55 protein-coding genes (2 of these 55 only partly in view) are annotated in these 55400 nt (G+C 72.0%); 17 read left to right on the top strand and 38 right to left on the bottom strand.

All coding sequences use genetic code 11. The features are described 5' to 3' along the window. The 13 genes from AMYTH_RS0140450 to AMYTH_RS46535 all read right to left on the bottom strand — a co-directional run. Positions 1 to 785, bottom strand: partial view of an LLM class F420-dependent oxidoreductase gene (locus AMYTH_RS0140450; protein WP_027935014.1) — the 5' portion only. The gene continues 25 nt to the left of window position 1, outside the view; only the first 785 of its 810 coding nucleotides appear in the window; the start codon lies at positions 783 to 785; its stop codon lies beyond the left edge, outside the window. After that, on the bottom strand, positions 782 to 1612 hold the full coding sequence (locus tag AMYTH_RS0140445; protein WP_027935013.1) for an LLM class F420-dependent oxidoreductase: 831 nt from the start codon (positions 1610 to 1612) through the stop codon (positions 782 to 784). Before AMYTH_RS0140445 ends, AMYTH_RS0140450 begins: the two co-directional genes overlap by 4 nt. Positions 1613 to 1674: 62 nt before the next feature. Further along, a complete protein-coding gene (gene ptsP / locus AMYTH_RS0140435; RefSeq protein WP_027935012.1) occupies positions 1675 to 3360 on the bottom strand; it encodes a phosphoenolpyruvate--protein phosphotransferase in 1686 nt (561 codons plus the stop codon). Beyond that, positions 3353 to 3619 carry an HPr family phosphocarrier protein gene (locus AMYTH_RS0140430; protein ID WP_017983790.1) on the bottom strand — a complete coding sequence of 89 codons (267 nt, stop codon included), beginning with the start codon at positions 3617 to 3619 and terminating at the stop codon, positions 3353 to 3355. The genes ptsP and AMYTH_RS0140430 overlap by 8 nt, the downstream gene beginning before the upstream one ends. Positions 3620 to 3637: 18 nt before the next feature. Next, a complete protein-coding gene (locus tag AMYTH_RS0140425) occupies positions 3638 to 5122 on the bottom strand; it encodes a PTS fructose transporter subunit IIC (protein ID WP_027935011.1) in 1485 nt (494 codons plus the stop codon). Further along, positions 5119 to 5571: a PTS sugar transporter subunit IIA gene (locus AMYTH_RS0140420; RefSeq protein ID WP_027935010.1), complete on the bottom strand. Its 453-nt coding sequence runs from the start codon at positions 5569 to 5571 to the stop codon at positions 5119 to 5121. Before AMYTH_RS0140420 ends, AMYTH_RS0140425 begins: the two co-directional genes overlap by 4 nt. Before the next feature lie 5 nt (positions 5572 to 5576). Beyond that, the gene (pfkB, locus tag AMYTH_RS0140415) at positions 5577 to 6518 is read right to left on the bottom strand and encodes a 1-phosphofructokinase (protein WP_027935009.1); all 942 of its coding nucleotides are present in this window, start codon (positions 6516 to 6518) and stop codon (positions 5577 to 5579) included. 127 nt (positions 6519 to 6645) lie between these two features. Beyond that, entirely contained in the window at positions 6646 to 7407 is a 762-nt protein-coding gene (locus tag AMYTH_RS0140410; RefSeq protein ID WP_027935008.1) for a DeoR/GlpR family DNA-binding transcription regulator, read from the bottom strand. Between the two features lie 122 nt (positions 7408 to 7529). Next, positions 7530 to 10766, bottom strand: a complete 3237-nt coding sequence (icmF, locus tag AMYTH_RS0140405) for a fused isobutyryl-CoA mutase/GTPase IcmF (RefSeq protein WP_027935007.1) — start codon at positions 10764 to 10766, stop codon at positions 7530 to 7532. 165 nt (positions 10767 to 10931) lie between these two features. Then, on the bottom strand, positions 10932 to 11543 hold the full coding sequence (locus AMYTH_RS0140400) for a GTP-binding protein (protein WP_017983797.1): 612 nt from the start codon (positions 11541 to 11543) through the stop codon (positions 10932 to 10934). Then, positions 11524 to 12255, bottom strand: a complete 732-nt coding sequence (locus AMYTH_RS50035) for a DUF742 domain-containing protein (protein ID WP_027935006.1) — start codon at positions 12253 to 12255, stop codon at positions 11524 to 11526. The genes AMYTH_RS0140400 and AMYTH_RS50035 overlap by 20 nt, the downstream gene beginning before the upstream one ends. A gap of 7 nt (positions 12256 to 12262) precedes the next feature. Further along, positions 12263 to 12703: a roadblock/LC7 domain-containing protein gene (locus AMYTH_RS0140390; RefSeq protein ID WP_017983799.1), complete on the bottom strand. Its 441-nt coding sequence runs from the start codon at positions 12701 to 12703 to the stop codon at positions 12263 to 12265. Continuing rightward, on the bottom strand, positions 12700 to 17166 hold the full coding sequence (locus tag AMYTH_RS46535; RefSeq protein WP_051362951.1) for a sensor histidine kinase: 4467 nt from the start codon (positions 17164 to 17166) through the stop codon (positions 12700 to 12702). Before AMYTH_RS46535 ends, AMYTH_RS0140390 begins: the two co-directional genes overlap by 4 nt. 877 nt (positions 17167 to 18043) lie before the next feature. Between AMYTH_RS46535 and AMYTH_RS0140380 the strand changes: the two genes are divergently transcribed. Genes AMYTH_RS0140380 through AMYTH_RS0140360 form a run of 5 tightly spaced genes read left to right on the top strand, consistent with a single transcriptional unit; the run spans position 18044 to position 22442 of the window. Then, positions 18044 to 18463, top strand: a complete 420-nt coding sequence (locus AMYTH_RS0140380; protein ID WP_027935005.1) for a DUF485 domain-containing protein — start codon at positions 18044 to 18046, stop codon at positions 18461 to 18463. A 5-nt stretch (positions 18464 to 18468) separates the two neighbouring features. Beyond that, positions 18469 to 20067, top strand: a complete 1599-nt coding sequence (locus tag AMYTH_RS0140375; RefSeq protein WP_027935004.1) for a solute symporter family protein — start codon at positions 18469 to 18471, stop codon at positions 20065 to 20067. Positions 20068 to 20079: 12 nt separating this feature from the next. Then, entirely contained in the window at positions 20080 to 21228 is a 1149-nt protein-coding gene (locus AMYTH_RS0140370) for a type III PLP-dependent enzyme (RefSeq protein WP_027935003.1), read from the top strand. Beyond that, the gene (gene speD / locus AMYTH_RS0140365; protein ID WP_027935002.1) at positions 21218 to 21598 is read left to right on the top strand and encodes an adenosylmethionine decarboxylase; all 381 of its coding nucleotides are present in this window, start codon (positions 21218 to 21220) and stop codon (positions 21596 to 21598) included. Before AMYTH_RS0140370 ends, speD begins: the two co-directional genes overlap by 11 nt. Beyond that, positions 21579 to 22442 (top strand): spermidine synthase, encoded by an 864-nt coding sequence (locus AMYTH_RS0140360; protein ID WP_027935001.1) that lies wholly within the window; start codon positions 21579 to 21581, stop codon positions 22440 to 22442. Before speD ends, AMYTH_RS0140360 begins: the two co-directional genes overlap by 20 nt. On the opposite strand, the gene AMYTH_RS0140355 is transcribed toward AMYTH_RS0140360, so the two are convergent. From AMYTH_RS0140355 to AMYTH_RS0140325, 7 genes are all read right to left on the bottom strand, one after another. Beyond that, on the bottom strand, positions 22408 to 22764 hold the full coding sequence (locus tag AMYTH_RS0140355; RefSeq protein ID WP_027935000.1) for a DUF3817 domain-containing protein: 357 nt from the start codon (positions 22762 to 22764) through the stop codon (positions 22408 to 22410). The genes AMYTH_RS0140360 and AMYTH_RS0140355 overlap by 35 nt on opposite strands. 14 nt (positions 22765 to 22778) lie before the next feature. Further along, complete coding sequence (locus AMYTH_RS0140350) at positions 22779 to 23171, bottom strand: hypothetical protein (RefSeq protein ID WP_017983807.1); 393 nt, start codon at positions 23169 to 23171, stop codon at positions 22779 to 22781. A 23-nt stretch (positions 23172 to 23194) separates the two neighbouring features. Next, the gene (locus AMYTH_RS0140345; protein ID WP_027934999.1) at positions 23195 to 24091 is read right to left on the bottom strand and encodes a lysozyme family protein; all 897 of its coding nucleotides are present in this window, start codon (positions 24089 to 24091) and stop codon (positions 23195 to 23197) included. A 127-nt stretch (positions 24092 to 24218) separates the two neighbouring features. Beyond that, on the bottom strand, positions 24219 to 24701 hold the full coding sequence (locus AMYTH_RS0140340; RefSeq protein ID WP_017983809.1) for a hypothetical protein: 483 nt from the start codon (positions 24699 to 24701) through the stop codon (positions 24219 to 24221). Positions 24702 to 25004: 303 nt separating this feature from the next. Next, on the bottom strand, positions 25005 to 25172 hold the full coding sequence (locus AMYTH_RS49755) for a hypothetical protein (RefSeq protein WP_020418820.1): 168 nt from the start codon (positions 25170 to 25172) through the stop codon (positions 25005 to 25007). A 181-nt stretch (positions 25173 to 25353) separates the two neighbouring features. Next, on the bottom strand, positions 25354 to 26496 hold the full coding sequence (locus AMYTH_RS0140330; protein ID WP_084022776.1) for a CaiB/BaiF CoA transferase family protein: 1143 nt from the start codon (positions 26494 to 26496) through the stop codon (positions 25354 to 25356). Beyond that, positions 26496 to 27641, bottom strand: a complete 1146-nt coding sequence (locus AMYTH_RS0140325; protein WP_027934998.1) for an acyl-CoA dehydrogenase family protein — start codon at positions 27639 to 27641, stop codon at positions 26496 to 26498. Before AMYTH_RS0140325 ends, AMYTH_RS0140330 begins: the two co-directional genes overlap by 1 nt. Positions 27642 to 27732: 91 nt before the next feature. On the opposite strand from AMYTH_RS0140325, the gene AMYTH_RS0140320 reads away from it, so the two are divergent. Both AMYTH_RS0140320 and AMYTH_RS0140315 read left to right on the top strand, forming a co-directional pair. Continuing rightward, the gene (locus AMYTH_RS0140320) at positions 27733 to 28335 is read left to right on the top strand and encodes a TetR/AcrR family transcriptional regulator (RefSeq protein WP_027934997.1); all 603 of its coding nucleotides are present in this window, start codon (positions 27733 to 27735) and stop codon (positions 28333 to 28335) included. A gap of 206 nt (positions 28336 to 28541) precedes the next feature. Then, positions 28542 to 30152, top strand: a complete 1611-nt coding sequence (locus AMYTH_RS0140315; protein WP_027934996.1) for a succinic semialdehyde dehydrogenase — start codon at positions 28542 to 28544, stop codon at positions 30150 to 30152. A gap of 644 nt (positions 30153 to 30796) precedes the next feature. Here the strand turns inward: AMYTH_RS0140315 and AMYTH_RS0140310 are convergent. From AMYTH_RS0140310 to AMYTH_RS0140295, 4 genes are all read right to left on the bottom strand, one after another. After that, positions 30797 to 33814 carry a helix-turn-helix transcriptional regulator gene (locus tag AMYTH_RS0140310; protein ID WP_027934995.1) on the bottom strand — a complete coding sequence of 1006 codons (3018 nt, stop codon included), beginning with the start codon at positions 33812 to 33814 and terminating at the stop codon, positions 30797 to 30799. Between the two features lie 64 nt (positions 33815 to 33878). Then, a complete protein-coding gene (locus AMYTH_RS49750; RefSeq protein WP_167344628.1) occupies positions 33879 to 34049 on the bottom strand; it encodes a hypothetical protein in 171 nt (56 codons plus the stop codon). Between the two features lie 167 nt (positions 34050 to 34216). Beyond that, positions 34217 to 34417, bottom strand: a complete 201-nt coding sequence (locus AMYTH_RS0140300; protein ID WP_027934994.1) for a DUF397 domain-containing protein — start codon at positions 34415 to 34417, stop codon at positions 34217 to 34219. A gap of 55 nt (positions 34418 to 34472) precedes the next feature. After that, entirely contained in the window at positions 34473 to 35324 is an 852-nt protein-coding gene (locus tag AMYTH_RS0140295; protein ID WP_020418829.1) for a helix-turn-helix domain-containing protein, read from the bottom strand. Positions 35325 to 35518: 194 nt separating this feature from the next. Here AMYTH_RS0140295 and AMYTH_RS0140290 point away from each other — a divergent pair, with 194 nt between their 5' ends. Continuing rightward, on the top strand, positions 35519 to 35884 hold the full coding sequence (locus AMYTH_RS0140290) for a hypothetical protein (protein WP_027934993.1): 366 nt from the start codon (positions 35519 to 35521) through the stop codon (positions 35882 to 35884). Positions 35885 to 35918: 34 nt separating this feature from the next. On the opposite strand, the gene tesB is transcribed toward AMYTH_RS0140290, so the two are convergent. The 4 genes from tesB to AMYTH_RS0140270 form a co-directional block, all read right to left on the bottom strand. Beyond that, complete coding sequence (tesB, locus tag AMYTH_RS0140285; protein ID WP_027934992.1) at positions 35919 to 36857, bottom strand: acyl-CoA thioesterase II; 939 nt, start codon at positions 36855 to 36857, stop codon at positions 35919 to 35921. Between the two features lie 24 nt (positions 36858 to 36881). Next, positions 36882 to 38306 (bottom strand): pyruvate kinase, encoded by a 1425-nt coding sequence (gene pyk, locus AMYTH_RS0140280; protein ID WP_027934991.1) that lies wholly within the window; start codon positions 38304 to 38306, stop codon positions 36882 to 36884. Between the two features lie 56 nt (positions 38307 to 38362). Next, positions 38363 to 39154: a class I SAM-dependent methyltransferase gene (locus tag AMYTH_RS0140275; protein WP_027934990.1), complete on the bottom strand. Its 792-nt coding sequence runs from the start codon at positions 39152 to 39154 to the stop codon at positions 38363 to 38365. Positions 39155 to 39360: 206 nt separating this feature from the next. Further along, on the bottom strand, positions 39361 to 40029 hold the full coding sequence (locus AMYTH_RS0140270) for a DUF2461 domain-containing protein (RefSeq protein ID WP_027934989.1): 669 nt from the start codon (positions 40027 to 40029) through the stop codon (positions 39361 to 39363). Positions 40030 to 40049: 20 nt separating this feature from the next. Between AMYTH_RS0140270 and AMYTH_RS0140265 the strand changes: the two genes are divergently transcribed. Further along, a complete protein-coding gene (locus tag AMYTH_RS0140265; protein ID WP_027934988.1) occupies positions 40050 to 40466 on the top strand; it encodes a DUF1801 domain-containing protein in 417 nt (138 codons plus the stop codon). On the opposite strand, the gene AMYTH_RS0140260 is transcribed toward AMYTH_RS0140265, so the two are convergent. Both AMYTH_RS0140260 and AMYTH_RS0140255 read right to left on the bottom strand, forming a co-directional pair. Beyond that, positions 40463 to 41656, bottom strand: coding sequence for a glycoside hydrolase family 18 protein (locus AMYTH_RS0140260; protein ID WP_027934987.1), 1194 nt, complete (start codon positions 41654 to 41656; stop codon positions 40463 to 40465). The two genes, AMYTH_RS0140265 and AMYTH_RS0140260, sit on opposite strands and share 4 nt — an antisense overlap. A 130-nt stretch (positions 41657 to 41786) precedes the next feature. Continuing rightward, complete coding sequence (locus AMYTH_RS0140255; protein WP_027934986.1) at positions 41787 to 42812, bottom strand: 6-phosphofructokinase; 1026 nt, start codon at positions 42810 to 42812, stop codon at positions 41787 to 41789. A 255-nt stretch (positions 42813 to 43067) separates the two neighbouring features. Here AMYTH_RS0140255 and AMYTH_RS0140250 point away from each other — a divergent pair, with 255 nt between their 5' ends. Then, positions 43068 to 44168, top strand: a complete 1101-nt coding sequence (locus AMYTH_RS0140250; RefSeq protein WP_027934985.1) for a 3-deoxy-7-phosphoheptulonate synthase — start codon at positions 43068 to 43070, stop codon at positions 44166 to 44168. Positions 44169 to 44500: 332 nt separating this feature from the next. Here AMYTH_RS0140250 and AMYTH_RS0140245 read toward each other — a convergent pair whose 3' ends face one another. Together AMYTH_RS0140245 and AMYTH_RS0140240 are read right to left on the bottom strand one after the other, a co-directional pair. Further along, positions 44501 to 45001 carry a polyadenylate-specific 3'-exoribonuclease AS gene (locus AMYTH_RS0140245; RefSeq protein ID WP_020421002.1) on the bottom strand — a complete coding sequence of 167 codons (501 nt, stop codon included), beginning with the start codon at positions 44999 to 45001 and terminating at the stop codon, positions 44501 to 44503. A 67-nt stretch (positions 45002 to 45068) separates the two neighbouring features. After that, positions 45069 to 45830, bottom strand: a complete 762-nt coding sequence (locus AMYTH_RS0140240) for a lysophospholipid acyltransferase family protein (RefSeq protein ID WP_017983828.1) — start codon at positions 45828 to 45830, stop codon at positions 45069 to 45071. A 186-nt stretch (positions 45831 to 46016) separates the two neighbouring features. On the opposite strand from AMYTH_RS0140240, the gene AMYTH_RS0140235 reads away from it, so the two are divergent. From AMYTH_RS0140235 to AMYTH_RS0140225, 3 genes are read left to right on the top strand one after another with little or no spacing between them, the layout of a single operon-like run. Further along, positions 46017 to 46787 (top strand): alpha/beta hydrolase, encoded by a 771-nt coding sequence (locus AMYTH_RS0140235; protein WP_027934984.1) that lies wholly within the window; start codon positions 46017 to 46019, stop codon positions 46785 to 46787. Beyond that, a complete protein-coding gene (locus AMYTH_RS0140230) occupies positions 46784 to 47269 on the top strand; it encodes a hypothetical protein (protein WP_027934983.1) in 486 nt (161 codons plus the stop codon). The genes AMYTH_RS0140235 and AMYTH_RS0140230 overlap by 4 nt, the downstream gene beginning before the upstream one ends. Then, positions 47266 to 48372 carry a glycerate kinase gene (locus tag AMYTH_RS0140225; RefSeq protein WP_027934982.1) on the top strand — a complete coding sequence of 369 codons (1107 nt, stop codon included), beginning with the start codon at positions 47266 to 47268 and terminating at the stop codon, positions 48370 to 48372. The genes AMYTH_RS0140230 and AMYTH_RS0140225 overlap by 4 nt, the downstream gene beginning before the upstream one ends. A 340-nt stretch (positions 48373 to 48712) precedes the next feature. Here the strand turns inward: AMYTH_RS0140225 and AMYTH_RS0140220 are convergent, their stop codons facing one another. From AMYTH_RS0140220 to AMYTH_RS0140210, 3 genes are read right to left on the bottom strand one after another with little or no spacing between them, the layout of a single operon-like run. Beyond that, positions 48713 to 49423 carry an MBL fold metallo-hydrolase gene (locus tag AMYTH_RS0140220; protein ID WP_017983832.1) on the bottom strand — a complete coding sequence of 237 codons (711 nt, stop codon included), beginning with the start codon at positions 49421 to 49423 and terminating at the stop codon, positions 48713 to 48715. A 10-nt stretch (positions 49424 to 49433) separates the two neighbouring features. Continuing rightward, a complete protein-coding gene (locus AMYTH_RS0140215; protein WP_027934981.1) occupies positions 49434 to 50186 on the bottom strand; it encodes a DUF427 domain-containing protein in 753 nt (250 codons plus the stop codon). A 28-nt stretch (positions 50187 to 50214) separates the two neighbouring features. After that, positions 50215 to 50790, bottom strand: coding sequence for a TetR/AcrR family transcriptional regulator (locus AMYTH_RS0140210; RefSeq protein ID WP_027934980.1), 576 nt, complete (start codon positions 50788 to 50790; stop codon positions 50215 to 50217). A gap of 100 nt (positions 50791 to 50890) precedes the next feature. Here AMYTH_RS0140210 and AMYTH_RS0140205 point away from each other — a divergent pair, with 100 nt between their 5' ends. The 4 genes from AMYTH_RS0140205 to AMYTH_RS0140190 are packed head-to-tail and all read left to right on the top strand — an operon-like array spanning position 50891 to position 52961. Further along, positions 50891 to 51085 carry a DUF2795 domain-containing protein gene (locus tag AMYTH_RS0140205; RefSeq protein ID WP_027934979.1) on the top strand — a complete coding sequence of 65 codons (195 nt, stop codon included), beginning with the start codon at positions 50891 to 50893 and terminating at the stop codon, positions 51083 to 51085. 5 nt (positions 51086 to 51090) lie between these two features. Beyond that, positions 51091 to 52095, top strand: coding sequence for a DNA topoisomerase IB (locus tag AMYTH_RS0140200; RefSeq protein WP_027934978.1), 1005 nt, complete (start codon positions 51091 to 51093; stop codon positions 52093 to 52095). 28 nt (positions 52096 to 52123) lie between these two features. Continuing rightward, positions 52124 to 52780: a HemK2/MTQ2 family protein methyltransferase gene (locus AMYTH_RS0140195; RefSeq protein WP_027934977.1), complete on the top strand. Its 657-nt coding sequence runs from the start codon at positions 52124 to 52126 to the stop codon at positions 52778 to 52780. Continuing rightward, positions 52758 to 52961: a CDGSH iron-sulfur domain-containing protein gene (locus AMYTH_RS0140190; RefSeq protein ID WP_027934976.1), complete on the top strand. Its 204-nt coding sequence runs from the start codon at positions 52758 to 52760 to the stop codon at positions 52959 to 52961. The genes AMYTH_RS0140195 and AMYTH_RS0140190 overlap by 23 nt, the downstream gene beginning before the upstream one ends. 38 nt (positions 52962 to 52999) lie before the next feature. Here AMYTH_RS0140190 and AMYTH_RS0140185 read toward each other — a convergent pair whose 3' ends face one another. The 3 genes in view from AMYTH_RS0140185 to AMYTH_RS0140175 are tightly spaced (at most 41 nt apart) and all read right to left on the bottom strand, a layout consistent with a single transcriptional unit that may run on beyond the window. After that, positions 53000 to 53986, bottom strand: a complete 987-nt coding sequence (locus AMYTH_RS0140185) for an iron-containing redox enzyme family protein (RefSeq protein WP_051362950.1) — start codon at positions 53984 to 53986, stop codon at positions 53000 to 53002. Positions 53987 to 54027: 41 nt separating this feature from the next. Next, positions 54028 to 55164, bottom strand: coding sequence for a carboxylate-amine ligase (locus AMYTH_RS0140180; protein WP_084022775.1), 1137 nt, complete (start codon positions 55162 to 55164; stop codon positions 54028 to 54030). After that, positions 55089 to 55400 carry the 3' portion of an FAD-dependent oxidoreductase gene (locus AMYTH_RS0140175; RefSeq protein ID WP_027934973.1) on the bottom strand. Its footprint extends 1179 nt past the window's final position, so only the last 312 of its 1491 coding nucleotides appear in the window; its start codon lies beyond the right edge, outside the window; its stop codon occupies positions 55089 to 55091. The genes AMYTH_RS0140180 and AMYTH_RS0140175 overlap by 76 nt, the downstream gene beginning before the upstream one ends.

Genomic DNA, 55400 nt, shown 5'->3' with positions numbered 1-55400 from the left:
GCCAGCGCGTCGAGACGGCGCAGCGTGTCGCCCTCCGACGCGGCCGGCAGGCCCAGCGTGACGCGCTCGGCCCCGGCCTCGGCGTAGGCGTCGAGCAGCGCCGGGTCCGGTGGCGCGGACGTCGCGGTCACCGGAACCGATCCGGCCTGCGCCACCTGTGCCGCGGCCGCTTCCGGATCGCGCAGGGCGTTGGGGAGCCAGCCCGCGTCCAGCCGCTTCGCGCGGTCCAGCGCGGCGGTGCTGTTGCCGCCGATGTAGACCGGCACCTCCCGCGCCGGCTTGGGCCACTGGAACACCGGGTCGAAATCCACGTGCACGCCGTGGAACTCGGCCTCGTCGTTCGTCCACAATGTCCGGAGTGCCTGGATCTGTTCGTCCAGCAGCGCGCCACGGGTGCGCGGGTCGGTGCCGTGGTTGCGCATCTCCTCGCGGTTCCAGCCGACGCCCACGCCGAACAGGAAACGCCCGCCGGACAACAGGTCGAGGCTCGCGACGGACTTCGCGGTGTGCAGGACGTCCCGCTGGATCAGCAGGGCGATGCCGGTGCCCAGCTTGAGCGTCGTGGTCGCGGCGGCCGCCGCGGTCAGCGCGACGAACGGGTCGAGCGCCCGGTAGTAGGCCCGCGCCATCTCGCCGCCGGCCGGGTACCGGGTTTCGCGGCTGACCGGGATGTGCGAGTGCTCGGCCACGAACAGGGTGTCGAACCCGCGCTCCTCGACCGCCTTCGCCAGGACGTCCGCCCGCGCGCTCTCGTCGGTGACGAACGTCGAAATGCCCAGCTTCACCGGTAGCCCTCCGCGAGGGCGGCGAGCTCGTCGAGCTTGGTGAGCGTCTCCGATTCGGGGCGGGTGCCGAGCATGAACGTCACGCGCTCCACCCCGGCCTCGGCGTACCCGGCCAGCGCCTCCTCGCTGCGGCCCGCGCCGAAGACGGTGAACGGGACGTCGGGGCGGCCCTGCTCGGCCAGCCAGGCGCGGACGCGCTTGATCTCCGCAGGCGGGGTGTGCGACCGCGGCATCCAGCCGTCGGCGTGGTCGAGGAGCCGGGTGAGTGCGGCCTCGCTCTCGCCGCCCACGTAGATCGGCGGGTGCGGGCGCTGCACCGGCTTGGGCCACTGCCAGATCGGGTCGAAGTCGACGTGCTTGCCGTGGAACTCGGCCTCGTCCTGCGTCCAGATCGCCTTGAGCGCCTGGATCTGCTCGTCGATCAGGGCGCCGCGGGTGCGCGGCTCGGTGCCGTGGTTGCGCATCTCCTCGCGGTTCCAGCCCACGCCGACCCCGAAGGCGACGCGGCCGCCGGAAAGCAGGTCGAGGCTCGCGACCTCCTTGGCGGTGTGGATGACATCGCGCTGCACCAGCAGGGCGACACCGGTGAAGAGCAGCAGGTCGCGGGTCTCCGCCGCGGCCGCGGTCAGCGCGATGAACGGGTCCAGCGTGCGGTAGTAGACGCGGGGCAGCTCACCGCCGCCGGGGTAGGGGCTCTCCCGGCTGACCGGGATGTGCGAATGCTCGGCGAGCAGCAGCGAGTCGAACCCGCGCTCCTCCAGCGCGCGGCCGAGCGCGCCCGGCCGGATGCCTTCGTCGGTGATGAACGTCGAGATCCCGAACTTCATGCTCCGACGTAACTCCCGGACCAGGGCGCGCTATTCCCGCTCGCGCCGGGTGCCGCCGGGCCTCACCCGGCCCCGACCGCGGCCCCGACCGCGGCGGCGACCCGCTCGCGGGCGCTCGCCGCGTCCGGGGCGGACAGGGCGAGCTGCGCGAGCTCCGCGCATTCGGCGGCCGTGTGGGCCGCGAGCGCGACGCGGACGGCGGGCAGCGCGGACGGCGCCATCGACAGGCTCGTCACCCCGAGGCCCACCAGCACCAGCGCCAGCAGCGGATCGCTCGCCGCCTCGCCGCAGACCCCGACGGGCTTGCCCGCCGCCGTGCCTGCCGCGCCGGTGGCGCGGACCAGCTCGAGGAGCGCGGGCTGCCACGGGTCGAGCAGGTCGGCCAGCTCACCGGCCATCCGGTCGGCCGCGAACGTGTACTGGCCGAGGTCGTTGGTGCCGATGCTGACGAAATCGCAGGCGGCGAGGATCGCGCCTGCCCGCAGCGCGGCCGCGGGCACCTCGACCATCGTCCCGGCGACCGGAAGCCCGTGCGCGCGGGCGGCGCCGGCGAACTCCGCGGCCTCCGCCGGCGTGGACACCATCGGCGCCATAACCCACACCTCGGCCGTGCTGCCGTCGCGGGCGGCGGCGATCGCGGTCAGCTGGTCCGCCAGCATCCGCGGGTGCCGCCGGGCCAGGCGCAAACCGCGCACACCGAGCGCCGGATTGGGCTCGTCACCGTGGTCGACGAACGCGAGCGGCTTGTCCGCGCCCGCGTCGAGCGTGCGCACCACGACCTTGCGACCGCCGAACGCCTGGAACACCTCGGCGTAGCTTCGGCGCTGCTCCTCGACCGACGGCTCGTCGGCCCGGTCCAGGTACAGGAACTCGGTGCGCAGCAGGCCCACGCCCTCCGAGTCGGCCGCTGCCGCGGCCGCGAGGTCACGGGCCGCCCCGACGTTCACCAGCAACGCCACCGGAACGCCGTCCGCGGTCCGGCCAGGGCCGCTGGAGGCCGCCAGCGCGGCAGCCTGTTCGGCCGCCTCGGCCTCCGCCGCCTCGACGAGCGAGGCCGCCGGGTCGACGACCACCTCCCCCGTCGCGCCGCGGACGAGCACCGGCGTCCCGTCGGTCAGCGACGCCGCGCCGGCGCACGCGACCACCGCCGGGATGCCCAGCGACTTCGCCAAAATCGCGGTGTGGCTGGTGGGGCCGCCCAGCTCGGTCACGATCGCCCGCACCCGCCCGGCGTCGAGGACGGCCGTGTCGGCGGGCGCGAGGTCCCGTGCGACCAGGACGAACGGGTGTCCCGGGTCGGGCACGCCGGGCATCGGGACGCCGAGGATCCGCGCCACGGTGCGGTCCCGCAGGTCGTCGACGTCGGCGGCCCGCTCGGCGAGGTAACCGCCTGCCGCGGTGAGCGCGTCACGGAACCCGGCGAACGCGTCGGCGACCGCGTGTGCCAAGCCCCGTCCGTCCTCCAGGCGCGCCCGGATCCGGTCCACCAGCGCGGGATCGGCGACCATCATCGACTGCGCCAGCAGGACGTCCGCGGCCGCACCACCGGCCTGGGCGGAGCGTTCGTCGAGAAACGCGGCCACCTCGGCCAGCGCCACGCGCGCCCGCTCCACGGCGGCAGGCACGTCGGCTTCCGGCGCGTCCGCCTCCGGCAGCCGCGGCGGTTCGGCCAGCCGGGCGACCGGGCCGTGCGCGACACCCGGGCTGACGCCGATCCCGGTCACCGGGCGGAGGACGACCTCACCCATCGTGGTTCGCCGCCACGATCGCGGCAAGCTCGTCGAGCGCCTGCTCGGCCTGCGGACCGTCGGCGCTGAGCACGACCTCGTCCCCGCCCCGGGCGCCGAGGCCGAGCACGGACAGGATGCTGCGGGCGTCGACGGGGTCGGCGCCGTCCTTGCCGATGCTCACCGGCACCGGCTGCGCGGCGGCGGCCTTGACGAACAGGGCGGCGGGACGGGCGTGCAGGCCCACGGTGGACCCGACGACGACACGGCGTTCCGGCATGGCAGTTCTCCTCGGGCGTCAGGCCGCGACGGCCTGGGTGGACGTTTCGGGGGTGGCCGCGGCGGGCGCGCGGTCGCGGCCGATGCTCTTGGCGAGCAGCACGCACCCGCAGGTGACGAGCGTGCCGATGGCGACGGCGAGCAGGAACAGCAGCGGGTTGCCGATGAGCCCGACCACCCAGATGCCGCCGTGCGGGGCCGGCGAGGTGGCGCCGAAGGCCGCGACCAGCGCACCGGTGGTGGCGCTGCCGACCATCAGCGACGGGATGATCCGGAACGGGTCGCCCGCGGCGAACGGGATCGCGCCCTCGGTGATGAACGACAACCCGAGCAGCCAGCCGGCCTGGCCCGCCTGCCGCTCCGCCGGGGTGAACCGGTTGCGGCGCACCAGGGTGGCCAGCGCCAGCCCGAGCGGCGGCGTCATGCCGGCCGCCATCACCGCGGCCATGATCACGTAGTTGCCGCTGGCGAGCGCGGCCAGGCCGAAGGTGTAGGCCACCTTGTTCACCGGGCCGCCCATGTCGAAGGCCATCATCAGCCCGAGGAGGGCGCCGAGCACCCACGCGCTGCCGCCGGACAGGCCGGACAGCCAGTCGCTCAGGCCGGTCTGCGCGGCCGCGATCGGCTCGCCCACCACGACGACCATGAGGAACCCGACGACCAGTGTGGACACCAGCGGGATCACCACGACGGGCATCACCCCGGCCACCCCGCGCGGCACCTTCAGCTTCTTCAGGCCCAGCGTGACCGCACCGGCCAGCAGACCGGACACGAGACCGCCGAGGAACCCGGCGCCGGTCGCGGTGGCGAGCAGGCCGCCCACGATGCCGGGCGCGATCCCCGGCCGGTCGGCCATGCCGAACGCGATGAACCCGGACAGGATCGGCACGAGCATCTCGAACGCCAGCGACCCGATCTTGAACAGCACCCCGGCGATCCCGGCCTGGCTCATCAGGTCGGACACGTTCTCGATGCCCGGGTAGGTGACGCCCTGGAAGTCGCCGCCGCCGACCTTGGCCGCGACCTCCGGGCCGCCGATCAGGAACGACAGGGCGATGAGGATCCCGCCCGCCGCGACGAAGGGGATCATGTAGGACACGCCGGTCATCAGCCACTGGCGCAACCGGGTGCCAAACCCCGCGGAACCGTCCACCTTGGACGCCAGCTCGGGCGCGGACGGCGCGACTGGGGCCGCGCCCTCCTCGGCGGCCTTCACGGCCTGCGCGATCAGGCCGGCGCCGTCGTTGATGGCGGCCTTGACCCCGGCCGTGACCGTCGGCTTGCCCGCGAACCGCTCCCGGTCCCGGACGTCCACGTCCGCGGCGAAGACCACCGCGTCGGCCTCGGCGATCCGGGCTGCGTCGAGCGGCGCGGACCCGGCCGCGCCCTGCGTTTCCACGGTCATCTCGTGCCCGGCGGCCTTCGCGGCCTGCTCCAGGGCCTCGGCGGCCATGTAGGTGTGCGCGATCCCGGTCGGGCACGACGTGACTGCCACGAACTTCATCGTCCGAGCACCTCCTCGCGGACGAGCTGGACGACCGCGTCCGCGTCGGGCGCGTCGAGCAGCGACTGGCGGAACGACTGGTGGACGAGGCGCCGGGCGAGCTGGGCGAGGATGGTCATGTGCTCCTCGCCGCCGCCCTCCGGCGCGGCGATGAGGAAGATCAGGCGGGCCGGGCCGTCGGATGCGCCGAAGTCGACCCCGGCGGCGGACCGGCCGAACGCCAGCGTCGGTTCGGTGACGAACGCCGAGCGGGCGTGCGGGATGCCGATGCCGCCCTCGATGCCGGTCGGCATCTGCTCCTCGCGCTTGCGGATGTCGGCGAGGAAGCCGTCCAGGTCGGTGACCCGGCCTGCGGCGACGAGCCGTCGCGCGAGCCCGGCGGTGACCTCGGCGCGGTCGGTGCCGGGGACGTCGAGGTCGACCAGATCGGCGGTGATGAGTTCGGCCATCGGTATCACTCCTTGAGTTCTCGGTCGGCGTCGACCGAAGGGTGGATCGTGACGCCGATGCGGGCGACATCGGCGGGTGCGGGCATCCGGCTGCCGGGCAGCGCCGCGGCTGCGGCGCCCCAGGCCAGCGCCCTGGCGAGGGCGTCCCGGCCGGCGCCGCCCGCGGCGAGGAAACCCGCGAGCAGCGCGTCACCGGCGCCGACGGTGCTGCGCGCGACCGGGACGGGCGCCTCCCCGTGAAGGGCGGCACCGTCGGCGACGAGCACCGCGCCGTCTGGCCCGAGACTGGCCAGGACGGTCCGGGCGCCGCGCGACCGCAGGACTCCGGCCGCCACGACGGCGTCGCCGAGCGTGCGCACCGGCATCCCGGCGCAGGCGGCCAGCTCCTCCCGGTTGGGTTTGACCAGGTCCGGCCCCTCGGCGAGGGACCGGTCGAGCGCCGAGCCGGACGAGTCGACCGCGACGCGCAACCCGGCCTCGTGACCGCGCCGGACCAACCGGGCGTAGGTGTCCCGCGGCGCGCCCGGCGGCAGGCTGCCACAACCGGCGAGCCAGACCGTGCCGTCCTCGCACGCGGCGAGGGCCGCCTGCAGCAACGCTTCCGCGTCACCGTCGGAGCACAGCGGGCCGGGCAGGTTGAGCTTGGTGACCACGCCGTCCGGCTCGGCGAGGGTGATGTTGGTGCGGGTGTCGCCGTCGATGGGCACCTGCCGGACCGCGACCCCCTGCTCGTCGAGCAGTTCGGTGAGCCGCCGCCCGTCGGCGCCGCCGGCGAACAGGACGGCCGCGGTCTTGCGGCCGTGCGCGGCCAGCGCCCGCGCGACGTTGACGCCCTTCCCGCCGGGGTCCAACCGGGACGGTCCGGCGCGCAGAACGTCACCGCGCCGCAGGGCATCCACCTCGACGGTGTGGTCGAGGCTGGGGTTGGGGGTGACGGTGACGATCATGCCGTTACCACCCTCGGGCCGGCCGGGCGCCGCTCCTCCGCTGCCCCGGCGCGCAGGACATCACCCCGCCGCGGGGAACTCACCTCGAGCATGTGGCCGAGGCTGGGGTTGGGGATAGCGGTGACGATCACGCCAGCACCACCTCGGGACCCGCCGCGCGCAGCTCGCCGGCGAGACCGTCGTCCAGCCCCGTGTCGGTCACGAACTTGTCCACTTCGGACAGTTCGCCGAAGCGGGCGAGGCAGTCGTTGCCGACCTTGGTGTGGTCGGCGAGCACAACCGTGCGGCGGGCGGCGCGGATCATCGCGCGCTTGACCGCCGCCTCCCCGATGTCGGGCGTGGTGAGCCCGCGCTCGGCGGAGATGCCGTTGGTGCCGACGAAGGCGACGTCGACGAAGGTGTCGGCGAGCGCGCGCAGCGTCCAGTCCTCCACCGCGGCAAGCGTGCGGCCGCGGACCCGGCCGCCGAGCAGCAGCACGGTGAGCTGCGGGCGGAGCGCCAGCTGCGGGACGACCGACACGGCGTTGGTCACCACCGTCAGCTCCCGGTCGGACGGCAGGATCTCAGCGAGGCGGGCCGTGGTGGTGCCCGCGTCGAGGAGGATCGCGCCCTCGTCGGGCACCTCGGCGAGGGCGGCCTTGGCGATGCGCTCCTTCTCGGCCGTCATCACGGCGTCCCGGTCGGCCAGGCCGGGCTCGAACCCGAGCCGCTCGACCGGGATGGCACCGCCGTGCACCCGGCGCAGCACCCCCTGGCGCTCCAGCACCGTCAGATCACGCCGCACGGTCTCCGTGGTGACCGCGAAGTTCGCGGCGAGCCAGGACACGTCGACGCGGCCCAGACTGCGGGCCCGCTCGACGATCTGCTGCTGACGCTCCTCTGCGTACATGTGGCTTCCTTGCCGTCGCCGTGTTGCTTTGTTTGGTTATATGTGGTTTCGAGTGGGGTTGTCAAGGCATGAAAAAACTCCCCGCCGCGGGGACACCGCGGCGGGGAGCTCGGCCCCGCTGACTAGATGTTGCGCCGGTACTGGCCGCCGACCTCGAAGAAGGCCTCCGTGATCTGGCCGAGCGAGCACACCCGCGCGGCGTCCATCAGCACCCCGAACAGGTTCTCGCCGCGGGTGGCGGCTTCGCGGAGCGCCTTGAGGGCCTGCTCGGCGTCGTGGCTGTGCCGCTGCTGGAAGTCGGCCAGCCGCGTCAGCTGCGACTGCTTCTCGTCCTCCGTCGCGCGCGCCAGCTCGACCTCGACCTCGTCCTCCTCCGGGTGCGGGTTGCGGAACGTGTTCACCCCGACGATCGGCAGCGTGCCCTCGTGCTTGAGCCGCTCGTACAGCATCGACTCGTCCTGGATGCGGCCGCGCTGGTAGCCGGTCTCCATCGCGCCCAGCACGCCGCCGCGCTCGGCGATCCGGTCGAACTCGGTGAGCACGGCCTCCTCGACCAGGTCGGTCAGCTCGTCGATGATGAACGAGCCCTGCAACGGGTTCTCGTTCTTCGACAGGCCCCACTCCTTGTTGATGATCATCTGGATGGCCATCGCGCGGCGCACCGAGTTCTCCGTCGGCGTGGTGATCGCCTCGTCGTAGGCGTTGGTGTGCAACGAGTTCGCGTTGTCGTACAGCGCGCACAGCGCCTGCAGCGTGGTGCGGATGTCGTTGAAGCTCATCTCCTGCGCGTGCAGCGACCGGCCGGAGGTCTGCACGTGGTACTTGAGCTTCTGCGAGCGCTCGTTGGCGCCGTAGCGCTCCTTCATCGCGACCGCCCAGATGCGGCGCGCGACCCGGCCGAGCACCGAGTACTCGGCGTCCATGCCGTTGGAGAAGAAGAACGACAGGTTCGGCGCGAAGTCGTCGATGTGCATGCCGCGAGCGAGGTAGGACTCGACGTAGGTGAACCCGTTGGCCAGCGTGAACGCCAGCTGCGAGATCGGGTTCGCCCCGGCCTCGGCGATGTGGTAGCCGGAGATCGACACCGAGTAGAAGTTGCGCACCCCGTGCTCGATGAACCACTCCTGGATGTCGGCCATCATGCGCAGGCTGAACTCGGTGGAGAAGATGCAGGTGTTCTGGCCCTGGTCCTCCTTGAGGATGTCGGCCTGCACGGTGCCGCGCACCTGGCGCAGCGTCCACTCGCGCAGATCCTCGGCCTCCGAGGGCGTCGGCTCGCGCCCGTGCTCGGCGCGGAAGGCGTCCATCCGCTGGTCGATCGCGGTGTTCAGGAAGAACGCCAGGATCGTCGGCGCGGGGCCGTTGATGGTCATCGACACCGACGTGTTCGGCGCGGTCAGGTCGAAGCCGTCGTAGAGCGCCTTCATGTCGTCCAGCGTCGCGATGGACACGCCGGAGGTGCCGATCTTGCCGTAGATGTCCGGTCGCGTGTCCGGGTCGTGCCCGTACAGCGTCACCGAGTCGAACGCCGTGGACAGGCGCTTGGCCTCGGAGTCGGCCGAGAGGTACTTGAAGCGGCGGTTGGTGCGGAACGCGTCGCCCTCGCCGGCGAACATGCGCGCCGGGTCCTCGCCCTCCCGCTTGAACGGGAAGACACCCGCGGTGTACGGGAAGTACCCGGGCAGGTGCTCGCGGCGCAGGAACGACAGCAGCTCGCCGCGGTCGGTGTAGCGCGGCAGCGCCACGCGCGGGATCCGGTTGCCGGACAGGGTTTCCCGCCACAGCTGGGTGCGCAGCTCCTTGTCCCGGATGCGGACGACCAGCTCCTCCTGCCGGTAGGACTCGGACAGCTCGTCCCAGCGCTCCAGCAGCCCGGCCACCGACGGGTCCACTTCGGACTCCGCCTTGGCCAGCAACGCCTCGATCGGGCCGGTGTCCGCGCCGTCCGCGGCCAGCGCCTCCTTCGCGGCCCGCAGCTGGTCGACCTTGCGCACGGCGGCGACCTGGTCCCGGGTCTTCTCGTGGTAGCCGCGCACCGTGGCGGCGATGTCGGCGAGGTAGCGCTCCTTCGACGCCGGGATGATCACCGTCGCCCCGGTGGACACCTTGGTGTCCACCTTCGGCAGCTGACCGGCCGACACCGACAGGCCGCGCTCGGCCAGCGCGTCCCGCAGGTACTGGTACAGCGCGGTCACGCCGTCGTCGTTGAAGCGCGCGGCGCTGGTGCCGAACACCGGCATGTCCTCGGGAGCGACGCCGAACGCCTCGCGGTTGCGCACCATCTGGCGCGCCACGTCGCGGCGCGCGTCCTCGGCGCCCCGGCGCTCGAACTTGTTGATCGCCACCACGTCGGCGAAGTCCAGCATGTCGATCTTCTCCAGCTGCGACGCGGCACCGAACTCCGGCGTCATCACGTACAGCGAGTAGTCGACGTGGTCCACGATGCCGGCGTCGCCCTGCCCGATGCCGGGCGTCTCGACGATCACCAGGTCGTAGCCGGCGGCCTTGCACGCCAGCACGGCCTCGTCCAGGCCCTCCGGCACCTCCCCGCCCGCCTGACGGGTCGCCAGCGAGCGGAAGTACACCTGCGAGCCGTCCAGGCCGTTCATCCGGATCCGGTCGCCCAGCAGCGCGCCGCCGCCGCGGCGCCGGGTCGGGTCAACCGCCAGCACCGCGATGCGCAGCTTGTCCTCCTGGTCCAGCCGGAAGCGCCGGAGCAGCTCGTCGGTCAGCGACGACTTGCCCGAGCCGCCGGTGCCGGTGATGCCCAGCACCGGGACCGTCCGGGCGCGCGCCGCCTCCGTGATGCGGGCCAGCCGGTCGCCGGCGACGCTGCCGGCCTGCAGCTGCGTGATGAACCGCGCCAGGGACGGCACGTCACCGGCGAGGAGGTCGTCGTCCGACCCGGCGGGCACCTCCGCCAGGTCGTAGTCGCACTCCTTGATCATCAGGTTGACCATGCCCGGCAGGCCAAGCTGGAGGCCGTCGTCCGGGGAGAAGATGCGCGCGACGCCGCGGGAGTGCAGCAGCTCGATCTCCTCGCGCACGATGACGCCGCCACCGCCGCCGTACACCTTGATGTGCCCGGCGCCGCGTTCGTTCAGCAACTCGACGAGGTAGCTGAAGTACTCCACGTGGCCGCCCTGATAGGCGCTGATCGCGATGCCGTGGGCGTCCTCGCTGATCGCGGCCGTGACGACCTCGTCCACCGACCGGTTGTGGCCGAGGTGGATGACCTCCGCACCCTGCGACTGCAGGATGCGCCGCATGATGTTGATCGAAGCGTCGTGCCCGTCGAACAGACTCGAGGCGGTGACGAACCGCACCGGGTGCACGGGACGGTGAAGGGAGGCGTTCATGCCTCAAAAATACTTGGACTTCCTACTATCGCAAACCCAAGCGTGACCGCGGCGACATCCACCGCGGGACCGTAACGATTCAGTGAGCGGGCAGCACGAAGGCAGCGTCGACCGGACGGGTGCCGGGCCCCCGACCCGGCACTTCCCCTGGCTACCGCGCCGGCGTCAGCGCGTGCCGGCGGCGCGCATCGCGATCCACTGCCGCATCGCGTACTCGACCAGCGTGATCAGCGTCTGCTTGGTCGACTCGCGGTCGCGGGCGTCGCAGCGCACGATCGGGATGCTCTCGTCGATCGCCAGCGCCTCGCGCACGTCGCTCAGCTCGTGGTGGAGCTGACCGTCGAAGGTGTTGACGCCGATGATGTAGGGCAGCCTGCGGTCCTCGAAGAAGTCGACGGGCGCGAACGAGTCCGCGAGCCGCCGCGTGTCCGCGAGCACCACGGCGCCGATCGCGCCCTTCACCAGGTCGTCCCACATGAACCAGAACCGCTGCTGACCCGGCGTACCGAACAGGTACAGGATCAGGTCGCTGTCCAGGGACACGCGGCCGAAGTCCATGGCCACGGTGGTGGTGGCCTTGTTGGGTGTCTGGTCGAGGTTGTCGATGCCGCGGCTCGCGTCGGTCATCATCGCCTCGGTGGTGAGCGGCACGATCTCCGAGACCGAGCCGACGAAGGTGGTCTTGCCGGCACCGAAGCCACCGGCCACCACGATCTTGGCCGAGGTCATGGTCTGCGGCGCGGTCTGCCGCGGTGCCTTAAAGCCGACGGAGTCCACTCAACACCCTTTCCATCAACATGAGATGCGCCTCGGCGTCGTCGTTGGTCGACATAGTGCGGTGCACCGTGACCAGCCCGGCATCGGCGGCATCGCTGATGAGGACTCTGGCCACGCCGATCGGGACCCGCAGCAGCGCTGCGATCTCCGCAACCGACCGCGGTGTCCGACATTCTTCCATGATCGAGCGGTGCTCGAACTGCACCGTCAACGCTCCGGCGTCGAGCCGGGCGAGGACGGCGTCCTGGACGGAGATCAGCGTCTCCAGTTCCAGGGCGACCCGGGCCTTGGTGCGGCCGCCGGTGAGCGCGTACGGGCGCACCACGGCGGTCTCCTCGGCAGGGTGGATCTCGGGCTCCTCGCGCCGGAACGGCACGGGCCGCGACGGCTGGGCGGGCTGGACGGGTTCGAAGAACCCGCTGCCCGGCGAGGAGTCGAACAGGCTCGCCGGCCGGGCCGGGTACTCCGGCTGGGGCGGCGGAGCGGGTGCCGGCTGCGGCGACGGCGTCGGCTGCGGCGCGGGCGGCGCCTGCTCGGCCTGTGGTGCTTCGGGGGCTTCCGCCGTGTCGTTCCCGGGCTGCTGGTCGCGCTGCTTCTTGCGCTTCCGGCGGCCGCGCCCGGAGTCGAGGCTGAAGCTGTTCATCACGTCGGCGAACGTCGGCTCCGGTTCACCGCCGGACGTCGGGGAGCCACTCTCGGATCCCGTGGTCATGTCGGCATCATCCCACCGGTTCACCGATCAGGGGCCCCGCGGCCCCCTGCAGCTGAGCCCGCAGTTCGGGGGTGAGGATCTGGCCCACCCGGTCGACCAGCATGGTCATCTCGTAGGCGACCTGGCCGATGTCGCAGTTCGGGGCGGCCAGGACCGCCAGGCAGGAGCCGTCGCTGATGGACATCAGGATCATGATCCCGAGCTCCATCTCCACGACGGTCTCGTTGACCGCGCCGGCCTCGAAACACCGCGCCGCGCCCTGGGTCAGGCTGACGAGCCCGGAGGCCACCGCGGCGAGCTGGTCGGCGCGGTCGAGCGGCAACCGGTTCGAAGCGGTCAGCAGCAGGCCGTCGGCCGAAACGACCACGGCGTGCGCCACGCCAGGCACACGCTCGGCGAAATCATTGACCAGCCATCCGAACTGGTTCTGTGGCTGCGGCGTGGTCATTCACCCTCCATGGTTCCTTGATCGGGGTCGGCGGACTGAGCGGTCCGGTGCCTTCCACGCTGAACACCTTGCTGGAAACTGCTCAGCCTGCCACGCACATCCTGCGGGTCACGACGTGTCCGCGGCGCCGGGGCGGGGGCCCCCGGGGCCAGTGCGCTGCCGGGCAGCAACTGCTCACCGCGGCGCCGCTTGGGCAGCCCGGCCGCGGTGAAGTTCGAGGGCGGCGACGAGGAGACGGTCTGCACCGCGGCCCAGCTCTCGTCCGAGGCGAACGACCAGGCGCCGTCGCCGCCTGCCACGGCGTCGCCCTGCCGCTGCTCGCTCTGCGGCTGCTGGCTGTGCGGCTGCGGCTCGGCCGGGGTGTCCGGCGCGGGTCCCGGCCGCTGGAAGAGGCCGGTGCCGTCGCTGGTGCCGCCGGGCCGCTGGAAGAGGCCCGTGCCCTCGCTCTGGAAGAGCCCGGTGCCGCTGTCCGCGCGGGGCTGCCGCTGGGGCAGGCCGCTGTCGGCGGGCTTGGGCTGCCGCTGAGGCAAGCCACCGGCCGACTGCGCCTCGCTGCGCGAGGCCGCCTCGTCCTTGGACTGCCGCTGGGGCAGACCGCTCTCGGCCTGAGCCGAAGCCGACTGCCGCTGGGGCAGGCCGCTGTCAGCGGACTTGGGCTGCCGCTGAGGCAAGCCACTTGCCGGCTGCGCCTCGTCCTTGGACTGCCGCTGAGGCAGACCGCTCTCGGCCTGAGCCGAAGCCGACTGCCGCTGAGGCAGCCCGCTGTCAGCGGGCTTGGGCTGCCGCTGCGGCAAGCCGCCCGCCGGCTTCGTCTCGCTGCGCGAGGCGGCGTCCTTGGACTGCCGCTGGGGCAGGCCTGACTCGGTCCCTTCCGCAGTCTTCGGCTGCGGCAGGCCCGGCTCGGCCTGGGCTGCGGGCTCCTTCGACTGGGTGCGCTCGGTCTCCGAGGCCTGCGCGGCGGCCTTCGGCTGGCGCCGCGGCAAGCCGCTGTCGGTCGCTCCCGCCGCCTTGGGCTCGCGCTGGGGCAAGCCCGCGTCCGGCGAACCCGCCGCCTTCGGCTCCCGCCGAGGCAGGCCGGCGTCCGGCGAACCCGCCGCCTTGGGCTCGCGCTGCGGCAAGCCCGCGTCCGACGAACCCGCCGCCTTTGGCTCGCGTTGCGGCAGCGTGTCGTCCGTGGACTTCGCCGCGCGGGGCTCGGCCGTTTTCGGCTGGCGCCGGGGCAGGCCGTTGTCCGCTGTTTCGGGCTGGCTGGGCTTCGCGCCTTCCGTGCCCGAGCCGCCGACGGCCTTCGGCTCCCGCTGGGGCAGGCCGGCGTCCGTCGACCCGGCCGCCTTCGGCTCGCGGCGCGGCAAGCCGGCATCCGTCGAACCCGCCGCCTTCGGCTCCCGCCGCGGCTGGCCGGTCTCCGGCGCGGCCGCGGGCTGGGCGCTTTCCGAGGCGCCGGGCTTCGGGCGGCGCTGGGGCAGGCCGCTGTCCAGCTGGGGAGCCTCCGCCGACGGGCGCGGCTTCCGCTCCTCCGCCGAATCCGGGGCAGCAGCGCCGGGGCGCGGGTCCTTCGCCGAGTCCGCGGCAGCAGCTCCCGGGCGCGGCTGACGGCGCGGCAGCCCACCCTGCTCAGCCCCCGACGAGGCCTCGCTCGCCGTAGTCGCCGCAGTGCCCTCCGCGCTGGCAGCGCTTTCCGGCACCGCAGCGCCTTCGGGCTGGTCGCGCTTCGCGTGGCGGGCCCTGTTCACGCCGCGCTGGAAGCTGCTCAGCCGGCCCCGCACGTCCGCCGGGTCGCGGACCGGGATCTCGCGCTGCGGGTTCGGCGCCGGGGTCTCCGCCGCGGCACTGCCGGGCAGCAACTGCTCGCCACGGCGGCGCTTCGGCAGGCCCGCATCCGTGAACGTCTTCGGCTCCACCTGGGACGCCGCCTGGACCGCGCGCCAGTTCTCGTCGACCGCGAAGTCCCAGCCGCTGGCCGCCTTGTCGCCCGGCGCGCTCTCCGCCTTGTCCGAAGTGGACTCGGCAGTCTTCGAAGCGGCGGCCGGCGGGTCGTCGCTGCGGAACCAGGCCGACAGGGTCTCGTCGAAGATCGGCGTCGTCTCGCGGCGCGACGGCGGCGGCGTCGCGGGCTTCGGCTCGTTCGCCGCCGAGCTCCACCACTCCGACAGCGGGCTGCTGTTCGCCGTGAACAACGCCTTGCCGCTCGGCAGCTCGCCCGGCGCGGGCTCCGGCTCCGGCTCCGGCTCGGCGGGCACCTCGGCAACAGGAGCGGGCGCGGGCGCCGCGGGCTCCTCCCCCTCCGCCGGGATCGGCGTGAACAACGCGGTACCGGAGATCTCCAGGTCCGACGGCGGCCGCGGCGGCAAGACACCCGAGTGCCCGTTCTGCGTCCAGGACGGGCTGCTCGCCCCGTCGCCCGGCGTCGGCGCCTGGCCGAAGTTCGCCAGCGCCTCCGGCCGCCCGGCGCCGTTGACCGTGCGCCGCCGCGGCAGCGCGGTCGACGGGTCCGGCCGGGCCGGGGCGGGCGCGGGCAGGTCCATCACGAGGTCTGCGGGCACGGTGACGGTCGCCCGCACACCCACGATGTCCTTGCCGCCGTGCAGGACCACGCCGATGTCGTGGCGCCCGGCAAGGCGGCCGACCACGAACAGGCCCATGCGCCGCGAGGTCGCGAGGTCGACCGTGCCCGCCTCGGTCAGCCGGGCGTTGGCCTCGGCGACCTCGGCCTCGTTCATGCCGATGCCCTGGTCGATGATGTCGATGACCAGACCGCCGTGGTCGGCGGCGCGGGTCGTCACCGTCACCTGGGTCTCCGGCGCGGAGAACGCGGTCGCGTTGTCCAGCAGCTCGGCGACCAGGCGCATCAGGTCGCTCGCCGCGAAGCCGACGATGCGGGCCTCCGGCGGCGTCTGCACGACGACGCGCTGGTACTGCTCGATCTCCGACACCGCCGCGCGCAGCACGTCGGAGGTGGTGACCGGCTGGCCGGAGCGGCGGCCCGGCTCGGCGCCGGAGAGCACCATCAGGTTCTCGTTGTTGCGCCGCATGCGGGTCGCGAGGTGGTCGAGCTGGAACAGCGTCGCGAGCTGGTCGGCGTCCTCCTCGTCCCGCTCCAGCCGCTCGATCAGCTGCAGCTGCCGCTGCACGAGGCTCTGGCTGCGGCGCGAGAGGTTGACGAACACGCTGCTGTAGCCGGTGCGCATGTTGGCCTGCTCGACCGCGAGCCGCAGCGCCTGGCTGTGCACCGCGTCGAAGGCCTTGGCCACCTCGCCGATCTCGTCGGTGGTGCCGACCGACAGCGGCTGCACATCGGTGCTCTGCTCGCGGCCCTCCTGGATGTTCTGCACGGCGGCCGGTAGCTGCCGGTCCGCGACGTCCAGTGCGCCGGCGCGCAGCATCCGCAGCGACTGCAGCAGCTGGCGGGTGATGAGGATGACGACCGCGGCGGTGACGACGAGCGCGAGGAACAGCAGCACCGCGAGCAGGCCCGCGTCGGTGCCCGCGCTGTCCGCCAGGTCCGCGGAGGTGGTCGTGAGCTCGTCGCCCAGGCTGTCGCTCACGGTGTTCAACGCGGCGATCACCGACGCCGACACCGCGGTCCACTGCTGGGCCGAGATGCCGCGCAGCGCGCTGGGCACCGAGGCGCCCTCCGCCGCGAGCACGCCGTTCACCAGGCGGCTGCGGGTGTTGAAGTCCTGCCCCATGACGGAGCGGTCGAACTGGGCCTCCTGCGCGGAGCTGGCCGCGGCACGGAAGTCGGCGAGCCGGTCGGTCAGCCGCAGCTCGGCCGTGCGCAGGTCGTTGAGCTGGCTCGGGGTGAGGTTGCCGCGCGCGATGCCGTAGCCGAGCAGCGACTGCGCGGTGGACGCCTCCTCCTTCACCACCAGCACGTCGTGCAGCGCGCTCGGCGTGCCGCCGATGGCGTCGTCGCCGATGCCTGCGACCAGCGCGGTGTCCAGCCCGATCAGCGATTCGGTCATCTCGCTGTAGGCCGCCAGCGCCTGCACCGCGTCGAGGCGGCCCTCGGCGACCTGGCGGCGGACCTCCGGGAGCCGTCCGACCGCGGCCTGCGCGGCTTCGCCGGGCGCGCGGACACCGTCGTCGGCGTCCGCGGCGTGCCCGGTGGCGCTGCTGACCGGCCCGGTCGCCTCGTCCACCAGCCTGCGGGCGGCGTCCAGCTGCGGCGAGCTGCCGACCGTGCCCTGCGTGAGCAGCGCCGCGGTCTCGGTGCGCTCCTGCTGCAGCGCGTCGACGAGCGTGCGGACCGCGCCGTTCAGCTCGACCAGCCGGTTCATCCGCTCGTAGTTGCCGGAGCGTTCGACCTGGTTGCCGATCGTGATCCCGCCCAGCACCAGGGCGACCACGATGGGCACCAGCGACACGGCGGCGAGCTTGGCGGAGAGCCGCCAGTCCCGCCAGCGCGTGAGCGTGGCCCACTTCGACGGCTCCTTCGGTTGCTGGCCGAGGAGCTGTCCCACAGGCACTTGGCCCTGTCCTGCAACGGTCACGAAGGTGACTCCCTGTCCGGCGTCTGCTGTGCGTGGTGGGCCGGACCCGTGCCGGAGCGCACGGCGACGGCACCGCGTGGCCTCAACCGCATGGCTCTCCTCATCACGGGTGGAACTTCGTCGCTTCTCCTGCAGCCCCAGCCGACGGCGCTGTCCCGGCCGCCCGCCGTCCCGCCGGACCGGCCCGGCGCCGTTGCCGGTGCATCATGCGGTGTGCACGATGTCGCGCACAACACCGGTTTACGCTCGGTCACAGCGAGTCAGCGTGGCCCCGGAAGCGTACACCAAACGGGCTCAGCCGAAGCCCGCCGAATCCGGCGGTGCTGACCTGCGGAAATACCGCTGGTGACAAGGGGTTTACGCGAAATGCCTTGTCAGGGCGACACAAGCGGGGTGCGTGGTTACGGGAGGGCACGCCCACACCGTGGACCTGTCACCCACTTAGCCCAGAGTTTACTGGGATGAACCGGAAAATCCGCACCGACCGTGCAGACGCGCCGTGGTGGCGCGGCCTAATACCGCCCGATCTTGTGGCTTTCGCTGTGATGTGGATTTCTGCCCGGTCACCGCCATTGGCCAGCGTTTTCCCACCACCGCCGCGGTGTTGCGCGCCCTGACGCCCCTTACCCCTTCCGGGGACGGCACCCCGCGCCAGTTCACAGCCGGTTACGTGCTTCGGCCGAATCCCGCCCGCCTTTCGCCCGATCAGCGGATTAACCCGTCCGGGTGTCGCAGACCCGCTTCACTCTGAAGAGGTCCTCCGATGTCGGAGGCGCAGGTCGGCGTAGTTAGCATGTGCGCTCCCGAAGGATTTTCGCCGACTTCGCTCGCTCGCCGGGAGGCAGAGATGCAGAACGTCGCCCGCACCGCTGCGCGCAACCCCGTGGAGGACACGGGACAGATGCGGCCGCTGTTCGGCAGCAGCCCGACCACCCCCGAGCCGCCCGGCCCGCGCCGCCGGACGGGCCCCGACTTCGTCGCGATCCAGCGCAGCGAAGAGTTCAGCGCGCTGCGCAGCCGGTTCCGCCGCTTCGTGTTCCCGATGAGCCTGGCGTTCGTGCTCTGGTACCTGGTCTACGTGCTGCTCGCCGCGTACGCGCACGGCTTCATGAGCATCAAGGTGTTCGGCGAGGTCAACGTCGGGATCGTCCTCGGGATCCTCCAGTTCGTCTCGACCGCCGCGATCACGGCCGCCTACCTGCGGTTCGCGCGGCGCCGGATCGACCCCGAGGTGGACGAGGTCCGCCGCCAGGCAGGAGTGCAGTGACCCCGATGAACCACGTTCTCGCCGCAGGCGGTGCGACCGCGGCCAGCAACCCGGTCGTGAACATCGCCGTCTTCGCGCTCTTCGTCGCCATCACGCTGTTCGTCGTGTACCGCGTGAGCAGCCGGAACTCCTCGCGCTCCGACTACTACGCCGCGGGCAGCGCGTTCACCGGGCGGCAGAACGGCATCGCGCTGTCCGGTGACTTCCTGTCGGCCGCGTCGTTCCTCGGCATCGCGGGTGCGATCGCCGTGCACGGCTACGACGGGTTCCTCTACTCGATCGGCTTCCTGGTCGCCTGGCTGGTCGACCTGCTGCTCATCGCCGAGCTGCTGCGCAACACCGGCCGCTTCACCATGGGCGACGTGCTGAGCTTCCGGATGAAGCAGCGCCCGGTGCGCGCCGCCGCCGCGACGTCGACACTGGTCATCTCGCTGTTCTACATGCTGGCCCAGATGGCGGGCGCCGGCGGTCTGATCGCGCTGCTGCTGAACATCCACGGCGGGCTCGGCCAGGCGCTGATCATCGCCGTGGTCGGCATCGTCATGGTGCTGTACGTGCTGGTCGGCGGCATGAAGGGCACCACGTACGTCCAGATCATCAAGGCCAGCATCCTGATCCTGTCCGCGGTGCTGATGACCGTGTTCCTGTTCGGCAAGTTCGGCTTCAGCCTGTCGAACCTGCTCTCGCAGGCGGCCTACCACAGCCCGATGGGCGGGAAGCTGCTCGAGCCGGGCGGTCAGTACGGCGCGAACGGCACCACCAAGCTGGACTTCGTGTCGCTGGCCGTCGCGCTGATCCTGGGCGCCGCCGCGCTGCCGCACGTGCTGATGCGCTTCTACACGGTGCCGAACTCGCACGAGGCGCGCCGCTCGGTCGTGTGGGCCACCGCCTGCATGTTCGTGTTCTACCTGTGCACCCTGGTCATCGGCTTCGGCGCGGCCGCGCTGGTCGGCACCGACCAGATCAAGGCCGCGCCCGGTGGCGAGAACTCCGCGGCGCCGCTGCTGGCGCTGCACATCGGCGGCACCCTGCTGCTGGGCATCATCGCGGCGGTCGCGTTCGCCACGATCCTGGCGGTGGTGGCCGGCCTGACGCTGACCGCCTCGGCGTCCTTCGCCCACGACGTGTACGCCAACATCTTCAAGCGCGGCCACGCCGACCCGGTCGACGAGGTGCGGGTGGCGCGTTTCACCGCGATCGGGATCGGCGTGCTGGCGATCATCGGCGGCATCCTGGCCAACGGCCAGAACATCGCGTTCCTGGTCGCGCTGGCGTTCGCGGTCGCGGCCTCGGCGAACCTGTCGACGCTGCTGTACTCCCTGTTCTGGAAGCGGTTCAACACCACCGGCACACTGTGGGCCATCTACGGCGGCCTCGGCGCGTGCCTGGTGCTGGTGATCTTCTCGCCGGTGGTGTCGGGTTCGCCGGACTCGATCATCAAGGGCGTGGACTTCCACTGGTTCCCGCTGAAGAACCCGGGCCTGGTGTCGATCCCGTTCTCGTTCCTGTGCGGCTTCCTCGGCACGATCCTGTCCAAGGACAAGGCCGACCCGCGCAAGCACGCCGAGATGGAGGTCCGTTCGCTGACCGGGATCGGCTCCTGAGACGCTGCACGGGTGAGTGTTGAGCGGATCAGGCGGTTCCTGAGCGAAGCCGGCCCCGGCACGCCGTGCCTGGTCGTGGACACCGACACGGTCGCCGAGCGCGTGCGGGAGCTCGTCCGCGAGTTCCCGCACGCGCGTCTGCGTTACGCGGTCAAGGCCAACCCCGAGCCCGCCGTGCTGCGGGCCGTGCTCGGCGCGGGCGGCGGGTTCGACGTCGCGAGCCCGGCGGAGATCGAGGCGTGCCTGGCGGCCGGCGCGGAGCCGGCGGCGCTGTCCTACGGGAACACGATCAAGAAGCCGGCCGACATCGCGTTCGCGTGGGCGCGCGGGGTGCGTGACTTCACCACCGACGCCCCCGGGGACCTGGCCGCACTGGCCGAGCACGCGCCGGGCGCGGCGGTGTCGGTGCGGATACTGGTGGACGGCCCGGCTTCGGCCACGCCGTTCGGCCAGAAGTTCGGCTGCGAGCCCGAACAGGCCGCGGACCTGCTCGCCGAGGCGGACCGGCTGGGCCTGGACGCGGCCGGGATCGCGTTCCACGTCGGCTCGCAGCAGCCGGACCCCGCGGCGTGGGAGGCCGGTGTCGCCGCGGCCGCCAAGATCTTCGCCGACTGCGCGGCCCGCGGGGTGCGGCTGCGGCGGCTGAACATCGGCGGCGGGTTCGGCATCACCTACCGCGAGGCCGTGCCGTCGCTCGCCGGGTACGCGCGGGCGATCCGGGCCGCCGTGGCCGCGTACTTCCCGGACGAGCCGGAGGTGCTGTTCGAACCCGGCCGGGCCGTGGTCGCCGAGGCCGGGCTGATCCGCACCGAGGTCGTGCTGGTGGCCACCCGGTTCGGGCGGCGCTGGGTCTACCTCGACGTCGGCCGGTACAACGGCCTCGCCGAGACCGAGAACGAGGCCATCCCCTACCGGCTGGAGCCGGTGGACCGCGACGGTGAGCGGGGTCCCGTCGTGCTCGCCGGGCCGACGTGCGACGGTGACGACGTGCTGTACCAACGGACCCCGTACGAGCTGCCGCTGTCGCTGCGCGCCGGTGACCGGATCGACATCCTCGACGCCGGCGCCTACACGGCGAGCTACTCGTCGGTGGCGTTCAACGGGATCCCGCCCCTGCGCACCTACTGCCTGGAAGGAGGCGCGCTCGCCGATGGCGCGTGAGATCGGCGCGTTCGCCGGACGGCACGTCCTCGCCGAGCTGCGGGGTATCGCACCTCGGCTGCTGGATGATCCGGTGTTCCTGCGCGAGGCGTTGCGGTCCGCGGTGACCGAGGCCGGGGCGACGGTCCGCGAGGTGGTCGGCCACCGGTTCGAGCCGCAGGGCGTGACGGTGCTGGCGCTGCTGGCCGAGTCGCACGCCTCGGTGCACACCTACCCGGAGATCGGCGCGGTGTTCGCGGACGTGTTCACCTGCGGGGACCAGGCGGACCCGGTGCTCGCGGTGCGCCTGCTGTCCGCCGCGCTGGACGCCGCGGACGTGGAGATGTCGGTCGTCGAGCGCGGGGAGAAGCATGTCACGGCAGATCGTTGAGCCCCTCGGCCCCGGGTTGTCGCGGGTGTGGGACGTGTCCGAGGTGCTGTTCGACGAGCACACCGGCTTCCAGCGGCTGCTGATCGGCCGCACCGCGCAGGGCGTGTCCCTGTTCTGCGACGACGAGCGGCAGAGCACCGAGGCGAGCCAGCTCGTCTATCACGAGGCGCTGATGGTCCCGGCGATGCTGCTGGCCGCCCGGTTGCGCCGGGTGCTGATCATCGGGTCGAGCGAGGGTGTGGCCAGCCAGCTGGCCGTGGCGTTCGGCGCCGAGCAGGTGGACCACGTCGACATCGACCGGGTCGCGGTGCGGGCGTGCGCGGAGCTGCTCCCCTACGGCTACACGCTCGGCGAGCTGGACGCCGCCGAACGCGGCGAGGGGCCGGTCCGGGTGCACTACCAGGACGGGTTCTCGTTCGTGGAGTCGTCGCCGGGCGGGTACGACCTCGTGGTGATCGACCTGCCGGACGAGAACACCGATCCGGCGGCGCAGCACAACCGGCTCTACGGCGCGGACTTCCTGCGGCAGTGCGCCGGGTTGCTCACGCCCGGCGGGGTCGTGTGCTGCCAGGGCGGCTGCCCGACGTTGTGGCGCAACGACACGCTGCGGGTGGCGTGGGCGCGGTTCCGGGAGGTCTTCGCCACCCCGGTGTACTTCGGCTCGGACGAGCACGAGTGGGCGTTCCTGTCCGGCCGGACCGACGAGGTGGCCGACCCGGTGGGCGAGATGGTCGCCCGGCTGGACGGCTTCCGGCCGGCGACCATGGACGCGGACACCCTGCGCGGGTCGACCGTCGTGCCCTACTCGCTCAGAGCTTGCGACCGGCCTGAACGCGGTGCGTGACCGCGCGCTCCGCGACGAACGACAGGAACGGGATGGTGCCCGCGAGCAGCACCAGGATCGTGCCCTTGATCGACCACCGCGCCTTGAGCGCCAGGTCGACCGCGAACACCAGGTAGACCATGTAGAAGACGCCGTGGCTGACGCCGGCCCAGCTCATCATCCCGGGTGAGTCGAACGCGTACTTCAGGATGAACGCCACCGTCAGCAGCAGCAGCGCGACACCGGTGACGTAGGCCAGCACGCGGTAGCGCAGCAGCGGCCCCCGCAGGGCCGGCGCGGCCTTCGCGGCCGCGGCGCCTTCGCGTTCTTCGGTGTCCACCATCGCAGTCTGCCTTTCTAGCTCTCGCGCTGGTCACGAGCGTGCAGCTCGGCCAGGTAGCGGTTGTAGGCGGCGAGCTCGTCGTCCTGGTCGTCGACCGGGACCTGCCGCGTCCGCGGCGACGGCACCTCGCTCACCGGCTTGCGGCCCCACTCGGCGCGCGACTCCGCAGGCTCGGCGTCCTCCTGGGCCGCGGCCTCGCGGCGCAGCTTCCAGATCCGCCACACCATGAACGCCGGGAACACGCCGAACAGCGGCCACTGCAGCACGTAACCGAGGTTCTGGAACGAGCCGCTCGCCGATTCGAACCGGTTCCACTGCCACCAGGCCAGCCCGCAGCAGACCGCGAACGCGGCGACGCACAGGACGCCGATCGCGATCCGGCGCGGCGTGAACAGACCCGTGGGCACCCCACGACGCTAGCACCCGCGGGTCAGGAGACCTTGACGACCTGGGCGGCCTTGGCGTAAGCGTCGGCGAGGCCGAACACCTTCTGCCCGTAGTCGACCGAGTTGTTGTACGACAGGATTCCCGCCCACCAGCCGTTCGCGCTGGCCATGTCCCGGCTGCCGACGCACAGGTACTTAGCGGCGGCGAGCGCGGCGGCGTCGATCTGCTGCGGGTTGTAGCCGCCGCCGTAGCGGGCCCACGTGCTGGGCAGGAACTGCATCGGCCCGACCGCCCGGTCGTACACCGGGTCGCCGTCGAACCGGCCGCCGTCGCTGTCGCCGATCGCCTTGATGCCGGGCGAGCCGTCGAGCGGGACGCCGATGATCGCCTTCGAGGGCAGCCCGTTGGCCTGCAGCACCGCGCCGCCGTACTGGCCGTGGTTGGACTCGACCCGGCCGATGCCGGCGAGCGTGGCCCAGGACAGCCGGCACTTCGGCTGCGCGGCCCGCATCTCCAGCTCGGCGTTGCCGTAGGCGACGAGCGCGCGGGCCGGGATGCCGGTGACGTCGGAGACCTTGGCCGCCCACTGGGAGAGCAGGTCGCCGCCGCCGGACTGTTGTTGCTGCTGGGGTTGCTGCTGCGGCTGGGTCTGCGCCGCGGGCGTGCCCTCGACGGTCGCGTTGACCGGGGCCGCCGAACCGGGCGCGACCTGCGCCGCCGCGTTGTCCAGGTCCGGGATCTCGGTGGTGGTCTCGGTGCGGTCGGGCCGGGTGACCGCACTGGTCGCCCAGACCCCGCCGACCGCTGCGGCCAGCACCACCACCACGACCGCGAGCCTGCCGAGCACCGCGGGCGCGGCCCGCCTGCGGGCGGGCGGCGCCGCGGTTTCCTCCTCGGTGGACACGTCCGCAGGGTCGTGCTCGATCTGCTCCGTGTCCAAGAACCTTGCCTCCCACCGACGTCCGCACGCTCCGCGCGCCGACGATAGGTGCGCCGGTGTCAAGCGAGCGCTAAAGCCTCACCTGACCAACGAGGCCGCGTTTCCTGACGTTACGCGACCTCGACGGTCAGCTGGCGCGCTGCTGGCGGGCGAGACGGGCGACGCACCAGGCCGGGGCGCTGCCGCGGCGCAGGTGCTGCAGGACCGTCATCGGGCCGAGGCGCCGGGACAGGTCGGACGGCGTGAGACCGGCGGACCGGTAGTCCAGCGCGCGCTGGTCGAGCGGGCTGATGCCGGCGTCCCACCAGGCCTTGGCCTCTTCGATGTCGCCGACCATCTGCCACCAGCCCGCCGCGGCGACCAGCAGGTCGACCGGCACCTCGGGCAGGCGTTCCTGCATCGCGTCCAGGTAGTCCGGGTCGGCCGACTCCACCGGCTTCCACGTGCGGGTGCCGGTGCGGGCCCGCTGGCCGGGAATCCCTGGTGGTTGCTGCGGCAGTTCGGCGAGCCAGGCGGAGGCGATCCGGTCGGCCTCCATCTCCTCCGGCGTGCGCTCGAGCTCGGACGCCCACTGGGCAATCACCGCATCCACCCCGGGATCTCCGGTCATCCCTGCCTCCTCGTGCCCCACTGAAAGCCACCATCGAACGGCGATGATCGAAGCGATTGACCGTTTCGCCGGTAAGAACCGGCTGGTCACGCAATGTGAGCACCGTAGGGGGAATTCGGGCCGTCGCGCCAGAGGTTCCGGGCAAGGAATTCGGCGACCAGCGCGTTAATCACCTCAATCCACCCGGATGGTCGAACAGTGCCCCTCAGATGCCGAGATTGGTGACTTTCCGTAGCTGACGGCGAGACGCGCACGGCCACGGCCGGCACCGCCGCATGCGGTGCCGGCCGTGGCCGGATGGGGTCAGGAGAAGAGGCTGCGGACGAAGGTCACGATGGCTTCGGCGCCGTCCCGGAGCCAGCCCAGTGCGCTGCGCACCACCTCGGCGGACTCGGTCGGACGCGTGATCAGGAAGAACAACACGAGCGCGACGACAGCCACGATGACGATCTTCTTGGTGTTCGCCGACATGGCCGTGTTCCCCTCGCTGCACTGGGCCCGCGGCGCACCGCGGGCCTGGTTCCCCCGATCAACGGCAATCCTGCCGTCACCGGGACGTTTTCGACACCCCTTCACACGGATGGCTGGCCGCAGTGACACTGCGTGCCCAGCACGAACTGGTCCCCACTCTAAACGATCAGCCGGGCGCGCGTCAGGAGGCGATCACCCCCGCCGCCCGCAGCGCCGCGACACGCTCGGTGTCATACCCGAGTTCGGTCAGGACATCCGCGGTGTCCGCCCCTGTCTCGTGGGGCGCCTCGGGCGTCGCGGGCGGCGTGCGGTCGAACCGCGGCGCCGGAGCGGGCTGGACCACGCCGCCGATCTCCACGAACGTCCCGCGTGCCGCGTTGTGCGGGTGCGCCGCCGCCTCCCACGGGCTCAGCACCGGCGTCAGGCACGCGTCCGTGCCTTCCGCCCGCGCCACCAGCTCGTCCCGCGTGAACTTGCCGATCGCCGACGCCAGGATCTCCCGCAGCCGCGGCCACTGGTTCCAGTCCAGGTGCACCGGCAGCTCCGCCGGGTCCAGCTCGAGCACCCGCACCAGGTCGCCCCAGAACCGCATCTCGATCGCCCCGACCGCGACATACTTGCCGTCCGCGGTCTCGTAGGTGTCGTAGAAAGGGGCGCCGCCGTCGAGGACGTTGCCGCCCCGCTCGTTCGGCCACATCCCGGCCGAACGCATCCCGAATAGCTGCGTCATCAGCAGCGCCGCGCCGTCGACCATCGCCGCGTCGACCACCTGCCCGCGACCGGATGAGGTCCGCTCGTGCAGCGCGGCGAGGATGCCGAACGCCAGCAGCATCCCGCCACCGGCGAAGTCGCCCACGAGGTTGAGCGGCGGCACCGGCCGTTCCCCGGCGCGCCCGATGGGTTCGAGCGCGCCCGCGACGCTGAGGTAGTTGATGTCGTGCCCGGCCGCGGACGCGAGCGGCCCGTCCTGGCCCCAGCCGGTCACCCGGCCGTAGACGATCCGCGGGTTGCGCCCCTGCACCTGTTCCGGGCCCAGCCCCATGCGCTCGGCAACGCCGGGGCGGAACCCCTCGATGAACACGTCGGCCCGCTCGGCGAGCCGCAGCACGACCTCGACGCCCTCGGGGCTCTTGGTGTCCACGCCGATGGTCCGGCGGCCGCGGGTGAGCGGGTCGTTGGGCACGCCGAGGACGTCCGCCCCCGGCTTGGCCCGGTCGACCCGCACCACGTCGGCGCCGAGATCGGCCAGCAGCGTGCCCGCGAACGGCGCCGGGGCGAGCCCGGCCAGCTCGACGACCTTCAGCCCGGCGAGTGGTCCCGCCATCAGAGCGTCCGCGAGATGACTTCGCGCATGATCTCGCTGGTCCCGCCGAAGATGCGGGAGATGCGCAGATCCGTCCAGGCGCGCGCGATCGGGTACTCGGTCATGTAGCCGTACCCGCCGTGCAGCTGGACGCAGTCGTCGACGACCTTGTTGGCCCGCTCGGTGGTCCACAGCTTGACCATGGCCGCGCCCTGCACGTCCAACTCACCCTTGAGGTGCCCCTCGATGCACTGGTCCAGGAAGGCGCGGGCCACGGCCGCCTCGGTGGCCGCGTCGGCGAGCTTGAACTTGCTGTTCTGGAAGTTGTAGACCGGGCGGCCGAACGCGGTGCGGCCCTTCGTGTACTCGATGGTGAGGTCGATCGCGGCCTCCATGCCTGCCACCGCGGTGACCGCGATGATCAGCCGCTCCTGCGGGAGCTGCTGCATCATCTGGATGAAGCCCTGGCCCTCCTCGCCGAGCAGGTTCGCCGCGGGCACCCGCACGTCGTCGAAGAACAGCTCGGCCGTGTCCTGGCCCTTGAGGCCGACCTTGTCGAGCACGCGGCCACGGCGGAAGCCCTCGCGGTTCGTCTCGACGACGATCAGCGACACCCCGGCCGCGCCGGCGTCCGGGTCGGTCTTGCAGGCCAGCACGACCAGGTCGGCCATGCCGCCGTTGCTGATGAAGGTCTTGGCGCCGTTGATGACGTACTCGTCGCCCTCGCGCACCGCGCGGGTCTTGATGCCCTGCAGGTCGGAGCCGGTGCCCGGCTCGGTCATGCCGATCGCGCCGACCCACTCGCCGCTGGCGAGCTTGGGCAGCCACTCCTTCTTCTTCTCCTCGGTGGCGTAGTGGAGCAGGTAGTGGGCCACGATCCCGTTGTGCACGGACACGCCCCAGGAGCCGTCGCCGCTGCGGGCCTGCTCCTCGTACAGCACGGCTTCGTGCGCGAAGGTGCCGCCACCGCCGCCGTACTCCTCGGGGATCGAGATGGCGAGCAGCCCGACCTCGCCCGCCTTCGTCCACAGCTCGCGGTCGACGGACTTCTGCTGGGTCCACCGCTCCTGGTGCGGCACGAGCTCCTTCTGGCAGAACGCGCGGGCCAGCTCGCGGAACTCGCCCAGGTCCTGTGCCCAGGAACTCTTCGGCGCGGGCAACGGCATCGGTGACCTCCAGCAGTGGAAAACATTACGGACGGAATGTAAGTTCCGAGTGGAATGTACATCCGGCGGCAGCGCCGGTAAAGGAGGCGACGTGACCGCGCGGGGGCACCGCACGCAGGCCGAGCGCCGGGAGCAGACCCGGACGGCCCTGCTCGACGCGACCATCGAATGCCTGGTGGAGCTCGGCTACGCCCGCACGTCGATGCAGGAGATCTGCTCACGGGCGGGGGTGTCGAAGGGGGCGGCGCAGCACCACTTCGCGGACAAGGCCGACCTGATGGCGGCCGCTGTGGCGCATCTCACTAGCCGGCGAACAGCGGCGCTGGCGGAATCGTTCACGGACCTGCCGAGCGGCGAGGAGGCCATTCCCGCGGCGATCGACCTGCTGTGGGCCGGCTATTCCGGCACGCTCGCCACTGCCGCGACCGAACTGTGGATCGCGGCGCGCACCGACCCGGCCCTGCGGGCGGCGATCCGGCCGGTCGACCGGGCCCTGGGCCGCGAAACCCTGACGCTGATCCGGAACTTCGCCCCGGACCTGCCCCGCGAGCGCCTGGAGACGCTGTTCTGGCTGACGGTGAACTTCACCCGCGGACTGGCGCTGGACGCGGAACTGGGCGGCGCGCCCGCGCGGCGGAAGCAACTGCTGGAGGAGTGGAAGCGGCTCGCGGTGAGCGCCTACCGGGGCGGCTGAACGGGTACTCCGTACGCCCCGCCGACAGCCATGCCCTGATCCGCGTCCGTGACAGGCGGCCGGTCCGGCCCTCGCCCGGGCCGGCCGCCCACTCCTGAGACGTGTGGATCTCCGACTGTGACGTTCCCGAACGAAAAGGGATCCTCGCCATACCGACGGTATGCTGTACTCGCCGGTAACGCCGCCGACCAGCGCCAGGAGGGCCGATGACCAGCACCGCCGCGAACACGGGTGAGGCTTCCACGGGACCGAACACCGTCGGCGGGATCCCCGGCGCGCCCACCGCGGCACGCGCCGCGCAGCTCGCGCGGCGTGCCGAGGGCGGTCAGGATTCCGCTCCGGTGGAGATCACCGCGCCGTTCACCGGGCTGCCGACCGCGACGCTCCCGCAGGCCACCGACGCCGACGTGCGTGCGGTGTTCGCCGCGGCGCGCTCTTCGCAGCGGGCGTGGGCAGCGCGTCCGGTGGCCGAGCGGCAACGGGTGCTTAAGCGGCTCGGGGAACTCATCCTTGGCCGTCAGGAGGAGATCCTGAACCTGGTGCAGCTGGAGGCGGGCAAGGCGCGGATCGACGCGTTCGACGAGGTCAGCGCGACGGCCCTGGTCGCGGGCTACTACGGCAAGCACAGCGCGAAGATCCTCGGCGCCCGCCGCGCCGCCGGGGTCATCCCGGTCGCGACGAAGGCGGGCGAGGTACGGCACCCCAAGGGTGTCATCGGGGTCATCTCGCCGTGGAACTACCCCCTCGCCCTGACCGCGATGGACGTGCTGCCCGCGCTCGCCGCGGGCAACGCGGTGGTGCAGAAGCCGGACAACCAGACCGCGTTGTCGGCGTTGTGGCTGCACGAGCTGGCCGAGGAGGCCGGGCTGCCCGCGGGCGTGTGGCGGATCGTGCTGGGCCGGGGTTCGAGCATCGGCGACGCGATCGTCGAGGAGTCCGACTACCTGTGCTTCACCGGTTCGACACCGACCGGGAAGGCGCTGGCGGAGAAGGTCGCGAAGCGGCTCACCGGCTATTCGCTGGAGCTGGGCGGCAAGAACCCGATGATCGTGTTGCCGGACGCCGACGTGGCGAAGGCGGCGGCCGGTGCCGTGACGGCGTGCTTTTCCTCCGCCGGGCAGTTGTGCGTGTCGGTCGAGCGGATCTACGTGCACGAGAACATCCGGGACGAGTTCACGAAGGCGTTCGTGGCGAAGACGAAGGCGCTGAAGCTGGGCGCCGAACTCGGGTTCGGTGCGGACATGGGCTCGTTGACGAGCGCCGCCCAACTGGCCGCGGTGAGCGCCCACGTGGAAGACGCGCGGGCCAAGGGGGCGACTGTGCTCACGGGCGGCCGGGCCCGCCCCGACCTGGGCCCGTTGTTTTATGAGCCGACTGTGCTCACGGACGTGACCGAGGACGTGGCGCTGTTCCGGGAAGAGACGTTCGGCCCGGTGGTGGCGATCTACGGCTACACGGACCTGGATGAGGCCATCGAGCGCGCGAACGACACCGAATACGGCCTGAACGCGAGCGTGTGGTCCGGCAGCGCGGCCGCGGGCTGGGCGGTGGCCACCCGGTTGAAGGCCGGAACGGTCAACGTGAACGAGGGCTACGCGGCGACCTTCGGCAGCGTCGGCCTGCCCATGGGCGGCATGAAGGACAGCGGCTTCGGAAGGCGGAACGGCGCCGAAGGGCTGCTGAAGTACACGGAGGCGCAGTCGATCGCCGTGCAGAGGGGCATTCGGCTTCGGCCGCCTCGCGTGGTGCCGGGGAAGGTCTGGGCGCGGGGCATGACGATCGGGCTCCGCCTGCTGGACAAACTACCGCGCCGGTAGCGGGTCTTTCTTCCCTGCCGCACAACACAAATCGCAAGCCGGCAACGAAAAGCAAACGACTACCCCAACCAGACCTCCCCCACCAGCGACACGCAAGCCGGCAACGAAAAGCAAACGACTACCCCAACCAGACCTCCCCCACCCGAAAACGCAAGCCGGCAACGCAACAGCACCGACCATCGAACCAGACCTCCCCCGCCCCCGATCCACAGCCGATCTTTAGTCGCCGACCAGGGTTGTCAAGGCACGCTTTCCCGCCTTGACAACCCTGCTCGGCGACTGAAACACGATCAGGCATCGGGGGCGGGGGTGGTCGAAAGGTGACCGTCCGGCGCCGTGAGGCGCTTTCCGCGCGTCAGCGCGGCTTTAAAGATCAAAAGAGTCCTCGCCGGACGGGCAGGCTCCGGGATGACCAGGGGTTGGGTGCCTCGGCTCACCTTGGCGAGGTGGTCGCCGGGTGGTCATCCCGTCGCCTTCCGGTTTGTGCATATCACCTTGAGCCAGGGCCGCAAGCTTTGTGTTCTCGGCTGCCGGACCCAGCGCGGGTTGCGGCCCTGGCTCAAGGTGATCGTTGCGTGTCAGGCGACGGGATGACCACCCAGCTACCTTGGGTGCAAAGATCAAGGGCACGGCGCTTTGCGCCGTCAGGTTAGTAGGCCTTTGTCGTAGGCGATGGCTACTGCTTCGGCTCTTCGGTTGGCGCCCAGTTTGGCCATCACTCGTGACAGGTGGACGCTCACCGTTTTTTCGCTGATGAACAATTCTTCGCCGACCTGTTTGTTCGTCCGGCCCAATGCCACTCGTTCCAGCACGGCACGTTCCCGATCCGTCAGGGGGTCGACGGTGGGGCGTGGGGCTGGTTGTGGCTCCACGCCCGGGATTTCGATGCGGGCTCGCCGGGCGACCTCGCGGACCGCGTCGCGGAGGGGTACTGCCCTCAGGTCCTCGGCGACGTCGTGCGCGGCCAGCAACTCCTTCGCGGCCAGACCCGCGTCGCCCTGAGTCGCCAGCAGCGCTTCGGCGTGGTGCCACCGGCAGATCGCCTGCTCGTAAACCGCGCCGTAGTCGAACGCGGCGACGGCCGCCGCCCACAGCGCCGGGTCCGCGGGGCCCTCCAGGCCGCTCGCGGCGGCCTCGGCCCGCGCCAGCCATGCCCGCGCCTCCGGGCCGAGCGTCTGCGCCCGCGGCCTGCCGTTCGCGCCCGCGTAGCGGACGTGCTCGATCAGCTTCCGGCCCGCCGCGACTGCCTGCTCGGCCACGCCGTGGTCACCGCGCTTCCGCGCGCTCGCCGACCACGCGGCGGCCGCCTCGACCCCCAGTGCGCCGAGGCGGACGGTGGCGAGCAGGTAACCCTCGTCGAACGACAGCAGGAACTCGATGACCTTCCGCACCCACGCGATCGCCTGCTCGTACTCGCCCTGCCACATCGACAGTTCAGCGCCCGTCGCGCCGCTCACGATCGCCGTCAACGGCTCCGCCCGCCAGTGCGGCCGCAACTCCCCCAGGTACTTCTGCGCCGTGTCCACCCGGCCCCGCGCGACCGCGAACGGCAGCCACGACGACGTCATCCGCGCCGCCAGCACACTCGACACGCCCCGAGCGGGCGCGTTCGTGCTCGCCATCGCCGGCCAGTCACCGCTGAGGTACCGCAGCGTCAGGTGCCGCGCGCGCATCTCCAGCCCGTAGATGCTCCACGTCAGCCCGGTCTGCTCGGCCCGCTCGATGCCGCGCCGGTAGATGTCCATCGCCGGGCCGTACTCGCCCAGGTCCTCGTAGCTGAACGCCAGGAAGCAGACCGCCCGCAACGCCACGTTGAGCGACCCCGAGTCCAGTGCCTTCCGCTCCGCCTCCTCGAGACGGGCCCTGGCCTCCTCCGGCTCGCCCGCGGCGTCGTCCAGCGCGCCCAGCGTGATGAGCGCGGCGGCCTCCGCGCCGGTGTTGCCGACGGCCCGCGCGTCCGCGACCGCCGTGTGCGCGTTCCAGCGCGAGTCGTCGTACTGCCCCGCGTTGCGCAGGATCGCGGCCCGGGTGGCCAGCACCCACGCCCGCGTCTTGCTCGGCTCGCCGTCGGAGACCAAGTCCCACGCCTTGTTGATCGCGTTGAGGGCCTCGTGCAACGTGCCTTCGGCGTTGAGCAGCACCTCGGCGAGCCGCCGCCACACCTTCGCCGCCTTCTCCGCGGGCACGCCGGGCCTCAGGTTCTGCACCGAGGACCGGCCGTAGGCGATCGCCCGCTCCGGCTCACCCGAGGTGGCCGCGAAGTAGGACGCCTCCTGCAACAGCTTCAGCTCGTCGACGCCCTCGGGACGGTCGGCCTCCGGCACCGCGTCCCAGATCTCCAGCGCCTGCTCGATGTGCCGCAACGCCGCGCCCGGCGCCCCCAGCCGCTCGGCCTCCTCCGCCGCGCGGAGCAACGCGGGCAGCGCCGCCTTCAGGTCCCGGCTGCGCAGGCTGTGGTAGGCCAGCTTCGCGTCGTGGCCGCGGCCCTGCGGCGTGCGCCGGATCCGCTCGGCGTAGGCGGCGTGCATGCGGACCCGTTCCCCCGGCAGGAGGTCCGCGTACACCGCTTCCTGCAGCAGCGCGTGCCGGAACGTGTAGGCGCCCCGCTCGATGACCAGCACGTGGTGGTGCACCGCCTCGCGCAGCGCCTCGTCCAGCTCCAGCTCGTCCAGCCCGGTGACCTCCGCCAGCGCCGGGTGCGCCACCGAATCGCCCGCCGCCGAGATCGTCCGGACCACCCGCCGCGCCTCCGGCGAGAGCCGCTCCAGCCGGGACAGCAGCACCTCCGCCAGCCCCGCGGGCAGGTCTTCACACTCGACACCGGCGGCCATCAGCTCCTCGGCGAAGAACGGATTGCCCTCCGACCGCTCGGCGACCCAGGCGACGATCTCCGGCGTCACCGGCCCGTCGGCCAGCGCCTCGACGAACGCCCTTGCTTCCGCCGTGCCGAACGGCCGCAGCTCGACGTGCGTGACCACCGGCAGGCGGACCAGCTCCACCAGCATCGCGCGGAGCGGGTGCCGCCGGTGCACGTCCTCCTCCCGGTAGCTGCCGACCACCAGCAACCGCTGCCCCCGCAGGCGGTTGAGCAGGAACGACAGCAGGTTCCGGCTGGACGAGTCGGCCCAGTGCAGGTCCTCCAGGACAAGCACGACCGGCCGGTGCGCGGCGACCTGCGTCAGGACGCCCAGCACCGCGTCGAACAGCTGCAGCTGCCCGAGGTCCTGCTCCGGACGCACCCGGTACGGCACGTCCCGCTCGCCGGACGTGTCCGGCACCAGGTGCTCGCCCGCCGGCGACGGCGGCATCGCGCCGCCCTGCGGCAGCAACCGCGCGAGCGCCGGCCGGACCCGGACCGCCTCGGCGACCACGGGGTCGTCGTCCAGGCCCAGCGGCGCCAGCGCCTCCGCGAACGGCAGGTAAGGCAGACCGCCCTCCCGGACGTCCAGGCACCGCCCGGAGAGCACGAGCGCGCCGCGGGAGGAGGCGTGCTCGGACAGCTCGGTCAGCAACCGGGTCTTGCCCACCCCGGCGTCGCCCGACACGAGGACCGCGCCCGCCTCACCCCGCTCCGCAGCGGTGAAGGCAGCACGCAGCCGTCGCATCTCGTCGGCGCGGGCGACCAGTGGGATTCCGGAACCTAGGCGGGGCACGAGCACCATTCTGTCGCACCCCACCGACAATCCCGGCACCCTTTTCGTCGTGGGCGAAACCACGCCCGAACCCCTACCGGGCGCGGGCCAGCTCGACGGGGCTCGGACGGCGCTGCTCCGGCACCCGGACCTCGGCCTTGGCGCGCCCGAACCAGCGGCGGCCCGGACGGCTCGCCTTCTCCAGCTGCTCGCGCCGGTAGGCCACCTCGGCCATGACCGCGTCGTACATGATCTCGTTGCGCATCGGGAGTTCCCTCTTCCGGCTCTTCCAGTTCCCCTTGTGAACCTCAGAGTCGTCCTGAGGGCGGGCCCCCGGCATCGGACGATCACCCCGACCCGGACGCGAAACGACCCCTTACTCCGCCTCAGTCCCCTGCTCGGCGGTGTAAGGGGTCGTCCGTTCGGCTTACCTCAGGCGCGGTCGAGCGCGCCCACGGCGCGGAGCAGCCCGCGCCAGCTCTCGGTGGTCACGTGCAGCTCACCCGCGGCCGGGTTCTTGGAATCACGCACGCCGACTCCCCCGGCGATCATCGCGACCTCGACGCAGTCGTTCCCGCCGCCGCTGTGGCTGCTCTTGCGCCACACCGGGGCGGACGGCTCCACATGGGACATTTCTCCCCGCTCCTCACTTCCCAGGCACACGTTGGTACGGCTCACCCGGCAACCGTTATCCGGAAAAACGTTCGGCGGCCGCGGCGATCACCTCGACCGAGTCGTCCGGTTTCAGAGCCGTCGCACGCAAATGATCGAACATGAGGATATAGCGGCGCACATCGGGGGGCAGCTCGAGGAAAAAACCACCCGAAGTGCTGTCCACGTACACCACATCGGGGTCGGCCTGCTCCGGGAATCCGAGGATCAGGAACGGGCCTTCCATGCCCGGGTGGGCGCCCGCGCCGAAGGGAACGACCTGGATGGTGACGTGCGGCAGCTGCGCGACGGTCAGCAGCCGTTCGGCCTGGTGCGCCATCACCTCCGGCCCGCCGACCACGCGGTGCAGGACCGCCTCGTCGATGACGGCCCAATACTCCGGCGGGTTCGGGTCGGTCAACAGCTGCTGGCGGGCGGTGCGCGCGGCGACCCGGCGCTGAATGTCGGACTCGTCGGCGTCCGGGCGCATCGCGCGGATGACGGCACGCGCGTACGGCTCGGTCTGCAGCAGGCCGGGCACGAGCAGCGCCTGGAACGCCCGCAGCGAGCTGGCGTCGGCCTCCAGCCCGACGAAAGTGCCGGTGAAGACCTCCTTGTAGGCCTGCCACCAGCCCGGTTTGCGGGCCTCGCGGGCGAGCTGGACGAGCGCTTCCCGCTCGTCGCCGGTCATGCCGTACAGCTCGAGCATGTCGCGGGCGTCGCGCGGGGTGACACCGACGTGGCCGGTCTCGATGCGGCTGATCTTCGACGCGGAGCACTCCAGCTTCTCGGCGACCTCGTCGATCGTGAGGTCGGCGGCCTCGCGCAGCCGGCGCAGCTCGCTCGCCAGCCTGCGACGGCGAATCGTAGGACCCTGACCGCGACTCATGTCCGCTCCTCCACTCCGGCCCGCGCATTCCCCCCGGCGGCTCGTGGACAACCCGCTCCATCTAACCAGCAGAATCCGAAAACCCGGTGCCTCCGGCTCACCCCGTTGAGGTATCTTCCGCGATTAGCGGTCTGCAAATTGCATAATGCCGCGGTAATCTGGCTCGCGCGAACTGAACTTCCCCAGGAGGCGGCGTGCTCGACCGCGACACCATCGTCGGTCCACTGCAGACGTCCGTGCAGCGCCGGCTGGACGATCTCGCCCGATCGGTCGACCTCGCCGACCGCGAGCAGGCCGCCGACCTCGCCGCCAGAGAGATCCCGCTGCTGGTGGAAGCACTGCGCGCCACACTGGCCACGCACGCCCCGGACGCGCGCGGGCACTGCCCGGTCTGCCGCAGCCGCACGTCCCGCCTGTTGTTCCGCCGCCGCGGGCGGACGCCGTGCCGGGCCTACCTGGCGGCGCAGCTCAGCCTGGGCCCGGCGATCGAGGACGTGGTGCGGCCGCGGACCAAGCACCTGCGCCGCAGGCGGACGGCTTCCCTCAGCCCGCTCGGCTGAGGGACACGCCACCGCAGAGCCAGGGGGTAGAACCTCAGTCCTGCCGCGCGTTCTGGCCGTCCGGGGGCAGCACCCTCAGCAGCCCCTCCTGCACCACCGTCGCCAGCAGTCTCCCGTCCCGGCTGAAGAAGCGGCCGGTGGCGAGCCCGCGACCGCCGGACGCCGACGGCGACTCCGTGTCGTACAGGACCCACTCGTCGGCGCGGAAGGGGCGGTGGAACCACAGCGCGTGGTCCAGGCTCGCGCCCAGCACGCGGTCCAGGTCCCAGTACACGCCGTGCCGGGCCAGCGGCGAGTCGAGCAGTGTCATGTCCGACGCGTAGGTCAGGACGCACACGTGCAGCAGCTGGTCGTCCGGCAGCACGCCGTCCGCGCGCATCCACACCTGGTTGCGGCCCGGTCGTTCGCCGGTCTGCCGGGTCACCCACGGCGGGTCGTTGACGTACCGGATGTCGATCGGGCGCGGGCGTTTGCGCACGTCCGGCAGCGCCTGCGGGAACTCGGCGAGCCGCTCGGCGTACGTCGGCAGCGTCTCCGGGTCCGGCACCTCCGGCATCGCGTCCGCGTGCTCCAGCCCCGGCTCCGACTTCTGGAACGACGCGGACAACGCGAAGATCGCCTTGCCGTGCTGGACCGCCACCACGCGGCGGGTGGTGAACGACCGGCCGTCGCGGATGCGGTCGACCTCGTACACGATCGGCACCCGCGGGTCGCCGCCGCGGATGAAGTACGCGTGCAGCGAGTGCACCCGCCGCTCCGGCGGCACGGTTCGGCCGGCGGCGACCAGCGCCTGCCCGGCGACCTGCCCGCCGAACACCCGCACCGGCGAGTGCGGCGGGCTGACCCCGCGGAAGATGTCCTCCTCGATGCGCTCCAGGTCGAGCAGCGCGACGAGGTTGTCGAGAACGGCCTGCCCGCCGGCGCCTTCCTGGACGTCCAGTCCCGCCGCGGCGTCCCGAGCCAGCTCAGTCATGCGGAGAAGCCTACGGTGCGCACCTCAGGCGTGGTCGTCCTCACCGAGCTTGTGCACGCGGATCAGGTTGGTCGACCCGACGGTGCCCGGCGGGGAGCCCGCCACGATGACGACCAGGTCGCCGGCCTGGTACCGGCCCGTCTCCAGCATCGCGCGGTCGACCTGCTTGATCATGCGGTCGGTCGAGTCCACCGAGGGCACCAGCTCGGTGTGGGTGCCCCAGGTCAGCGCCAGCTGGCTGCGCACGCTCTCCTCCGGCGTGAACGCCAGCAGCGGCAGCCGCGTGTGCAGCCGGGCGAGGCGGCGGACCGTGTCGCCGGACTGCGTGAACGCGACCAGCGCCTTGGCGTTGAGCCGCTCGCCGATGTCCTTCGCCGCGTAGGAGATGACGCCCCGCTTGGTGCGCGGCACGTGCGACAGCGGCGGCACCGCCGGGGTGTCGGCCTCCACGGCCTCCACGATTCGCGACATCGTCTGCACGGTCTCGATCGGGTAGCGGCCCACGCTGGTCTCGCCGGAGAGCATGACCGCGTCCGCGCCGTCGAGCACCGCGTTGGCCACGTCGGAGGCCTCGGCGCGGGTCGGGCGCGAGTTGTTGATCATCGAGTCGAGCATCTGGGTCGCGACGATGACCGGCTTGGCGTTCTCGCGCGCGATCTGGATGGCGCGCTTCTGGACCAGCGGCACCTGCTCGAGCGGCAGCTCGACGCCCAGGTCACCGCGGGCGACCATGACGCCGTCGAAGGCCAGCACGATGGCTTCGAGGTTGTAGACCGCCTCGGGCTTCTCCAGCTTCGCGATGACCGGGCGGCGGCCCTTGCCGACGCGGTCCATCACCTGGTGGACCAGGTCGATGTCGGCGGGCGAGCGGACGAAGGACAGCGCGATGAAGTCGGCGCCCAGTTCGAGCGCGAACTCCAGATCCTCGACGTCCTTGTCGGACAGGGCGGGTACGGAAACGTCCATGCCGGGCAGCGAGACGCCCTTGTTGTTGCTGACCGGGCCACCCTCGGTGACCTCGCACACCACGTCCGGGCCCTCGACGCCCTTGACGACCAGGCCCACCTTGCCGTCGTCGACGAGCAGGCGGTCGCCCGGCTTGGCGTCCTTGGCCAGGCCCTTGTAGGTGGTCGAGACCCGGTCGTGGGTGCCGGCGACGTCCTCCACGGTGATGCGCACGACGTCACCGGTGCGCCATTCGACCGGGCCGCCCGCGAAGGTGCCGAGCCGGATCTTCGGGCCCTGCAGGTCGGCGAGGATGCCGACCGCGCGCCCGGTCTCGGCCGCGGCCTCCCGGATCAGGTCGTACACCTGCTTGTGGTCGCCGTGGCTGCCGTGGCTGAAGTTCAGCCGCGCCACGTCCATCCCGGCGTCGACAAGGGCTCGCACCTTGTCCGCGGTGGCGGTCGCGGGGCCCATAGTACAAACGATCTTCGCGCGTCGGCTCACGTCCCAATAGCGTAGTCGCTTGCGCCGCGCACGTCTGTACCGATCTCTCGAACGGTTCAGGAAACGTTCACCAGCCAGGTCACCAACGGAAAGGTCAGACCGTCGTCGTCCACCCAATCGGTGAGTTCAGCGGCCAGTTCACCCACGATGGTGATACGGGTCTCCTCGGCCGCGGCGGCGAAGGCCGGTGCGGCGGGGGTGGCGCTCGCCTCGTGCTCGGCCATCTCGGCGACCGAGCCGAAGCGGACAGGCACGAGCCCGATGCGCAGGCGGACGGAGGCGAAGCCGGCGTCGGCGAACAGCGCGCGTAGCTCCGTTGGCTGGGGGCCGGCGAACGGTGCGCGCAGGGCGGCGCCGGCCTCGGGGCCGAGGTGGTCCTCGAACGCGCGGGACAGGGCGGCGAACTGGGGGTGGAAGCGGGCGTCGCGCCACATCGCCACGGCGATCCGGCCGCCGGGCTTGAGGACTCGCCGCCACTCGCGCACGGCGGCGGCGCGGTCGGGCAGGAACTGCAGGCCCTGCTGGCAGGCGACCAGGTCGAAGCTGTGGGCCGGGAGGTCGAGCCGGGTGGCGTCGCCGTGCAGCCAGCGGACGCGGGAGGACTTGGACCGGGCGACGGCGAGCATGTCCTCGTCGAGGTCGACGCCGGTCACCGCCGCGGCCAGCGGCTCGGCGGCGCGTGCGACGACGCCGGTGCCGCAGGCGACGTCGAGAACCTGGTCACTCGGCTGCGGCGCGGCGAGGTCGAGGAGCTGCCGCGCGCACTCGGCGAAGAACGCCGGCACCAGGTAGCGCTCGTAGGCCGCCGGGCCTTGGGCGGCGAGCTGGTGGGTGGCGACGTTGCGCACCCGGTCAGGATGCGCGCGGCTCCGGCGCTGGTGAAGGGGCTTTGGTCAGCAGCGCCGGACCTGGCGACCAACGCGGCCCGTTTGGTCGAGGAGCCGCCGGGCGCGCGGCGAGTTGCGCAGGGACCAGGTAGCCCTCCGGTAGCGGGTGGCGACGTCGCTCAGCCGCCCGGGATGCGCGCGGCTCCGGCGCCGGTGAAGGGCTTTCGTCAGCGGCGCGGCTTCTCGCTGATTCCGACGTGGTCGCGGGCCCACTCGTTGAACGGGCGGACCTGCCGCCAGGCCTTGCGGACCCGGTCCAGGCACGCGCGTTCGTGCAGGGTGTCGTCCGGGTCCCAGGACTTCACGGCGTACAGCGAGCGGTGTTTGAGCAGCTCGAGGCGCGGGTGGTCGTCCGGGTAGCCGCGTGGCTTGGTCTTCATCACGTCGCCCGTGATGGTCCACCCGGCGCGGCGCAGCTTGGCCAGGATGTCGGCCAGCGCCTTGCCGTGGATCTCGGTGTCGACCGCCTGCCGGTAGCGCGCCAGCTGGTCGGACTGCAGGTGGAAGCAGCCGCCGCCGACGCGCAGCCCCGCCGACGACACCTCCACGTAGTAGGCGCCGCCGCCGCGGCCCTGCTCGACGACCCCGCCGCAGTGGGTCTTGTAGGGCGTCTTGTCGTGGGAGAACCGCACGTCGCGGTAGGGGCGGAACACCTTGCCCTCGCCGAAGCCCGGCCCGAACTCCGGCGTCAGCTCGGCGAGCAGCGCCTCCATCGGGCCGCGCACGTCCGACCGGTAGACCTCGACGTGGTCCTCCCAGTACGGCTTCGAGTTGTCGGCCTCCAGACCGTCGTAGAACTCGACGGCGTGCTCTCCGAATCCGGCGAACTTCGTCACCGCGCCACGATAATCCCGGGATGGACACGCCTGACAGCTACATCGACGCGCTCGACGAGCCGCGCCGGAGCGACATCCGGGCGCTGCACGAGCTGATCCGGGCCACGGTGCCCGAGCTGGCGCCGACGACGGCGTTCGGGATGCTCGGCTACGGGCCCTACCACTACCGCTACGCCAGCGGCCGCGAAGGCGACTCCACGGTGATCGCCCTGAAGAGCAACAAGAACTACATCTCGCTGTACGTCAGCGCGGTGGTCGGCGGCCGCTACCTCGCCGAGAGCTACGCCGACGCGCTGCCGAGGGCCTCGATCGGCAAGAGCTGCATCCGCTTCAAGCGGCTGGCCGACCTCGACACCGGCGCGCTGGCCGAGATCTTCCGCCTGGCACGGGGGAACCCGCCCGGCGAGCTGCACCGGGCGGGTTCCCCGCCGGGCTAGGAGTTCATCGCGGTGATCAGTTCCCCGTTAGCCGTGTCGCCGGAGAGTTCCCAGAAGAACGCGCCGCCGAGGCCCTGGCTCTTGGCGTAGCTCATCTTCCCGGTGATGGTCGCCGGGGTGTCGTAGCTCCACCACTCCGAACCGCACTTGGCGTACGCGGTGCCCGCGATCGTGCCGGTCGACGGGCAGCGCGTCTTGAGGATCTTGTAGTCCTCGATGCCCTGCTCGTACTTGCCCGGCGCGGGTCCGGTCGCGGTGCCGCCCGGGGTGGCCTGCGTGACGCCGGTCCAGCCGCGGCCGTAGAACCCGATCCCCAGCAGCAGCTTGCTCGCCGGCACGCCCTTCGACTTGAGCTTCTGGATCGCCGCGTCGGAGTAGAAGCCCGCGGCTGGGATGCCGTCGTACGAGGTGAGCGGCGAGTGCGGCGCGGTCGGGCCGGCCGGGCTGAAACCGCCGAAGTAGTCGTAGGTCATCACGTTGTACCAGTCGACGTAGCGCGCCGCGCCGCCGTAGTCCGCCGCGTCGATCTTGCCGCCGGAGGAGCCGTCCGCGGTGATCGCGGCGGTCACCAGCTTGCCACCGAACTTCGACCGCAGCGCCGACATCAGGTTCGTGAACGCGCCCGCGCCGCTGGTGTCACAGGTGGCGCCGCACGCGTTCGGGTACTCCCAGTCGATGTCGATGCCGTCAAACACGCCGGCCCAGCGCGGGTCGTTGACCAGGTTGTAGCAGGACTCGGCGAACGCGGCCGGGTTCTGTGCGGCCTGGCCGAACCCGCCGGACCAGTTCCAGCCGCCGAAGGACCACAGCACCTTCAGGTTCGGGTACATCTGCTTGAGCTTGCGCAGCTGCCCGAAGTTGCCGCGCAGCGCGCCGGCCTCCCACGTGTCGGCCACGCCGTCCACGCTGTTCGCCGCGGTGTAGGCCATGCCGTAGGCGGCGTAGCTGTCGCCGACGGTGCACTGCCCGTTGGTCACGTTGCCGAACGAGTAGTTGATGTGGGTCAGCTTGGCCGCCGACCCGCTGGTGTGGATGTTCTTGACGTAGTACGCCCGGTCGTAGACGCCCCACTCGGCGAAGTAGCCGAGCAGTTTGCCGACGGGCGCCGCGGTCGCCGCGGGCGGCGCGGCGGTGATCGTCATGAGGAGCGCGGCGAACAAGCCGCCGAACGCGAGGGCGAGTCTGCGCATGATGCCTCCCTGGGGGCCGAAGGGGACATCCGCACCGTAAGAGGACTGGACCACTCGGACAATGGTTCAGACCAATCTGTACGACGAAAGTAGGGGCGCAACGGCGGTTCCGTTGCGCCCCCCCGCAATCTCAGCCGAAGAAGACCTCGGCCTCCTCGTAGCGCTCCGGCGGCACGGTCTTCAGCTCCGCGGTCGCCTCCGCGAGCTTGACCCGGACGATGTCGGTGCCGCGCAGCGCGACCATCGTGCCGAAGTCGCCGTCCGCGACCGCGTCCACGGCGTGCAGGCCGAAGCGGGTGGCGAGCACCCGGTCGTAGGCCGTCGGCGTGCCGCCGCGCTGGGTGTGCCCGAGCACGACCGCGCGCGACTCCTTGCCGGTGCGCTTCGCGATCTCGTCGGCCAGCCAGGTGCCGACGCCGCCGAGCTGGACGTGGCCGAACGCGTCCTTCTCCCCGGTCCGGAGCACCTCGGCGCCACCCTCCGGCACCGCGCCTTCGGCGACCACGATGATCGGCGCGTACATCTTCTCGAAGCGGCGCTCGACCCACTCGACGACCTGCTCGACGGAGAACGGCCGCTCCGGGACCAGGATGACGTTGGCGCCACCGGCCAGGCCGGCGTGCAGCGCGATCCAGCCCGCGTGGCGGCCCATGACCTCGACGACCATCGCGCGGTAGTGCGACTCGGCCGTGGTGCGCAGCCGGTCGATCGCCTCGGTGGCGATGTGTACCGCGGTGTCGAAGCCGAACGTGTAGTCGGTGGCCGCGAGGTCGTTGTCGATCGTCTTGGGCACGCCGACCACGCCGATGCCGTCGTCGGTGAGCTTCTTCGCGACGCCGAGGGTGTCCTCGCCGCCGATCGCGATGAGCGCGTCGACGCCTTGCTCGGCGAGCACGGCGCGGATCTTCTCGACCCCGTCCTCCTCCTTGTACGGATTGGTCCGCGAGGAGCCCAGGATGGTGCCGCCGCGGATCAGGATCTCCTCGACGTCGTCGAGACCGAGCGGACGGCTGTCCCCGGTCAGCGGGCCGCGCCAGCCGGAGCGGAAGCCGACGATCTCCCACCCGTGCGCCTCGATGCCCTTGCGGACCACCGCGCGGATGACCGCGTTGAGCCCGGGGCAGTCGCCGCCACCGGTCAGCACGCCGACACGCATCTGATCAGACCTCCGAAAAGTTGTGCTGGTCACACCTGGCGACCGCCAGAGTAGCGGTAGTCACCCTTGATCGGTAAAGCGGCAGGAGGGGCTGCTAGGGTGTCGGACGTGCAGCGCTATTTCTGGTTTAGCGGGCCGGCCCTGGGTGGGCCAGCCGGCGGCCTCGCTGCGCGCTGACCTTCCACCCTGGAGCCGGATGATCGACCGGCTCGTCAGGGACTCGCGCGGGCCGGTCACCGAAAGGAACCCCCGCACATGTCTCCCAGCGCTTCGACACTCAGCGCAGGCCCCGCGGAAATTTCCGAAGGCCTCGACAACCAGCGCACTCTCGGCGTCAGCCCGCTGATCTCCCCCGCCCTGCTGCGGCAGGAACTGCCGGTGGACGCGGCGATCGCCAAGACCGTCGCGCAGGGCCGGTCGTCGGCCGTCGACATCCTCAACGGCGACGACGACCGCCTCGTCGTGGTCGTCGGCCCCTGCTCGGTGCACGACCCCGCGGCCGCCCTCGACTACGCCCACCGGCTGGCCGAGCACGCCGCCGGTGTCCGCGACGAGCTGCACGTGATCATGCGGGTGTACTTCGAGAAGCCGCGCACCACGCTGGGCTGGAAGGGCCTCATCAACGACCCGGACCTGGACGGCAGCTACGCCGTCAACAAGGGCCTGCGGATGGCGCGCAAGCTGCTGCTCGACATCTCCGCGCTGGGGCTGCCGGTCGGGTGCGAGTTCCTGGACCCGATCACGCCGCAGTTCATCGCCGACACCGTGAGCTGGGGGTCCATCGGCGCGCGGACCGCGGCCAGCCAGGTGCACCGCCAGCTGTGCAGCGCACTGTCCATGCCGGTCGGCATCAAGAACTCCACCGAGGGCGACGTGCAGGTGGCGGTGGACGCCACCCGCGCGGCGGCGGCGAGCCACGTGTTCGCGGGCATCAACAACGACGGCCTGGCCGCGCTGTTCACCACGGCGGGCAACCCGGACTGCCACGTCATCCTGCGCGGCGGTTCCGCAGGCCCGAACTACGACGCGGCGACGGTGGCCGACACCCTCGCACGGCAGGCCAAGGCCGGGCTGCCGGAGCGCGTGATCATCGACGCGAGCCACGGCAACAGCGGCAAGGACCACGTCCGCCAGGGCGTGGTGGCCGGGGAGATCGCGGACCGGATCGCCGCCGGCGAACGCGGGATCGCCGGGATCATGCTGGAGAGCTTCCTCGAGGCCGGGCGGCAGGACCTGGTGCTGGGGCGCTCTGGGGAGCTGACGTACGGGCAGTCGATCACCGATGCGTGCCTGGATTGGCGCAGCACGCGGGAGCTGCTGGATCGGTTGGCTTCGGCTGTCGTGGCTCGGCGGTGAGGGGGCGCTACGCGGGTTTCTCAATCGCCGGCTTCGCTTCGCTACGCCCCGATTGAAAGAGTCCCTCCCGAACCCGATCTTTCAGTGTTCGGTTGCCGAGGCACCGCGTCAAGGCGGGAAAGCGTGCCTTGGCCCGGTGGCTCGGCAACCGATTTGGCTGGGGATCGGGTTGCGGGAGNGGGGTGGTTCGGGGGGTGGGTGGCTTGCGTTGCCGGGCGCGGTTTTGTGGGGTGGCTCGTGGGTGGGTGGCCTGCGTTGCCGGGTGCGGTTTTGTGGGGTGGCTCGGGGGGTGGGTGGCCTGTGTTGCCGGGTGCGGTTGTGGGGTGCTGCTGCTAGGCGGGGTAGCCCTTGCGGCGTCGCACCTCGTCGATGATCCGCCAGCGCTCCAGGTTGAAACGCGCGTCGGCGAGGGCGTCGTGCGCGTTCTGCGGCGGCAGGGGCAGCTTGGGCTTGCCCACGTCCTCCCACCGCTGCCGCAGGTCGCGCGTGAACCGGGGCAGCTGGCGCGGCAGCTCGGGCATCGTGCCCCACAGCTGGGCCAGCGCGACATGATCGTAAGCCGCGTACCAGGCCCACAGCTCGATCCCGCCCGGCGGGCGGCCGAAGAACTCCAGCAGGTCGGCCCGGATCTGGGCCCGGCTCCGCCACGCCTTGTCCGCGGGCGAGGGCAGCTTCGGCAGGACGTTCTCGCGCACCCACGGGCCGGCCTTGGCGGGGTCGAAGTCGGTGGAGACCGCGTAGAACTCGCGTCCCCGTTCATCCACGACACCGATCGACACCAGGTCGATCGTCACGCCGTCCTCGATGAATTCGGTGTCGTAGAAGAAACGCACCGTGGCACCCTAAGCACTGCGGCGCGAAGCGCCTCGATCAGGGGTGGTGGCCGGGCGACGGGCGGGCCTAACCGGCCTTGGTCTCCGGCACCCGGTCGGCGTCGGGCAGGCCACTCTGCGCCGGGACCACCGCGCGCACCCCGGCGGCCTCGGCGGCCATCAGCTCCTTGGCCTTCGCCGCGTAGATGTCGACGTACTCCTGGCCGGAGAGCTCCATCAGGGCGTACATGATCTCGTCGGTGATCGACCGCTCGACGAACCGGTCACCGGACAGGCCCGCGTACCGCGAGAAGTCCAACGGCTTGCCGAACCGGATCTCCAGCCGCCGCGGGATCCACATCTTGGAGCCGATCGGGTTGACCTTGTCGGTGCCGATCATCGCGACCGGGACAACGGGGACACCGGCCTCCAGCGCGACGCGGGCCACACCCGTCTTTCCCTTGTACAGGCGGCCGTCCGGGGAGCGGGTGCCCTCCGGGTAGATGCCGAGCAGGTTGCCCTCGCGCAGCAGCCGGATCGCGGTGTCCAGCGCGGCCTGCGCGGCCGAGCCGCCGGAGCGGTCGATCGGGATCTGACCCGCGCCGGTGAAGAACCACTTCTTGAGGGTGCCCTTGACGCCCTTCTCGGTGAAGTACTCCTGCTTCGCCGGGAAGGTGACGCGGCGCTTGACGCGCAGCGGCATGAAGAACGAGTCGGCGACCGCGAGGTGGTTGCTCGCGAGGATGGCGCCACCGGTCTCCGGGACGTTCTCCACCCCCGTCACCTTCGTGGGCCACAGGAGCCGGAGCAACGGCCCGAGCAGCACGTACTTCAGCAACCGGTAAACCACCGGGACGCCCTCCTACCTGCCCGAACAGCCTGCCGGATCCAGAGTAGGAAACGCCGTCCAACCGCACAACGGCCGCACCCGCAGTGGGCGGGAGGTCACAGCCGGGGGACGTCGTTCGACGGGCGGTCCCGGAGCGGCCCGGGGCATGCGACGATGGGTCCGCGTTGGAGGAGAAGGGCGGATGCCATGCCTGTGCTCGCCGGTGCGGAACCGTTCGCGCACACCGGTTCGGCCGAGGTCGGGGTGCTGCTGTGCCACGGTTTCACCGGCACGCCGCAGAGCCTGCGGGGCTGGGCCGAGCACCTCGCCGCGCGGGACTTCACCGTGCGGCTGCCCCGCCTGCCGGGACACGGCACGACGTGGCAGGAGATGAACAAAACCGGCTGGCCCGAGTGGTACGGCGCGGTCGAGCGCGAGTTCCTGGAGCTGCGGGAACGCTGCCAGTCGGTGTTCGTGTTCGGCCAGTCGATGGGCGGCACGCTCGCGCTGCGGCTGGCGCAGCGGCACGGGGGCGCGGTCGCCGGGCTGGTGCTGGTCAACCCGTCCGTCACGCGGCTGAGCTGGGACACCAAGCTGCTGCCCGTCCTCGCGCGGGTGGTGCCGTGGTCACGGGGCGTCGCGAACGACATCGCCAAGCCGGGCGTCACCGAACTGGCCTACGACCGGGTGCCGGTGCGGGCGGCGGCGAGCCTGGCGCGGCTGTGGAAGCTCGTGCGGGCCGACCTGCCGTTGGTGACGCAACCGCTGCTCCTGCTGCACTCGCTCGTTGACCACGTCGTGGAACCCGAGAACGCGCGCATCGTGCTGGACAACGTGCGCAGCCGGGACGTGACGGAAGTGGTGCTGGAGAAGAGTTTCCACGTCGCGACCCTGGACCACGACGCGCCGCTCATCTTCCGGCGTAGTGTCGAGTTCGTGGAAGCGGTCCGTGACCCGGGGCAGGTGGGGGCCCGATGAACTCACGCGTACCCGACCCCGAGGACGTCGACGCCACCTTCGCGGCGATCGTCGCGGACCTGCGGGCCGAGGGGGTCGGCCTGATCGACGACGACGTCGAGGCCGAACGGGCGCCCGCGCGGCCCGAACCGGCCGAGCCCGAGAAGCCCGCCGAACCGGAGAAACCGGCCGCCGAGGCGAGCTGGCGCGGTGGCGGCACCCCCTGGGAGGACACCGTGCTGGGCGACGACCCGGCCGGTCCCGGGGACGACGAGCACTACGTGCCGCCGGAGCCGCCGCCGCTGCCGCGGCCGGGCAAGGGCGCGTTCGTCGTGCTGCTGTTCTTCGTCGTCGGGCTGCTGTTGCTGATCGTGCCGGGGGTGATCGGCGTGAGCACTGCCGTCGCGACCCCGCTCGGGATCCTGGCGCTGGCCACCGCGATCGCGTTGCTGCTGCTGCGCGTCAAGCAGGGCCCGCCGGACGGCGACGGGGCGCAGGTGTGACGCGGGTCGTCGTAGCGCCGGACAAGTTCAAGGGCACGTTGCCCGCCGATGCGGTGGCCGCCGCGATCGCGGCCGGGCTGCGGCGCGGGCGGGACGGCGTCGAGGTGCTGGAGTGCCCGATCGCCGACGGCGGCGACGGCACCGTGGCCGCCGCGGTGGCCGCGGGCTTCGAGTTCGTGCCGGCGCGGGCCAGCGGACCGGTCGGCGAGCCGGTCGACACGGGCTACGCGCGCCGGGACGGCACGGCGGTGATCGAGCTGGCGGCGGTGTCCGGGCTGGCGTTGCTGGACGAGCTGGCGCCGCTGACCGCGACGACGCTCGGGGTCGGCGAGCTGATGCGAGCCGCGCTGGACGCCGGTGCTACCCGGCTCGTGCTGGGACTGGGCGGAAGTTCGAGCACCGACGGCGGCACCGGGCTGTTGCGGGCGCTCGGCGCGCGGCTGCTGGACGACGAGGGTGCGGAGCTGCCGCCGGGTGGGGCCGCGTTGCGGCGTCTGGCGCGGGTGGACCTGGACGGGCTGGACCCGCGGCTGCGCGAGGTCGAGCTGCTGGTGGCGAGCGACGTGGACAACCCGCTGCTGGGCCCGCACGGCGCGGCGGCGGTGTACGGGCCGCAGAAGGGCGCTTCACCGGAGGACGTCGAGCTGCTGGAGTCGGCGCTGCGGCGGTTGGCCGAGGTCGTGCGGGGGTCCGGGGTCGACGTGGCGAACGTGCCGGGTGCGGGCGCGGCCGGCGGGACGGGCTACGCGCTGGCGATGCTCGGAGCGTCGTTCCGGCCGGGCATCGACGTGGTGCTGGAGCTGACCGGGCTGACCGAGAAGCTGCCGGGCGCGGACCTGCTGATCACCGGCGAGGGCTCCCTGGACGAGCAGACCCTGCGCGGCAAGGGCCCCGCGGGCATCGCCGCGGCCGCCGCCGAGCGCGGGATCCCGGTGGTGGCGCTGGCCGGGCGCAACACGCTGTCGCCGGAGGCCCTCCGGTCGGCGGGCTTCACCGCGGCCTACGGGCTGACGGACATCGAGCCGGACGTGCAGCGCTGCCTGGCCGAGCCGGCGCCCCTGCTGGAGCGGCTCGCCGAGCGCGTGGCGCGGGAGTACCTCTAGGTTCTGTTTCATAAGCGGCGGAGCCGCTTGCAGTGGGCCGTCAACCGGCGCCGCCGCGGGTTTGAACGGGCAGAGCCGCGCGGAGCGCGTCCGTTGAGGGCGGTGGTGGGCGGTTCCCGGCGAGGACAGCGCCGACTTGGTGATCGGCACTGCCGCGCGGAGCGTGTCCACCAGGGGTGGTGGTCGGGCCGGCGGGCGGGAATTCATGAGGAGGCGATCCCACAGCCAGGGGCCGCCTGGAATGGGGCTGGTCGCGCGGAGCGCGTCCATTGAGGGTGGTGGCGGGCCGGCGGGCGGGGCCGCTACCCGCACCGGCCCGCAAGTCGCCTCCAACCAGATCTCAGCCGCCGAACATGGTGCGCCACTCGTCGAGGTTGCGGGGGCGGTAGACGAAGTTGTTCTCCTTCACCGACGACAGCGAAGCCGACGGCGCGGCCGAGTACTGGTGCCCGGGGTAGACCACCGGGTCGCCCGGCAGGTCCGCCAACCACCGGAGGCTGTGGTACATCGCCTCGGCGTCGCCGCCGGGGAAGTCCGTCCGGCCGCAGCCCTCCAGGAACAGGGTGTCCCCAGCCACGAGACGGCCGTCGACCAGGAAGCACTGGCTGCCCGGGGTGTGGCCGGGCGTGTGCAGCAGCCGGATCGACACCGCGCCGACCTCCACGACGTCGTCGTGGTCGTGCCCGGTCAGGTCCGTCGCCGACACGCCGGTGACCCGCTGGACCCACTCCGTCTCGTTGCGGTTCACGTGCACCGGCACGGACTCGCGCGCCAGCAGCTCGGGCAGCCCGGCCAGCGTGAAGCCCATCATGCTGCCGCCGACGTGGTCGGGGTGGTGATGCGTGGCCAGCACCCCGGTCAGCCGCATGTCGTCGGCGGCCAGCACGTCCAGCAGGTCCCCCACCGCGTACGCCGGGTCGACGACCACCGCCTCCCTGGTCTCCCGGTCGCCGATCAGGTAGGCGAAGTTGACCATCTGGGTGGCCACCGGGTCGCCCACCGCGAAGTCGCGGCCGGACAGCAGCTGGCGGAAGTACAAGCGGTCGGACATGCCCCGAAGACTAGAACTTCGTCTTCGGCCGCTCCTGCTTCACCCCGTCCAGGTACACGTCGACCTTCTCGTCGTAGAAGGCGACCAGCCCCTGCACCTTCTGGCTCTCCGGCAGCGGCGACCGGTAGTACCAGACCACGTCGGAGTGCAGCCGGTCGCCGACGCGGACCGAGTAGTACGAGGCCTCGCCCTTGTACGGGCACCGGGTGATCGTGTCGCTGGGCTCCAGCAGGTCGAGCCGGACGTCGGTCTTGGGCAGGTAGTACCGCGTCGGCAGGCCGGTCTCGAACAGCAGCCGCGGGCTGCGGGACTCGGCCACGGTCACGCCGTCGATCTCGATGCGGACGTGCCGCGAGCTGGCGAGGATGTCGACGCGCGTCCGCGGGTCGCGGGGGTGCACGAAGATCTCCTCGTCCTCCTCGAACCACGCGTCCATGGCGGCGAAGTCGAGCCGCACGTGCCCCTTCAGCGCCTCCAGCGGCGAGTCCTGGTACTCCAGCGCCGCGCCGGCCGCCTCGCGGTCGCCCACCCGCACGGTGAACACGTCGGCGTCGCCGCGGCTCGGCGAGTGCGCCGTCTCCCCCGTGGCGACCAGGTACTCGGTGCGCACGTCCTCGCGCGGGACGTAGTAGACCGGGTAGTACGGGACCTCCCACACCATGAGCGGGTGCAGCGTGTCGGCGACGACCTGGCCGCCGAAGACCGCCCGTACCCGCTTGGTGCCCGGCTCGGTCCGGACCCGGCCACGACCATCGGTTGTCATACCGGTCGCAACCACGCCGGGCGCGGGCTTATTTCCGGTGCCGGGCCAGCAGGTCGCGCGCCATTTCCCGGGCCCGCACCGCGGCATCGGCGTCACCTTCGGCGGCGGAGACGATCGCGCCCTTCATCAGCAGGTGCCAGGAGCGGGCGAGGTCCTCGGGCTCGGCCAGCCCGGCCTCCCGCGCCAGGCCGGCCACGATGCCCCGGAGGGTGTCCAGGTGCCGGATGCAGGCCTGGCCGAGCGGGTGGTCGGCGCCCATTTCGAGCAGGACGTTGACGAACGCGCACGCGTCGAAGTCCGCCGGCGAGCGGAACCAGTCGTCGAGCACGTCGAAGATCGCCAGCAGCTTGCCCTCCGGCGTCTCACCGCGGGCGCGGGCCTGCCGTTCGATCAGCCCGACGGTCCACAGCTGCTCACGCCGGTCGAGGAAGGCCAGCACGAGGTCGTCCTTCGACGGGAAGTGCCGGTACAGCGTCGCCTTGGCGACCTGCGACCGCGCGATGACCTCGTCCACACCCACCGCGCGGATGCCGCGGCGCGAGAAGAGCTGGTAAGCGGTCTCCAGGATCCGCTCACGGGCACCGGCTGGCAGGGTGGTGGTCATGGCGCGCCGATGATAACCCGGCAAAACCGCGTTCGGTACCGTCCGGACAGACCGGTCTGATCGGCCGTTTGCGGGGGTGGACCGGGGGTAACCGGCGACCATGACCACGCCCGACCCCGACCGACTCCGCGCCCTGCTGTCCGAAGTGGACTTCCCGTGCGACAGGGCCGAGCTGATCCGGCAGGCGACCGCGCACGGCGCGGACGACAGCACGCTCGGGCACCTGGGCGCGATCCCGGACTCCACCTACCCGGACCTCGACGCCGTCACCAGCGCCTGCGCCCGGATCACCTGACGCCGATGCGACTGCGCAAGAGCAAGCTCTCCGAACCCGGGATCCGGCGGCAGCGCAGCGGCCGCGGCTTCCGGTATTTCACCCCCGAGGGGGAGCCGCTGCGCGACGAAGAAACCCTGCAGCGGATCAAGAGCCTCGCCGTGCCGCCCGCGTGGCGCGACGTGTGGATCTGCCCCCACCCGAACGGCCACATCCAGGCGGTGGGCACCGACGACGCGGGCCGCCGCCAATACCGCTACCACGACCGCTGGCGCCAGGCGCGGGACGAGGAGAAGCACGAGCGCGTCGTCGAACTGGCGAAACGGTTGCCGAAGTGGCGGCTGCGGATCACCGAGGACCTGACCCGGCCGGGCCTTGGCTGCGAGCGCGTGCTGGCCGCCGCGCTGCGGATGATCGACCGCGGCGTGTTCCGGGTCGGCAGCGAGGAGTACGCCGAGAACCACGGCACCTACGGGGCGGCGACGCTGCTGCGTGAGCATGTCACGGTGAAGCGGGACGAACTGAGGTTCAGCTACCCCGCCAAGGGCGGGATCGAACGGAACATCACGCTGACCGACTCCGACCTGGCCGCGACGGTCAAGGCGCTGCGCAGGTCGCGCACCGGCAGCGACCGGCTGTTCGTCTACCGCACACCCAACGGGTGGCACGAGGTCCACGCCGACGAGATCAACGAGCACTTCAAGGAAATGGTCGGTGACGAGTTCACCGTCAAGGACCTGCGGACGTGGAACGCGACCGTCCTCGCCGCCACCGCGTTCGCCGCCGCCGACGAGGTGAAGTCCCAGCGCGGGCTGAAACGCACGCAGGCCGCGGTGATGCGCCAGGTTTCCGAGGAACTGGGCAACACCCCCGCCGTGTGCCGGAAGTCCTATGTAGACCCGAGGATCGTCGAGGCGCACGCGAACGGCAAGACCATCGCCTCCGCCGTCCGCCGGATCGGCGGGGTCCGCGGCGACGAGGACCGCGAGGTGCTGGAGCGGGCCGTCATCCGTCTCCTGCGCGGAGTTTGACTTCTCGTGCCGGTGGTATTTGCAACAGGTGAAGCTGCTGAGACTTCCCGGGGTGTACCGGCCGCAGGCGGACACCTGGCTGCTGACGCGCGCGATGCGGGAAGCGCGCCTGCCGGCGGGCGCGCGGGTTCTCGAGGTGTGCACCGGCACCGGCGCGCTGGCGATCGCCGCGGTCCGCAATGGAGCGGCGAGCGTGACCGCCGTGGACCGGTACCTGCCCGCCGTGCTGAGCGCGCGGTTCAACACGCGGGTGCGCCGCCTGCCCGTGGAGGTCCGGCACGGCGACCTAGCGCAGGCCATCGACGGCGCGCCGTTCGATGTGGTGCTGGCGAACCCGCCCTACGTGCCGTGCGAGTCCGACACGGACCCGGACGGCGCCGCGCTGGCCTGGGACGCGGGCGCGGACGGGCGTAAGCACCTGGACCGCCTGTGCGACCGGGCCTACGACCTGCTCACCCCCGGCGGGACGATGCTGGTGGTGCATTCGTCGCTCTGCGGGATCCGCCAAACGGTGGAAATGCTGCGGGACAACGGCTTGAAGACCTCGGTGGTGGCGCGGGCGATCGAGCCGTTCGGCCCGGTGCTGCGCGGCCGGGCCGATTTCCTGGAACGCGCCGGGCTCATCGCGCCCGGCCAGCGACACGAGGAACTGGTGGTGATCCGTGCCGACCGGACCGAACGCTGAACCCCGCAAGGTGACGCTCGTGGACGGCGGGCCGGTGCTCGTGGAGGGGCCCATCGAGCTGGAGATGCCGGACGGCACGGTCGCGCGCTCCGACCGGTTCATGGTGGCGTTGTGCGCGTGCCGCCGCAGCAAGCGGTACCCCTTCTGCGACACGAGTCATCGCAAGCGCGTGCGGAACTGACGTGGAGCGGCGGACCGGGTCCGCCGCTCCGCCGCTGTCTACAGGGGTTTGCGGAGCGCGCTGCGGCCCTGCTGCCACGCGCCCAGCACGTGGTCGGCGAAGCGCTGCTCCACCAGGTCGGTGGCCTGGATGCCGAACACGATGTCGCCCGCCAGTTCCGGTTCGGTCGCCAGCAGTCCGCCGAGGACGTCCCGGCGCATGACCTGCTCGTGGACCGCGTCGGCCTCGATGTGCTCGGTGTAGAAGTACCGGCAGCGGTCGTCGGCGTCCAGGCGCCGCAACGCCTTCTCCATGCGCTGCGCGCTGGGCGCGGTGGTGATCTCGGCGGCGGCGAAGTGCCCGGCCAGCGCGGCGCGGAACCGCCGGTGCAGGCCGAACAACGACATCATGTTGACCACCGCGAGCATGCACGCCGGGGCGTGCTCCAGGTAGTGCAGGTACTGCGAGTTCAGCCCGGCGCCGTCGAGCAGGTCGGCGTAGAGCTGGGCGTGCACCTGGTCGGCGCGCCCACCGCCGTACTCGTCGAACTCCACGGCCACCAGCGCCGCCTTCGGCTTGCCGCGCAGCCGCGGGATCACCCACGCGTGCGGGTCGGCCTCCTTGTGGTGGTAGATCGAGCGCAGCACGAAGTACTCGCGGACCTGGTCCCAGGTGCCCTCGGCGGCGAGGAAGTGCGACAGGCCGGTGCCGTTGACCGGCTCGACGAGCAGCGGCGCGAGCGCCTCCTCGACGTCGTCGCCACCGGGCGTGTGGGCGCGCAGCGCGGCCAGGAACACCCGCTCCATCGCGGCGCGCAGCCGCAGCAGGTCGGGGTCCCACTCCCAGTCCGGGTCGACCCCGGTGAACCCCTGGTAGTGCAGTTCGTAGCAGACGTGCAGGGCGAGCTGCAGGTCCTCGCCGAACGGGTCGGCGTCCGCGGTCTCCGGCAGCTCCGGGAAGTCCCCGCGCTCGTCGTGGCCGAGTGCCTCGATCACGGCCTCGGACAGCGGTCCCCTGGCCGCCGGGAGTGCAGCCGAAAGCGTCATGGCGGTCGTCACGACGCCCGGATACCCCTGCCCGGCGGCGGTCAACCCTGGTGGGTGAGGGTGGCGAGCAGGGCGGGCAGGCCGGCCGCGACGGCCTTGCGCTGGCGCCGGGCGCCGCTGCCCTCGTGGCGCAGGCGTTCCAGGACGATCGCCACCAGGTCCCGGTCCCCGGTCTCGTCCAGGGCGGGCGCGACGAACTCGGCGAGCTCCTCGACCAGTTCCCAGGCCGGTACCCGCCGGGCCTGCAACGGGTGCACCCCCTCGCCGTCGATGCCGTCCCGGGCCGCCGCCCACAGCGCGGCCGCGCCGACCTGCTCGGACATCTCGGGCGGCGCGGTGTCCGCGGCCAGCGCGCGCCGCACCAACGCGCGGGACAGCACGGCCTGCAGCACCGCCTCGTCCACAGTGGACGCCGCGTCGGCGACGCGGAACTCCAGCGTGGGGAACGCCGTGGACGGCCGGACGAGCCAGAACGACATCGACTCGTCGACGAGCGCGCCGCAGTCCACCAGCCGCCGCACCTCGGCACGGTAGGCCGCGAGATCGGGGAAGTACGGCGGTATCCCCGCGCCCGGGAACCGGGACTGCTGCACCATGCGCCAGCTGCCGTAGCCGGTGTCGCGCCCGTGGTCGAACGGCGAGTTCACCGAGAGCGCCAGCAGCGTCGGTAGCCACGGGCGCAGGTGGTTCATCACCGCGACCGCGGTTTCCGGGTCCGGCACGCCGACGTGGACGTGGCAGCCGCACGCCTCGTAGTCGGCGACCATGCCGCGGTAGATCCGGTCGATGTCGCCGAACCGGCCGTCCTGATTGTCCGATGTAGACGGTCCGGACAGGACCGGGGTGCCGCAGGAGGCGACGACCGCGCCGTGCAGGCGGGCCGCGTCGGTGAGGGCCTTGCGGCTCCGGACGAGCTGTTCACGCAGCTGCCGCGCGCCGGTGCACACGCCGGTCGCGGCCTCCACCTGGGTGGCGCGCAGCTCGCGGTGCAGGTTGGCCCCGGGCGGCAGAGGCGGGTCCGCGGCCAGGATCGCGGCCGCCCGCGGCAGGGTCGCGCCGGTGGCGGGGTCGAGGAGCAGGAACTCCTCCTCGACGCCGACGGTCAGGCCGGCGGCAGCGGCCGGGTCGCCGGGCCCTGGATCACCGAGCCGTCCGTGGCGAATCGCGATCCGTGGCATGCGCAGTCCCAGGTCTTCTCGGCGTTGTTGAACGCGACGACGCAGCCGAGGTGGGTGCAGCGGGCGCTGACCTCCCGCAGCTGCCCGTCCTCGCCGCGGTATGAGGCGACGACGTCCGCGCCGCGGCGCGACACTTTGGCGGTCCCGGGGGCGAGGTCGCCGGCGGTCGAGGTGAGGGCGCGGGTGTAGCCGGCCACGTACTGCTTGCCGACCTTGGCCCCGTCCTCGGCGAGGGT

Origin of the sequence: Amycolatopsis thermoflava N1165 (genome assembly GCF_000473265.1) — a bacterium.
Lineage (GTDB): Bacteria > Actinomycetota > Actinomycetes > Mycobacteriales > Pseudonocardiaceae > Amycolatopsis_E > Amycolatopsis_E thermoflava.
The sequence above is the reverse complement of the archived record's forward strand: the minus strand, read 5'-3'. Positions and strand labels throughout refer to the sequence as shown.

Coding starts and splice junctions, on each gene's coding strand:
- AMYTH_RS0140430 (WP_017983790.1), bottom strand. CDS start 3,619: ATGCCGGAACGCCGTGTCGTCGTCGGGTCCACCGTGGGCCTGCACGCC.
- AMYTH_RS0140425 (WP_027935011.1), bottom strand. CDS start 5,122: ATGAAGTTCGTGGCAGTCACGTCGTGCCCGACCGGGATCGCGCACACC.
- speD (WP_027935002.1), top strand. CDS start 21,218: ATGGCGCGTGAGATCGGCGCGTTCGCCGGACGGCACGTCCTCGCCGAG.
- AMYTH_RS0140355 (WP_027935000.1), bottom strand. CDS start 22,764: ATGGTGGACACCGAAGAACGCGAAGGCGCCGCGGCCGCGAAGGCCGCG.
- AMYTH_RS0140230 (WP_027934983.1), top strand. CDS start 46,784: ATGAACTCACGCGTACCCGACCCCGAGGACGTCGACGCCACCTTCGCG.
- AMYTH_RS0140210 (WP_027934980.1), bottom strand. CDS start 50,790: ATGACCACCACCCTGCCAGCCGGTGCCCGTGAGCGGATCCTGGAGACC.
- AMYTH_RS0140295 (WP_020418829.1), bottom strand. CDS start 35,324: ATGAGTCGCGGTCAGGGTCCTACGATTCGCCGTCGCAGGCTGGCGAGC.
- AMYTH_RS0140315 (WP_027934996.1), top strand. CDS start 28,542: ATGACCAGCACCGCCGCGAACACGGGTGAGGCTTCCACGGGACCGAAC.
- AMYTH_RS0140375 (WP_027935004.1), top strand. CDS start 18,469: ATGAACCACGTTCTCGCCGCAGGCGGTGCGACCGCGGCCAGCAACCCG.
- AMYTH_RS0140255 (WP_027934986.1), bottom strand. CDS start 42,812: ATGCGTGTCGGCGTGCTGACCGGTGGCGGCGACTGCCCCGGGCTCAAC.
- AMYTH_RS0140330 (WP_084022776.1), bottom strand. CDS start 26,496: ATGGCGGGACCACTCGCCGGGCTGAAGGTCGTCGAGCTGGCCGGGCTC.
- AMYTH_RS0140215 (WP_027934981.1), bottom strand. CDS start 50,186: ATGACAACCGATGGTCGTGGCCGGGTCCGGACCGAGCCGGGCACCAAG.
- tesB (WP_027934992.1), bottom strand. CDS start 36,857: ATGACTGAGCTGGCTCGGGACGCCGCGGCGGGACTGGACGTCCAGGAA.
- AMYTH_RS0140235 (WP_027934984.1), top strand. CDS start 46,017: ATGCCTGTGCTCGCCGGTGCGGAACCGTTCGCGCACACCGGTTCGGCC.
- AMYTH_RS0140265 (WP_027934988.1), top strand. CDS start 40,050: ATGGACACGCCTGACAGCTACATCGACGCGCTCGACGAGCCGCGCCGG.
- AMYTH_RS0140340 (WP_017983809.1), bottom strand. CDS start 24,701: ATGACCGGAGATCCCGGGGTGGATGCGGTGATTGCCCAGTGGGCGTCC.
- AMYTH_RS0140360 (WP_027935001.1), top strand. CDS start 21,579: ATGTCACGGCAGATCGTTGAGCCCCTCGGCCCCGGGTTGTCGCGGGTG.
- AMYTH_RS0140185 (WP_051362950.1), bottom strand. CDS start 53,986: ATGACGCTTTCGGCTGCACTCCCGGCGGCCAGGGGACCGCTGTCCGAG.
- AMYTH_RS0140445 (WP_027935013.1), bottom strand. CDS start 1,612: ATGAAGTTCGGGATCTCGACGTTCATCACCGACGAAGGCATCCGGCCG.
- AMYTH_RS0140220 (WP_017983832.1), bottom strand. CDS start 49,423: ATGTCCGACCGCTTGTACTTCCGCCAGCTGCTGTCCGGCCGCGACTTC.
- AMYTH_RS0140205 (WP_027934979.1), top strand. CDS start 50,891: ATGACCACGCCCGACCCCGACCGACTCCGCGCCCTGCTGTCCGAAGTG.
- AMYTH_RS0140390 (WP_017983799.1), bottom strand. CDS start 12,703: ATGACCACGCCGCAGCCACAGAACCAGTTCGGATGGCTGGTCAATGAT.
- AMYTH_RS0140410 (WP_027935008.1), bottom strand. CDS start 7,407: ATGTACGCAGAGGAGCGTCAGCAGCAGATCGTCGAGCGGGCCCGCAGT.
- icmF (WP_027935007.1), bottom strand. CDS start 10,766: ATGAACGCCTCCCTTCACCGTCCCGTGCACCCGGTGCGGTTCGTCACC.
- AMYTH_RS0140310 (WP_027934995.1), bottom strand. CDS start 33,814: ATGGTGCTCGTGCCCCGCCTAGGTTCCGGAATCCCACTGGTCGCCCGC.
- AMYTH_RS0140380 (WP_027935005.1), top strand. CDS start 18,044: ATGCAGAACGTCGCCCGCACCGCTGCGCGCAACCCCGTGGAGGACACG.
- AMYTH_RS0140260 (WP_027934987.1), bottom strand. CDS start 41,656: ATGCGCAGACTCGCCCTCGCGTTCGGCGGCTTGTTCGCCGCGCTCCTC.
- AMYTH_RS49750 (WP_167344628.1), bottom strand. CDS start 34,049: ATGCGCAACGAGATCATGTACGACGCGGTCATGGCCGAGGTGGCCTAC.
- AMYTH_RS49755 (WP_020418820.1), bottom strand. CDS start 25,172: ATGTCGGCGAACACCAAGAAGATCGTCATCGTGGCTGTCGTCGCGCTC.
- pfkB (WP_027935009.1), bottom strand. CDS start 6,518: ATGATCGTCACCGTCACCCCCAACCCCAGCCTCGACCACACCGTCGAG.
- AMYTH_RS0140180 (WP_084022775.1), bottom strand. CDS start 55,164: ATGCCACGGATCGCGATTCGCCACGGACGGCTCGGTGATCCAGGGCCC.
- AMYTH_RS50035 (WP_027935006.1), bottom strand. CDS start 12,255: ATGACCACGGGATCCGAGAGTGGCTCCCCGACGTCCGGCGGTGAACCG.
- AMYTH_RS0140300 (WP_027934994.1), bottom strand. CDS start 34,417: ATGTCCCATGTGGAGCCGTCCGCCCCGGTGTGGCGCAAGAGCAGCCAC.
- AMYTH_RS0140325 (WP_027934998.1), bottom strand. CDS start 27,641: ATGCCGTTGCCCGCGCCGAAGAGTTCCTGGGCACAGGACCTGGGCGAG.
- AMYTH_RS0140200 (WP_027934978.1), top strand. CDS start 51,091: ATGCGACTGCGCAAGAGCAAGCTCTCCGAACCCGGGATCCGGCGGCAG.
- ptsP (WP_027935012.1), bottom strand. CDS start 3,360: ATGGGTGAGGTCGTCCTCCGCCCGGTGACCGGGATCGGCGTCAGCCCG.
- AMYTH_RS0140250 (WP_027934985.1), top strand. CDS start 43,068: ATGTCTCCCAGCGCTTCGACACTCAGCGCAGGCCCCGCGGAAATTTCC.
- AMYTH_RS0140420 (WP_027935010.1), bottom strand. CDS start 5,571: ATGGCCGAACTCATCACCGCCGATCTGGTCGACCTCGACGTCCCCGGC.